This is a genomic window from Maribacter sp. 2-571, assembly GCF_050589625.1.
Lineage (GTDB): Bacteria > Bacteroidota > Bacteroidia > Flavobacteriales > Flavobacteriaceae > Pelagihabitans.
The window spans coordinates 57,672-115,342 of record NZ_JBNGOP010000015.1 but is presented as its reverse complement, the minus strand read 5'-3'; the positions used below and the strand labels follow the sequence as shown (position 1 = coordinate 115,342).

The 57,671-nt window shown below is 43.7% G+C and carries 42 protein-coding genes (1 of these 42 only partly in view); 20 read left to right on the top strand and 22 right to left on the bottom strand.

Translation table 11 applies throughout. The features are described 5' to 3' along the window. Positions 1–86 precede the first annotated feature (86 nt). The 4 genes from ACRD7P_RS12380 to ACRD7P_RS12365 form a co-directional block, all read right to left on the bottom strand. A complete protein-coding gene (locus ACRD7P_RS12380) occupies positions 87–1,622 on the bottom strand; it encodes a hypothetical protein (protein WP_430907936.1) in 1,536 nt (511 codons plus the stop codon). Positions 1,623–1,641: 19 nt separating this feature from the next. Then, a complete protein-coding gene (locus ACRD7P_RS12375) occupies positions 1,642–2,886 on the bottom strand; it encodes a hypothetical protein (RefSeq protein WP_430907935.1) in 1,245 nt (414 codons plus the stop codon). 119 nt (positions 2,887–3,005) lie between these two features. Further along, positions 3,006–4,571, bottom strand: coding sequence for a hypothetical protein (locus ACRD7P_RS12370; RefSeq protein WP_430907934.1), 1,566 nt, complete (start codon positions 4,569–4,571; stop codon positions 3,006–3,008). A 79-nt stretch (positions 4,572–4,650) separates the two neighbouring features. After that, complete coding sequence (locus ACRD7P_RS12365) at positions 4,651–5,913, bottom strand: hypothetical protein (protein WP_430907933.1); 1,263 nt, start codon at positions 5,911–5,913, stop codon at positions 4,651–4,653. Between the two features lie 590 nt (positions 5,914–6,503). On the opposite strand from ACRD7P_RS12365, the gene ACRD7P_RS12360 reads away from it, so the two are divergent. The 3 genes from ACRD7P_RS12360 (at position 6,504) to ACRD7P_RS12350 (ending at position 8,139) form a co-directional block, all read left to right on the top strand. Continuing rightward, complete coding sequence (locus tag ACRD7P_RS12360; protein WP_430907932.1) at positions 6,504–6,674, top strand: hypothetical protein; 171 nt, start codon at positions 6,504–6,506, stop codon at positions 6,672–6,674. A gap of 740 nt (positions 6,675–7,414) precedes the next feature. Beyond that, on the top strand, positions 7,415–7,726 hold the full coding sequence (locus ACRD7P_RS12355) for a hypothetical protein (RefSeq protein WP_430907931.1): 312 nt from the start codon (positions 7,415–7,417) through the stop codon (positions 7,724–7,726). A gap of 38 nt (positions 7,727–7,764) precedes the next feature. Then, positions 7,765–8,139: a hypothetical protein gene (locus ACRD7P_RS12350; protein WP_430907930.1), complete on the top strand. Its 375-nt coding sequence runs from the start codon at positions 7,765–7,767 to the stop codon at positions 8,137–8,139. Between the two features lie 211 nt (positions 8,140–8,350). On the opposite strand, the gene ACRD7P_RS12345 is transcribed toward ACRD7P_RS12350, so the two are convergent. Next, positions 8,351–9,073 (bottom strand): hypothetical protein, encoded by a 723-nt coding sequence (locus tag ACRD7P_RS12345; RefSeq protein WP_430907929.1) that lies wholly within the window; start codon positions 9,071–9,073, stop codon positions 8,351–8,353. Between the two features lie 269 nt (positions 9,074–9,342). Here ACRD7P_RS12345 and ACRD7P_RS12340 point away from each other — a divergent pair, with 269 nt between their 5' ends. Then, positions 9,343–9,480, top strand: coding sequence for a hypothetical protein (locus ACRD7P_RS12340; RefSeq protein WP_430907928.1), 138 nt, complete (start codon positions 9,343–9,345; stop codon positions 9,478–9,480). 271 nt (positions 9,481–9,751) lie between these two features. On the opposite strand, the gene ACRD7P_RS12335 is transcribed toward ACRD7P_RS12340, so the two are convergent. Continuing rightward, positions 9,752–10,312 carry a DUF427 domain-containing protein gene (locus ACRD7P_RS12335; RefSeq protein WP_430907927.1) on the bottom strand — a complete coding sequence of 187 codons (561 nt, stop codon included), beginning with the start codon at positions 10,310–10,312 and terminating at the stop codon, positions 9,752–9,754. 295 nt (positions 10,313–10,607) lie between these two features. Here ACRD7P_RS12335 and ACRD7P_RS12330 point away from each other — a divergent pair, with 295 nt between their 5' ends. The 6 genes from ACRD7P_RS12330 (at position 10,608) to ACRD7P_RS12305 (ending at position 18,842) form a co-directional block, all read left to right on the top strand. Continuing rightward, positions 10,608–11,666: a PorV/PorQ family protein gene (locus ACRD7P_RS12330; protein ID WP_430907926.1), complete on the top strand. Its 1,059-nt coding sequence runs from the start codon at positions 10,608–10,610 to the stop codon at positions 11,664–11,666. Between the two features lie 353 nt (positions 11,667–12,019). Next, positions 12,020–12,955, top strand: coding sequence for an N-acyl amino acid synthase FeeM domain-containing protein (locus tag ACRD7P_RS12325; protein WP_430907925.1), 936 nt, complete (start codon positions 12,020–12,022; stop codon positions 12,953–12,955). After that, positions 12,946–14,502 carry an FAD-binding oxidoreductase gene (locus ACRD7P_RS12320; protein WP_430907924.1) on the top strand — a complete coding sequence of 519 codons (1,557 nt, stop codon included), beginning with the start codon at positions 12,946–12,948 and terminating at the stop codon, positions 14,500–14,502. The genes ACRD7P_RS12325 and ACRD7P_RS12320 overlap by 10 nt, the downstream gene beginning before the upstream one ends. A gap of 364 nt (positions 14,503–14,866) precedes the next feature. Next, positions 14,867–15,940, top strand: coding sequence for a phytanoyl-CoA dioxygenase family protein (locus ACRD7P_RS12315; RefSeq protein ID WP_430907923.1), 1,074 nt, complete (start codon positions 14,867–14,869; stop codon positions 15,938–15,940). A gap of 20 nt (positions 15,941–15,960) precedes the next feature. Then, positions 15,961–17,628, top strand: coding sequence for an FAD-binding oxidoreductase (locus ACRD7P_RS12310; RefSeq protein ID WP_430907922.1), 1,668 nt, complete (start codon positions 15,961–15,963; stop codon positions 17,626–17,628). 767 nt (positions 17,629–18,395) lie between these two features. Beyond that, positions 18,396–18,842, top strand: a complete 447-nt coding sequence (locus ACRD7P_RS12305; protein ID WP_430907921.1) for a helix-turn-helix transcriptional regulator — start codon at positions 18,396–18,398, stop codon at positions 18,840–18,842. A 106-nt stretch (positions 18,843–18,948) separates the two neighbouring features. On the opposite strand, the gene ACRD7P_RS12300 is transcribed toward ACRD7P_RS12305, so the two are convergent. Together ACRD7P_RS12300 and ACRD7P_RS12295 are read right to left on the bottom strand one after the other, a co-directional pair. Continuing rightward, the gene (locus ACRD7P_RS12300) at positions 18,949–19,968 is read right to left on the bottom strand and encodes a winged helix-turn-helix domain-containing protein (RefSeq protein ID WP_430907920.1); all 1,020 of its coding nucleotides are present in this window, start codon (positions 19,966–19,968) and stop codon (positions 18,949–18,951) included. 734 nt (positions 19,969–20,702) lie between these two features. Further along, positions 20,703–21,908 (bottom strand): hypothetical protein, encoded by a 1,206-nt coding sequence (locus tag ACRD7P_RS12295; protein WP_430907919.1) that lies wholly within the window; start codon positions 21,906–21,908, stop codon positions 20,703–20,705. A 452-nt stretch (positions 21,909–22,360) separates the two neighbouring features. On the opposite strand from ACRD7P_RS12295, the gene ACRD7P_RS12290 reads away from it, so the two are divergent. From ACRD7P_RS12290 to ACRD7P_RS12280, 3 genes are all read left to right on the top strand, one after another. After that, positions 22,361–23,989, top strand: a complete 1,629-nt coding sequence (locus ACRD7P_RS12290; RefSeq protein WP_430907918.1) for a sulfatase family protein — start codon at positions 22,361–22,363, stop codon at positions 23,987–23,989. 586 nt (positions 23,990–24,575) lie between these two features. Then, a complete protein-coding gene (locus tag ACRD7P_RS12285) occupies positions 24,576–25,349 on the top strand; it encodes a hypothetical protein (RefSeq protein WP_430907917.1) in 774 nt (257 codons plus the stop codon). Between the two features lie 37 nt (positions 25,350–25,386). Further along, complete coding sequence (locus ACRD7P_RS12280; protein WP_430907916.1) at positions 25,387–27,888, top strand: sugar-binding protein; 2,502 nt, start codon at positions 25,387–25,389, stop codon at positions 27,886–27,888. 898 nt (positions 27,889–28,786) lie between these two features. On the opposite strand, the gene ACRD7P_RS12275 is transcribed toward ACRD7P_RS12280, so the two are convergent. From ACRD7P_RS12275 to ACRD7P_RS12255, 5 genes are all read right to left on the bottom strand, one after another. Continuing rightward, the gene (locus ACRD7P_RS12275; protein ID WP_430907915.1) at positions 28,787–31,960 is read right to left on the bottom strand and encodes a 3-coathanger stack domain-containing protein; all 3,174 of its coding nucleotides are present in this window, start codon (positions 31,958–31,960) and stop codon (positions 28,787–28,789) included. Further along, positions 31,957–32,463 carry a T9SS type A sorting domain-containing protein gene (locus tag ACRD7P_RS12270; RefSeq protein ID WP_430907914.1) on the bottom strand — a complete coding sequence of 169 codons (507 nt, stop codon included), beginning with the start codon at positions 32,461–32,463 and terminating at the stop codon, positions 31,957–31,959. The genes ACRD7P_RS12275 and ACRD7P_RS12270 overlap by 4 nt, the downstream gene beginning before the upstream one ends. Positions 32,464–32,467: 4 nt before the next feature. After that, positions 32,468–33,565 (bottom strand): hypothetical protein, encoded by a 1,098-nt coding sequence (locus ACRD7P_RS12265; RefSeq protein WP_430907913.1) that lies wholly within the window; start codon positions 33,563–33,565, stop codon positions 32,468–32,470. Between the two features lie 478 nt (positions 33,566–34,043). Next, positions 34,044–35,771: a tetratricopeptide repeat protein gene (locus tag ACRD7P_RS12260; RefSeq protein ID WP_430907912.1), complete on the bottom strand. Its 1,728-nt coding sequence runs from the start codon at positions 35,769–35,771 to the stop codon at positions 34,044–34,046. Positions 35,772–35,873: 102 nt separating this feature from the next. Continuing rightward, on the bottom strand, positions 35,874–36,659 hold the full coding sequence (locus ACRD7P_RS12255) for a hypothetical protein (protein ID WP_430907911.1): 786 nt from the start codon (positions 36,657–36,659) through the stop codon (positions 35,874–35,876). 375 nt (positions 36,660–37,034) lie between these two features. Between ACRD7P_RS12255 and ACRD7P_RS12250 the strand changes: the two genes are divergently transcribed. Continuing rightward, positions 37,035–38,093, top strand: coding sequence for a glycoside hydrolase family 43 protein (locus ACRD7P_RS12250; protein ID WP_430907910.1), 1,059 nt, complete (start codon positions 37,035–37,037; stop codon positions 38,091–38,093). Positions 38,094–38,176: 83 nt separating this feature from the next. On the opposite strand, the gene ACRD7P_RS12245 is transcribed toward ACRD7P_RS12250, so the two are convergent. Then, a complete protein-coding gene (locus ACRD7P_RS12245) occupies positions 38,177–39,079 on the bottom strand; it encodes a M57 family metalloprotease (protein ID WP_430907909.1) in 903 nt (300 codons plus the stop codon). Between the two features lie 353 nt (positions 39,080–39,432). On the opposite strand from ACRD7P_RS12245, the gene ACRD7P_RS12240 reads away from it, so the two are divergent. From ACRD7P_RS12240 to ACRD7P_RS12220, 5 genes are all read left to right on the top strand, one after another. Beyond that, entirely contained in the window at positions 39,433–39,861 is a 429-nt protein-coding gene (locus ACRD7P_RS12240) for a MarR family winged helix-turn-helix transcriptional regulator (protein WP_430907908.1), read from the top strand. A gap of 41 nt (positions 39,862–39,902) precedes the next feature. Further along, complete coding sequence (locus tag ACRD7P_RS12235) at positions 39,903–40,199, top strand: hypothetical protein (protein WP_430907907.1); 297 nt, start codon at positions 39,903–39,905, stop codon at positions 40,197–40,199. A gap of 28 nt (positions 40,200–40,227) precedes the next feature. Then, positions 40,228–40,659, top strand: coding sequence for a nuclear transport factor 2 family protein (locus ACRD7P_RS12230; RefSeq protein WP_430907906.1), 432 nt, complete (start codon positions 40,228–40,230; stop codon positions 40,657–40,659). Positions 40,660–40,920: 261 nt separating this feature from the next. Further along, a complete protein-coding gene (locus tag ACRD7P_RS12225; RefSeq protein ID WP_430907905.1) occupies positions 40,921–41,607 on the top strand; it encodes a TIGR04282 family arsenosugar biosynthesis glycosyltransferase in 687 nt (228 codons plus the stop codon). A 118-nt stretch (positions 41,608–41,725) separates the two neighbouring features. Next, entirely contained in the window at positions 41,726–44,860 is a 3,135-nt protein-coding gene (locus ACRD7P_RS12220; RefSeq protein WP_430907904.1) for a carboxypeptidase regulatory-like domain-containing protein, read from the top strand. Between the two features lie 221 nt (positions 44,861–45,081). Here the strand turns inward: ACRD7P_RS12220 and ACRD7P_RS12215 are convergent, their stop codons facing one another. The 8 genes from ACRD7P_RS12215 to ACRD7P_RS12180 all read right to left on the bottom strand — a co-directional run bounded on the left by ACRD7P_RS12215 (position 45,082) and on the right by ACRD7P_RS12180 (position 57,220). Continuing rightward, positions 45,082–46,326 (bottom strand): PepSY-associated TM helix domain-containing protein, encoded by a 1,245-nt coding sequence (locus ACRD7P_RS12215; protein WP_430907903.1) that lies wholly within the window; start codon positions 46,324–46,326, stop codon positions 45,082–45,084. Positions 46,327–46,381: 55 nt separating this feature from the next. Next, positions 46,382–48,697: a TonB-dependent receptor gene (locus tag ACRD7P_RS12210; RefSeq protein ID WP_430907902.1), complete on the bottom strand. Its 2,316-nt coding sequence runs from the start codon at positions 48,695–48,697 to the stop codon at positions 46,382–46,384. A 161-nt stretch (positions 48,698–48,858) separates the two neighbouring features. Next, positions 48,859–49,233, bottom strand: coding sequence for a hypothetical protein (locus ACRD7P_RS12205; protein ID WP_430907901.1), 375 nt, complete (start codon positions 49,231–49,233; stop codon positions 48,859–48,861). Positions 49,234–49,520: 287 nt separating this feature from the next. Then, positions 49,521–50,024: a hypothetical protein gene (locus ACRD7P_RS12200; RefSeq protein WP_430907900.1), complete on the bottom strand. Its 504-nt coding sequence runs from the start codon at positions 50,022–50,024 to the stop codon at positions 49,521–49,523. A 2-nt stretch (positions 50,025–50,026) separates the two neighbouring features. Further along, positions 50,027–50,767, bottom strand: coding sequence for a hypothetical protein (locus tag ACRD7P_RS12195; RefSeq protein ID WP_430907899.1), 741 nt, complete (start codon positions 50,765–50,767; stop codon positions 50,027–50,029). Positions 50,768–50,769: 2 nt separating this feature from the next. Beyond that, a complete protein-coding gene (locus ACRD7P_RS12190; protein WP_430907898.1) occupies positions 50,770–52,116 on the bottom strand; it encodes an OmpA family protein in 1,347 nt (448 codons plus the stop codon). 253 nt (positions 52,117–52,369) lie between these two features. Then, entirely contained in the window at positions 52,370–54,082 is a 1,713-nt protein-coding gene (locus ACRD7P_RS12185; RefSeq protein WP_430907897.1) for a fasciclin domain-containing protein, read from the bottom strand. Between the two features lie 309 nt (positions 54,083–54,391). Beyond that, on the bottom strand, positions 54,392–57,220 hold the full coding sequence (locus tag ACRD7P_RS12180; protein ID WP_430907896.1) for an ATP-binding protein: 2,829 nt from the start codon (positions 57,218–57,220) through the stop codon (positions 54,392–54,394). A 367-nt stretch (positions 57,221–57,587) separates the two neighbouring features. On the opposite strand from ACRD7P_RS12180, the gene ACRD7P_RS12175 reads away from it, so the two are divergent. After that, positions 57,588–57,671: the beginning of a TolB family protein gene (locus tag ACRD7P_RS12175; RefSeq protein ID WP_430907895.1), read on the top strand. 813 nt of this gene lie beyond the right edge of the window; only the first 84 of its 897 coding nucleotides appear in the window; the start codon lies at positions 57,588–57,590; its stop codon lies beyond the right edge, outside the window.

Sequence of the window (57,671 nt, the reverse complement as noted above, 5' to 3'; positions counted from 1 at the left end):
AATATGGAATTAAAGAAGGTCCTGCGAAACGAACGTTTCACAGGACCTTTTAGAATAGTTTTAATGTTGAAGAACTGAATAACGGGTTATTGAATTTTGATTCTCACCACCTGTTCAAAGGCTTGGGCATCATTGTACCAATAAGCATTATTGGTGCCGGGTGGCCGTACATAGGTGCCCAAAGAACGGCTTCGTAGCTGATATTCATCACCTTGAAGGTGTTCAAGAAAGAAAAATACTCTTGGATCCTGAATGCCATGACCACCATACATCAACCTTTCCGAATTCCCCGCTATTGCTCCAAAATAGCGCCCGTCACCTTTCGGGCTCCAATCAAATGTCACAAGGCCCTTGCTGTAGTCCTGAATCTTCATTCGCATTCTTTCTGCATTCCCCTCCGATGTTCCCTGTGTTGCGCCGGGACTTCCATTACCTCGAACGGCCCAGGAATTATCTGCATAACCGCCTATTTTTACGGTGTATGATGAATTTGGTGTCAGACTATATCTTGATATCAAATCTTGCACGGTGGGCACGGTGCGCGGTGTACTACCGCAACCTTCGGCGTTCGAAAGGATGGTTTCCAAATATTCGAAGGCATCATCATACCGATCGGCATAAAGACTTTGCCATATATCGTTACTTCTGTGTTCGTCCAGTTGGTTCTTTAGTTGTGCCCATTCCTCCACTCTGGCAAAGCATGTTCGTTGCCGGTTGAATTCCTTGCGCAATTCGGCCGTATTTCTCCCTTCCGGATACTCGTAGGGAACATATTCGGAATATATGGGTATCCTATTCTTCCTTTTCTGTAAAAAGCGACTGATCTTGACGCTTTCCCGGTTTGCTTGTGAAACCGTTTTAACAGGGGACAACCCTATTCCCAAATCGGTAGAGATATTATAGGTTACCTCCTCTAGGCTTACTTTTTCGTTGCTGTTTCTAAAGTTACCTGCAAGATCTAAATTGAAAAGGCGCCCGGTTTCTTGCGCCAACGAGCGCTGGTATCTTGAGCGGTTGGTACTGTTTATCGAATTGCTCCGATACGAATAGATATAGTAGGCGTCACCGCCCATGATTACCGATTTTACATAGGAGATTCCATGTTTTCTAAAAAAGGAATTAAAGTTATCGCCTTTGTCCAATAATTTTTTTGCGCCTGGGCTGTAATCGATTTCACTTTTAGGTATCCACAGTTTCTCCAGGGCATATTTTACCCGGAATACGATATGCACCGTCTTTTCGTTGATCTTTATTTTTTTTTCGATATCGGAAAGTACCTTTTTAACCTTAAAAAGGCCAAAAAAATTAGATTCCCGCGTAGCGATCTGCCGTATAAACTTATCCAGACTTTGCTGGGTAGCGATTTCGGTATATTCAATATCCCCGGCAATCGTATAATCACTGAAGTTGGTGGTTCCCCTGGTGACCCATGGTCCGAAAGCGGTGGGTTGCTCGGGATACTTTTTTGACGGATTAAAACCTTGGCCAACATAGTAGGTAACGTTGCCTTCGGTAAATTTGACCGCCTTCAGTGCTTCTTCCGTTTCCGGTGTTTCTACCAGGTCCTTTGTGCAGGACAAGAGACCGAGGAGAACCACCGATACAAACATCAGTTTTTTCATAGTGTTTTATTTTAAGGTTCTAGTTTGTTGTTTCCGTTCTAAAATTTGCAAGTAGGCGATCATATTTATCCTTTTCCGTAGGGCTTGGTTCCCTAGAGTCTTTACAGGTCCTTGCCCTTCGTATGGCCGGTTCTATTTCATCCGAAAGAAAACGGGTCGCCTGATCTTTGAGCGTTGTCCTGTTCGTATTTTTTTTGATGTAGGTGAACGAGGATCGCAACGAACGCCATGTGGTAAGGTGATCAAAACATTGGTTTTTTGCATTATATGCATTGCGTAGCTCGGCAATCACCTGTTGTTTGGTTCGTGGGGCGATACTTCCGATACGTTTTACGATTTCATGATAGGGTTTTAATGACATTTCCAAGGTGGCGGCCCTTTCTATTGGGCTGTTCCTGATAAATGAATTTACGCGGTTGAATTCCTCGAAAAACAGTTCCTCGTTCCCAATGACCTTGTTTTGGGGCCGATACCCCCCGAGGTCCGTATAGAAATTTTTTGTCAAAAGCTGATTTTCAATAGCGTTTTGTTCTTCGGTACTGAGCTCTTTTGCATCATTGGAGAGGCGAAGATATTTTCGTAGGCGATTGCGTACCTGATTTTCCAAGGGGGTCCTGTTCGGGCTTTCGAAATTCTTTTTGGAGTAGGTATTGAAAAAGTAAAGGTTTCCTCCCACCGTTTGGCTCTCAATATACATTGGGCCGTACAATTGCAGGAATTTTTTGGCATTCCCCTGTTCCAAAAGTTTCAAGGCGTCTCTGGTAAAGGAAATAACACCGTCCACATAATAGACCCTATTTTTGATATTGCCTTTGCCCATTAGGGTAAAATTTTCCTCACTTAGGAAGATATCGGTGCGCGCGTCCTCGGGGCTTAAACCCAAAGAGGTTTCCTTGAAGCCTTTCCTTGCGATCAAGGGCCGGGTTACAAGGGCGCTGAATTCCCGCGTTTGGTTAATGATCGTTACGCTTGCATTGACACTCCCAAAACCTTGGAAATTTGTGGTGCTCGCGTCAATATCCCCTACATTGAACGCAGGGGCCGGAAAAACGTTTTCCGTTGTAGGGTCATATCCTATACCGGCGAACAATGGCCTGCCCTTATATTTTATGGAGGTACTATTTGCGGTTCTGCTCTTAAGGGATACGGCCGATAACGGTCCAGTTGTGGTGTTTTGTAAGCTTGCCCCATCTTCTATGAGTTCTTCCTGTTGACAGGAGTTCCCGCAAGCAAGGATGAAAAGTAATACTAGCATCTTTTTCATAAGTCCGTATTTTAGTGTTAAATGTACTGTCGTGCTACAGCTATGAACCAAATAAGACAAAGCAATGACCTGTTGCCATTGCTTTGCCTTGTATGATTTAACATAATACTATAGCGGTCTTATTCGGTGATATTGGCAAAGCTGCGGGGTGGTGACTTGATATTGCGACAGTTTTGTTGACTATCAAGGCGCTCTACGGTTTGTCTAGCCTTGTTTAAGGCATTAACGGCCTTTGGAGATGGTCCCCCTCTGGTACCTTTGGCAAGGGCGACAACCGTTTCCAATCGTGCTTGCATCGTCTGCCACTGGTTTTTTATCGTCCGACATCTGTCCATGCTCTTGAACGCTCTTTCGAAAATTCGGTTATTGAATTCCCGAAGTCTTTTTGCTCTTTTGGAGCGTGTTGCCAAGGGGCCGTCCATGGTACTGGTCGTATTGGCAAGGTCTCTGTGGGCCGCGAATTTTTGGGAAAAAGGGATCAATAGCAATGGATTGGCTTTTACGGCTTCACGGACACGGTCGATCACGGCCACCACACCTCTTGGGCCCTGCCCTAGAAAGTTGTCGACAAAATCTTTCCCCGAAGTATAGATCGGAATTCCGGGTCCGATATAATTGGTTTCAAAATTGATGTCGCTTATGGCGCTGGCAAATTCCCTATTGGACGTTTCTATTGTTGCGTTTTGGAACTCGGCACCAAAAAATTGGGCCAGACCGATCCCAAAATCGAACTCTTTCTCCTTTCGGGATCCCTTACCATCCGATTTAAATTGGTAGGTAAACGTAAAAATCATTTCAAATGCGGCGATTTCCTCGGTAACGTAGGCAGGGCCGTACCTTTTCAGATAGTCCTCCGGGCCGAATTCGCGTAAAAAGGTCAACGATTCTTCACTATCCTGGGCGTTATCCTTTATAAAGTACTTTGTTATGGGAACAATGAGCCGTGCCGCCATTACCTCTTTTCTGCCCGATCTCTTTAGCGTCTTTACCAAGGCATCTTTTACCCTAAAATCGAATCTGGTTTCCCTTACGGAGGCAAAATCCGCTTCCACCCTCGGGATCAAATCGCCGAGCTCAGGCGTTTCGGGATCGCCTCCTGCCGGCGGCGGTGGATTTTCACCCTCCCCTCCTACCTCTACAGGTAAATCTGGGGCTGCATTCGGACTAAAAATATTTCTATTAAAAAGGTCGCGAAACTTTTTTTCCGGGTCACCGGTCAAAATTTCAGTGATATCCTCAAGGGTGCCCCTAAAGACATCCGGCGCTCCCTCTTCGGTTTCGGGGTTTGTAGGTGGCGTCTCTACCGGTGGAACCGCAGGACCTTCCGTAGGCGGTTCCACGCCTTGGGAGCCATCCCGTAAACTTAATTTGAACCCGCTTGTAGTCGATAACAGTTTGTCTATGGAATACTCCGAATCGATTTTGGTAATGATCAGCGATGCCTTACTGGCACCTGGTCCAAAATTAGCTGTTGTACCTTTTTGGCTTGGGTTTTTTAGGATACTCCTTTTTTCGGTGAACGTTAGGGGGTCAAAACCGTATCCCACATATTGGATGGAACCGCTCTCCCTTAAGTTAACGGCATTAAGATCATCGACCGCGGAGGGATTCTCATCATAATCTTCTTTCATACAGGCCGACAAAGCAATGACGGCCGCGAAAGCTAATAGTCTTCTTTTTTTCATTTTAATTCTTATTAGGATTTATAGTGTGTTTATATCGAAATGCTCAATTGTTTATAGGAGTATACGGTTACAGTACGAACTAAAATTTTTCTAGTTTAATATTGTTGTATGCATTGCGTTTGGGAGGTTTGGAATTGGAACTACACTTTTCCGCCGCGTCGAGGTTGCGTTGGATCGTCCGAAGGGCGGCGGTCGCCCGCGCCTTTATACCGTTGTCCGAAGTTTTCTTGGCCACAACGGTGATTCGTGCTTTTAGCTTTCCCCATTGCTCCGCATTATAGGCGCAATTTTGAGATTCCCGAAACTTGAGGTAAAAGGCCCTATTATACCCCTTGTTTTTTTTCACGTTCGGATCAGGATCAAAATAGGGCCGTAATTTCTTGCTGACATAGCCGATAGCATTGGGGTTTGCTATGGAATATTCGATCATTCTATCTTTCTCTTCCTCTAACTTAAAGGGATCGAAGAGATTTCGTCCGTTTCTATCATCGTAACCGTCAAAGTCGAGATCACCGCCTACGAAGCGTAGCGGATATCCGGACAAGTTTGTGGTGACCTGTTGTCGTTTGATCCTATTTTTGACCTGGCTAATGCTATTTTCTATTCTTTGTTTGCTGTAGCCGACCCCGATTATAGGTGCAATGGCGATTAGGAGTGCCTCTTGAAACTCGTTTTGTTCCTGTTCGGTCAGATCTTTGGTGTCGAAGCTGAACGTGAAAATGCTCTCCATGATACCGTATTCCGAACTTACCCATGAGGTTCCGTAACGGTCACAAAATTTGTTGACACCATTTTTATCTAGAAATTCGATTGCCTCGTCCGAGTATTCCAGGCGGTCTTCAAGTGTGGCGAACGAATTGACCGGGTTCGTTATCCGAATTACGATGCTTTCGGTATTTTCACTTAGTTTTGATTGCCTTACCGTAGCCTGTCTGCTCCGATAACTTATTCCAAAATCAATTCCACCGATAATGGGAAGACTTGCCAAGGGGATACCAACGCTTACCGCAAAACCGGCATCTTCCGCATAAAGGCTATCAATACTCTTTTTGGTCTTGATGATTTTAGCGGTTTGGGTCTGTCGTGCTTTGATATTGGCAGACCTCGTGGGTTTTTTGTAGTTGGCCCATGCAAAATCATAATCCAGATTGCCATCGTTCGCCCGAAACCCGTAGCCGTAATTGTATGTAATCGGCTTACCGCCAAATGGATATACCGTCACCGCCTTTGTGGCCTCAAGATTTTGAGAAGCCATGGGCCCGTCCAATTCAAAAATGTCGTTTTTTTCGCAGGATACCAATCCCATCACTATCAAGAAGTTACACAGCAGTCTTTTTTTCATCGTTTAGGAGTAAAACATTAACAGGAACGAAAATTACGCTTAGTACCACATTGTGGATTTAAATAAAGTGTTCCCTATTCAAATAAAATGCGGTTATTATCCGTTGGGGAAACTTTTTGGGGACGAATACGGCTCCCTTAGGTAATCGTTTGGCTTTGAGCGTTTGTTCCCATCTATTAAAGCATACACTCTTTTTTTGTCTGGTTTGAAGCGCGTAGGAACTTCTATGTAGATAGCTGCATAATGAAGCTTGGCATGGTTACCGTTATTTTCAAGAGGAATAAAAGTCAATGGCATGGCGCTCTCGTGCAAGCTCATTTCAAACCCCGTCTACAAAAACCACTTACTACCTTCCCAAAATTGGACCTCACCAAGGCAAAGGTATTTTTCACCACACAAATGCTGTATTTCACAACAAAACTTTTACAACTGTGCTGTATTAAGCTACTTTAGATTCAAGATATTTATTGAAATTAGTTCCCCACACTACTGAAATAGACTATCCTACAAAATACTATCGATATTTAAGATCTGTATGGATGTAGCGGTACATGTAAGGTGTTTAGGGAACTTCCAATACACCAGTCAACATGAAAAAGATACAGATGAAGAGTATGAGAAGTAGTTACCTAGTAACAAACCAAGGAAATAGCGATATCAACGAAATTGAAAAGATACATGCCAATCAAGCGAACATGATCTATGGCCTAATGGTACTGACTACATTTACCTTTTCCTTGCTTTTGGTACTCATTAGCTAGATTCCCTTTCTTTGCTTTTTTTACCGCTTTGAATACATTTCCTTAACCGGTCCGAAAACGTATAGCTTCACGTATGTTCCTTTATTCATAACGGATATCGGTTCGATGGCCTGTACAGCCAAAATGCATTTTGTATTTCCTTTTGTAAAACCTATAGTTAGCGCCCCCGTTTACGCTAATTTTAGAAGTCTTCACGCAAATCTTCTTATCTTATTCCTAAACCAGAAGCTTGCCCAGGTACCGAAACAGTCCTGCAAGGCAATGACGACATTCCCTTAAACACTTGTACTTTCCAGTTCGAACGTGTTCAAAATCATTGGCGAACACACCGTTTTCTGCCTTAGAATGGAAATCGGTGCTTTTTTTTGATATTCTTATCGGAAATTATCAATAAGGGAAAACCGGTTTCAATGAAAAGACTTTATCTTAGATCAATGCCATTTCTGATATTAAATTACCCATTAAAAATTGTTCTTTTCCGTGTATGCTTCAAAATAAAATCTAACCATAGCTACTGCTATGCTTTGGATTTTCTTTTTCGCCTACCCAAAAAATCCCTGGTTTTTATTTGCGTAATTTAACATCGGAAATGGTATAACAGTATAGCAGGGCTGTTGAAAGGCGAACTTCCAAAGGCCGATAACTCCTTAGTTGTATTCGCGTTATTGGAAGTTGCTTGTAAAAAACAGGAGTGCTTCCAAAATTTGCGTTGGATCTATAGTGTTAGCAAGACCTAGTTTATGAAAAACAAAACCTATCGAAGGTGTCAAAATTGTGGAACGGTCAACCTGAACAGGGACTACTGTGAAAATTGCGGGGAAATCGTCAATATCAACCTAAAGCGAAAACTAAAACGCGAAAAGGACGCCAAACAGAAAATTCAAAAGCAAAAAAGCGTTGAAAAAAATAAGGTGACCCTATTTTTTGAAAATGCAAGAGTACATGAAAACTCTGTGATTCGGTATGTGGCCAAATTTTTCTATTCCATCTGGACCATCGTTTTGGCTATCGGCTCTTTTATCGCCCTAGTATTCGGCTACATTGCGGCCTAACCATTTTTTTCGAAATAAATAGTGTTTGTTCGTATGCCATGAAAGCGATTAAAACCTTTTACTTCCCTATTTTTTTGGTCGGTGCGTTATGCACGTACACGGCCCAAAGGTTTGGATGGTATGTGCCGGAGTTGGTCAACAATTATCTGAACGACTTTTTGTGTATGCCCATCGTTTTAAAAATGTGTCAGTATAGTGTTCGGTTTGTTCGGTCCGATAAAACAATAGTAGTTCCGTTGACGCTGAAGATAACGCTTACCCTATTGTTTTCTTTTTATTTTGAATACCTGTTACCAATATTTGCTCCCCGATATACATCGGACGGTTTGGATGTCGTCGCATATTTTACGGGCCTGTTGGTTTTCATTACCCTTGAGGGGCAATGGAAAGTGACCAGGACGACCATGGTTTGAAGGTCAATGGGGCGCTTCCCGTCCAATGTGGCGCCAATGTATCGATGGTATCGTAGTTTAGGGACAACTTGTTCGGTAAACATATAGGTATGGCCAAGAATAGCCTTGGTGACCAAAAAAGAACTGTTTTGGCCGAAATGCTCCATGTGGCGTTTGCTTCGGTTTACATGCGATTACCTTCGCGTCCACCAACTGGGTATGGTATATCCGGTCAGTTCTGCAATTCCGCGGTAATGATCTGTTTTAGATCAGTATCCATTTCGTAGTACATGTTAAAAACACCGTCTACCCGGTCCTCATCCGTAATATCCGGATACCGCTCGTAAGAACTGCCTATGGTAGGCGGCCAGGCGACCGCTTCGGCATCAAAGGCTATTTTACCATCGACCATGCCCAAACTTTTGATTTTTAGTCCATTGGTTTTTCCATCGGTCTTTCGGGCAGTGACGTAAGAGGCTTTTTCTATTTTTCCGGTGTCGGGGTTTAGGCGTGCAACGATGGATACCTGTGGCCCTCCACCATTACCGTAGTCTCCTTGATAAACTCCACCGAAGGCGGCTTCCGAAGCTAATTCCCTCTCGGTAATGTACGCTTCGCTATAGCTGCCACCGACTACGCTGAACACTACCCATGGCATATCGTCGGCATCGATAAAAATATGGGTGGCCCTACCATCTACCTCCGATTTTTCGTGTTCCAAATACCATAAGGTTTCTCCGGCAGCCGTGCTTTTACGAACAAAAGGATCTTGGTTGATGGCACTTACCTGATTAAAACCTACTTGGTAACGATTGCCTTCCGTGTCCGTGGCTTCTTCCGTACTGTCAAGCGCTGACGGTACTGAAAGGGGCATCGGTTCGCTATCATTTTCTTCGCTACAGCCAAACAGAAAAATGCTGGCCATAAGCGCCAAACAGGCATAGTGGTTCTTCATAGGGTCTTTTCTAAAATAACGGAAGGGAGGCCTTGTTAGTATCGGCACCAAGAAATACTCGACGAGCGACGGCCGGCATTCGCGTAAAGATGTCTCAAAGAACATTACATACGGCAATTGACTGTGCAACCGTTTAAATTGGCCAATCATAAAACTGCTATCGGTCCTCTTTTTAGAGGATAAAAAGGGTATTTCAACGATTTTTTGGCATGCTTACGGGAGTTTTATAGCTAGGGTTGTTTTATCTCCACAACCCTAAATGATGCGCTATGAAAAAGTTTCCCCAAAAACAGAAACGCTCATCTGATTTGAATTTGGACGTTATTTTTACCGAGTATTCCTATGTTACCCGATGCATTTGGCTATTTGCCATTTTTCAACTGATCATGATGTTTTTGCTGTTCTAACAGAAACATCAACATACCTTATAATTAAAAGTTGATGGTACTGATTCCTTTGTTGCGTGTTGGAAACAAATAATAGAACGGGATTTCGTGTCATTGGCCACAACCGTTCGTGAAAAGGATGCATTTTAGGGCAAGCCTTTCCAATGAGTACTCGGAGCTACAAATCTTCAACAAGTCGGCGGTCGTACTTGGCGGCCGGCAGTTTTATGGATTCCAAAATAGCGGACTACCAAAAGATTACTACCACCCCTGAAATAATCTTAAAATGGTATTACCAATGTTCGGTTCCCCTTTCTCCCTTAAAGGGTCCGGTAAGGTCGGGAGTGATCCATCCGGCATAAAATTCGCTATCCTGTGCGGTCACCGCTTGCCCGTCTACGTAACATTCAAGCTGTTGTGGATAAAAGGCCAGATGATCTTGTAACGCCGCAAATTCCTGAAAGGGCTTCGGATACGACCATGCCACCGGTCGGTCGGGCATGGTTTTCAGTGCCCAATACAGTGCCGCACCCTTCCACTCGCACAGGGAGGTCTTTTGTGGCATAAGGATCAGCAATTCCATATGGATATCGCTTTTGGGAAGATAATATGTGGGCGGACTTGCAGTTTCCAGTACCGTTAATGTATTTCTTGTCGTGGCGATCAGCTTTCCCGCATGTTTTACCAATACGGGTTTATCCAGCTTTTCGATAATCGGTGGACGAGGAAAGTCCCAAACCGAACGTTGTCCCTTTTCGGGTTTTATAGCGAAAGGAGGTCTTTTTGTGCCGGTATTGTCCCAGCTTTCACGTGCTTTTTGCAACCATTTTGGGGGCGTTTTCTCTTTTTTCATAGGCGTTAAGTAATAATTTTTTTGATATCCAAAGTCGATTGAGACCACATCATTAAAGATAACGCTTCCCGGACCAAAATTACGTTATCGACCATTATAGCCAAGGTATTTTTTTGACCGACCGATACCCGTGAAGAAGTCTTAAAAAGCGGGCATCCACAAAAATCTTGTAGCGGCGGTTTGCTACTATTGAGCGAGAGGGTACATTAAAAAAGTGATGAAGTATACGAAACGTACCGTATTACAGTTTTAAAAGGTAAGGCCTATCAGTATACGATTCGCGTATTCGTGCTACATGAACCAACTCCGGTACCAAAAAAAAGTTGCTATTTTCCTGCTCTTGGGAATAGTGGAACTATCGGCTCAAGAGACGGAGGTAACGGTTGCCCGAGACGGTTTTGTGGCCATCGCGACGGACGCACGTATGGCCGGCCTGGGAGATGTAGGGGTCGCTACGACCTCGGATGCCTTCTCCCAATTTTCCAACGCTTCAAAATATATTTTTTCCGAACGAAAGTTTGAGGTCGGTATTACGCAAATACTGGGTGTTAATGCCGAATTCAACGAGTTTACCCAGAATAGTTTTGTCTTTTACAACAAACTCGAAGATCGGAGTGCCTATGCATTGAGTTTTCAAAACTACGCGTATACCATAAATGGATCCGTCGATCTAGGTACGGTACGGCCCACCCAAGAAGCTGCAATAGCCGGTTCATATGCGTTGCGGTTGAGCCAAGTGTTTTCCATGTCGGTCGGAGGGCGTTTTGTTTCCCTGAGGGGGAAGGCGCCATTGGTAGATGGTTTTAACCAAGCCTCCTCTTCCGGCATATACGGAATCGATGTTTCCGGATCCTACTACGGAAACGAAATCGCTTACAAGAAGTATAACGCCAGGTGGCGGGCGGGCTTTAGTTTATCCAACTTAAGGGGGAAGTCCGATACGGATAAGAAGGATATCGAAATTTATGCCCCATCTATGTTGCGGTTAGGTGTCGGTTTCGACTTTATTTTTGATCAGGACCGGGTACTCTCCATTAGCTCGGAGTATAAAACATTAGTCGATTCCTATGTGGAAAACAATAGCGGGAATTCATTGAATTACGGCTTACAAGGCAGCATCGCCGCGTTGGGTTTGGAGTATACCTTAAAAGAAAAAATTGCCTTGCGAATGGGCCATTCCAGGGGAATAAACCGTGAAACGGACTCCTTTACTTCTTTAGGGGCCGGTTTTCGAAGCAGGTTTGTTGCCGTTGATATGGCCCTTTTACTCGGGCTGTCCGAGGCGGAAAATCAGGTCAGGGATAATTTTCGTATTTCGCTAAGTCTGGATCTGGCCGAGGTTTTTTCGAATTGAAAAACCGATGATCCACTTTTAGCATGCCTCCTAAAAAATTCTGGCCAGAAGTTTGTGTCACCCCAGGGCACCTGATACTCTTCGGAACCTCATAGTTCTCAATTCCCCCTTTTTCCAAACTTTTTATAAGGCCCTATCCAGTAATGTTAGCCCTGTGCCCCCTTGTTTTTGGTCCTAAGAAATCTAGGCAGTGAAATTTGCTTCGTCCGTAAATAGTTGGCTTTCAACAAATTTGGCTTTTTTCTTGTAGTCCGTTACCATTTGTATACCACTTGTTTTAATGGCAATCGCAATGGTGTCGTTAACCTTTTCGTACCTAAATAGATGAACTATAATAATCTTTAGTCAATGTTATGAGAACGAAAAAAAAACGCTTTTTAAAGTATGTTCCCGGATTTATAAAGGGAAAAGTAATTAGAGAAAAAATAAATATTCCCGATGCACCACTTTTAGATTTCACATTTAAGATAGCTACTGAATTGGAAGAACTGGAGCAAGCGTTCCGATTGATTTACAGGGCCTATCGTTTAAAGGGGTTCATACATCCAAAAACCAGTGGGATGCATTTAATGCAACAACATGCACACCCCCTTTCCACTACGTTTGTTGGTAAGTTGAAGGATCGTGTCGTGATAACGATGAGTGTTTTTACCGACTCGGAAATGGGCCTTCCTATGGACTCGCTATATAAAAATGAGCTGGATAGGCTTCGCAATAAAGGAAGATTTATTGCAGAGGTAGGCAATTTTGCAAGTGAACCGGCGGTTCGAAAAGGAAACCAGTTGTTGCCGATGATGATGAATAACCTTATGTCTCGTTACGCCAAAAAACATCTACGGTTGGACGATTTGGTGATCACCGTTAATCCTGCTCATGAATTCATATACAAACACATTATTTTATTTCAGCGCATCGGAAAAGTGAGGTCGTACGATACCGTAAACGGGCATCTGGCCGTACCTATGCTTTTGGATTTGAATGAATATCAACGTACTTATTTCAAAAAGTACCATGGTAAGGCCCGCCATAAAGATTTGCATCGTTTCTTTTTTATAACGGACTTCAAAAACCTTCGATTACCAAAGGAAAATCAGATTCTTTCCGTTTTTGATAAAAATATTTATACTCATTTTTTTGTAAAAATGGCAGCGTCAAATGCTATTTTTAAAAGAGATGAACAACAGTTTGTTTTCAAGCTTTATGAAAAATATGATGAAATTTTAGAGCCAAAGGTTTTTGAAAATGTTCGTCCCATTCTTGTTCCTTCAAAGAAAACGGTATGGACATAAATTCACATGAAAACAAATTGCATGGCAAACCGATCGACACTCCTCTTTTTTTTGATAAAGTTTATGGGGAACTGATCGTACTTTTCGGTGAAGCCGGGGTGCGTTGTGATAGTGGTTCAATGGAACGTTACTCGTTCTCCCTAAGCGGTAAATACGTTTTGCCGTTGGCGATCGTTTATCCCCAAAAAACAGACCAACTACGACAATTATTGGTGTTGGCCAACAAAAATGGGCTACAACTCTACCCAATATCCAAGGGAAAAAACTTTGGGTATGGTGCCGCTCAAGGGACACATGAGGGACAAATAATCGTTGACCTATGCCTTATGAACCGAGTTTTGGAGCTGAATGAGGAATTGGGTTTTGTAAGCTTGGAACCAGGGGTATCGCAACAAGAATTGTACGATTATTTACAGCAAAAAGGTTCTGGCCTGCAGATAGACGTTACCGGCGCGGGCCGGCACCCAAGTGTGGTGGGAAACGTGCTTGAACGTGGCTTTGGCCATACCGATTATGGAAACCGGTTCGATAGTATTTTAGGTATGGAAGTATTGCTTCCCGACGGTAAATTGATGCGTACCGGTTTTGGCGATTATCCCGGGGTTTTAAAAACGACTTACAGGCATGGTATGGGACCTTCCGTTGATGGGTTATTTACACAATCCAATTTCGGTATTGTAACCAAGCTCAGTTTGGCCTTACAACCCAGGCCAGCATATTTTTCGATGTTTGTTTACTTTGCTTCCAAAGAAGAAGGCCTTGAACCGCTTGTTGAGGTAGTACGTACGTTAAAATCGTCCGGTGTATTAAACAGTTGCGTTCATATTGCGAATAAAGAACGGCTAGAACGACCGGGAGCGACCAATAAAACCGGAGCATGGAACGTAAGTATTTCACTGTCGGGGCCAAAAGCGATTGCAAAAGCCCGGAAAAAGACTATTCAGACTGCATTTAGAAAGCAAAAACTTCAAGGAAAGGGCATAGAAGTGACCGATAATAGGCTTAAACTTTTGGGCTTGATCAACAAATACGTTTGTACCCTATCGGCCTACCCATCTTTAAAAGAGGCGGTCAACCTAAAAAAAGGCCGACCGACCGAATCTTATGTTCAAGAACTGATGGGCGATTTGAACGTAAATTCAGGGAACATGCATCTTGGCAAGGGCCAGAACTGTTTTAAATGGATTTCGGCCGTATCCACAGCCGAGCCCAAAGCGGTAAGAAAACTGGTTTCGTTGACCAAAACAGCGTTGGAAGCGAAAGGGTATGGCTTTCGGGTAACGCTAACATTCATCAGTGCAAGGGCGTTAATAATGATTTCCGAAATCCAATACCCCAATACTACCGAAGCCATTCAAAAGGCGGAAAATGATTATAACAGTATTGTTAAACTATTGGCTGAAAATGGGTACTACGCATATCGCTCGGGTTCTGGCAACTATACTACGGTAGTGCCGAAAGTACTTCCGCTAAAGACAATGTTGAAAAGAGTAAAGGATGCCCTTGATCCGAACGGCATATTGGCACCCGGCAAGTATGGGGTATAAAAACAAAACAAATAACAGCGTAAAGACCGGTAGGGGTATATATGCAATTAATACTAACATCCCGATCATACAGAAGCGTAATGGGAATACGGCTACGTCAAAAATTGGAGCGCGCTCTTTCAAAACCACCGACTACGATGGCAGTATGCAATTTCTTGAACGTAGACAGTTTGTAGACGGCCGTTTTTGTGTTTTTATCCAATCCCTACGTTTCTTCATATAAGCCCATGTCATGCCAAGTACCCAACAGATAACGGTTTTGGTTTTATGGCCTTGTGATCCGGTTTGCCCGAAGCCTCGGCCAACCCCTGCGACTATGAATAATAATAAAGATTATAGCTAAGCCATAAAAAACAAACAAACTATGAAAAACAGCACATTAGAAACGGCATACCAGCGGTTTTTAGAGGACGGTTACGTAATTTTTGACAACGTACTTTCTGCGGAACACTTGAATCTCCTTAGAACCGACTATGATAAGGTCCTTCGAAAAAAAATGGAGCGTTTGGGTATTGTACCAATAGATGCGGACATGGAATCCCATAAAAGGATAGGGCGTGATTTTAGACCGGAGGGCGGAAATCATGATCAAAACAGATGGAACATGCATCTGCCGAGTACCGAAACATTCTTGAACGCGGATATTTTTGCAAATCCGATCGTTTTACCGGTGGTCAAAAAAATACTTGGGGAGGATTGTGTTGCCGTTATGCTAGCTTCGGACACCCCTTTTCCCGGTGCCAGCTTCCAAAGTTATCATCAAGATTTTGAGCGCTTGGCCCTGACGGTCAATATTGCGCTAAGGGATGTTACCGAAGCGGACAGCCCTTTAGAGGTAGTTCCCGGAACACATCGAAAACTGGCACGTAACAAAACATTGGAATCGTTTACCAAAGAAAATGTAAAATATTCAAAAAAGGAGATGGAATGGGCGATCAACAATATCGCCCCCAAACGGTTGACCTGTTCTGCCGGTTCCGTAATTGTTAGGGACCAACGCATGATCCATAGAGGTACCGCCCACACCGGAACGCACTATAGACCGTTATTGGCATTATGGTACAAAGCAGCTCCCAGTTCCTTTTCCCTTCCCAAGATCAGCATTCCGGTACCGAATCGAAAAACAGCCAATCGTGTCGCCAAAAAAGCGCTCGAATATAGGAATAAGGGTCGGGCAACAAAGAACAAGAAACTCATCAACATAGGAAGTCTTTTGGGCCGTATCGTGGACGAAACAAGCTGCACGGATCGCGATTACAGGCGTGTGGTACCGGAAGCTATTTGGGAAAACCTTACGCCTGCTGCCAAAAACCTGCTGCGCTATGCCGAAAGGGAAGATGAAACCGAAAATACGGCGCTAGTGAAACGGTTTAAAAAAGGCGACCGTATTTTAAATGCATTGGCGGGGATTGCCGGAATATGGAAAACATTTGTGTAACCGAAACCTTATGAACGACCATGCGGAACAGTAGCTCAAAAGAAGGATCGCTTATGTGCTCCCTTGCTAAAATAGTTGGTGCGGATTATGTAAAAGCGGATTATGACTTTACAACTGCACATTCGAAGAACACGCTTCCCCGGCAGCAGTTGGCAAAAGTTATCGTACGGCCGTTGAACAAAAAAGAAATAGCAAAAATTTTTGTGCTTGCAAAAAAGAACAATGCCAAGGTTTGGTGTTTTAGCGGGGGTAACAATTGGGGGTATGGGAGTAAGAACGCCCTTGAAAAAGATGCTATTGTACTGCTATTAGATCGTATGAACAAAATTATCGAGGTCAATACGGAGTTGGCATATGCGGTTATTGAGCCTGGAGTTACCCAACAACAATTAAACGACCATTTAACGAAACTTAAAACGAACTTGTGGATCGATTGTACCGATAGCACTCCAAAAGGAAGTCTTTTGGGAAATGCGGTTGAAAGGGGTATCGGATATACACCATACGGAGACCATTTTGGGAACGTATGCGGCATGGAAGTGGTTCTACCAAACGGGGAGATCCTTCATCAGGACGAGGCAAAAAAATCCAAAACCTTCCATACCCATAAATGGGCCCACGGACCGTTCCTTGATGGACTCTTTTCACAATCCAATATGGGGATCGTTACTAAAATAGGGATATGGCTTATGCCAAAGCCAAAGCATACACAATTGTTCATTCTCGATCTTAAAAATAAGAAGGTGTTGCCCAAGGTGATAGATGTGCTACGAACATTAAGCTTACAAAAGATCGTTCAGGGACACCCGCACATGGTGAACGATTTTCAAATGCTGACCGTGATTGCGACCAATGAAGACTTAAGTGCCTCGGCGCGGCAAGGAAACATTGAAGAATCGGTATTAAAAGAACTTTATAGGAAATACCGAATTGCACCATGGGCAATGGTGGGAAGTATCTATGCAGAAAGTCGGGAGGAAATGGGTTTTAGAAAAAAACAGCTAAAAAAAAGCTTCCGGGACTTTGGAAAGCTATCTTTTTTCGATGCCAAAAAGGTACGTACCATTGGGAAGTTCGTAACAAATTATGAGCGATCCGGCCCCGGGTCCTATAAGAGGCGTTTTTTAAGCTGGCTAAAACCTCTTTTTACGGACAAACCGATAGCTTCCATAGCCTTATTGCCCGAAATGTTCAATGTGGTAAGAGGGGTCCCCACATGGAAAATTATTAAATCGGCCTATTTCAAAAATAAATCTCCCGGCACCGTATTTAGGGATCCTGCAGCCGATAACTGCGGCATTATATGGCTGGCCCCCACTTTTCCCACTACCGGTGAACATGCCATGCAATTGCTAAGAATATTCCAAGATAGTTATGAAAAGTACCGTTTCAATTTTTGTGGATGCATCACAAAACTGAACGACAGGACCTCCTTTTTTTTGTCGGGTATTTTTTTTGATAAAAATAATAAAGAAGAAGCCGCCAGGGCCATGGCATTGCATAGCGCCCTTGTTAAAACAATTTATGATAATGGTTACCCGCCGTACAGAAGCGGTTTAATGAGCTGGGGCTTGGAAGAACATCGGCAAACGGTCCGTTTTGAACTACTCAAAATTTTGAAAAAGGCACTGGATCCTTCGGAGTGCTATGCACCGGACCGATATGGGATATCGTACGGCAAACGGTAGATGGAAAATCGATTTTTAGGATTGGCCGTCAATTAGGGTGCCATGGCTTTGGGGCAGGGATTCCACTATAGCTAAATAAAAGCAAGCCAGGACATACCAGCAATGCCCTTTTAAAAAATTAATTTCAGCCAAATAGCTAATACCGGTACAACTGTTAAATATTGAGCTTTGTGTTACAAGATGAAGAAAAAGGCAAGCAGGGCGAAATTAGGAAAAACCGCTTTTGTATCGGACCTAGTTTCAAGCCATTAAAAATAAACTATAGGAACACTTTAAAAAATAGCGCGGCGATTTTAAGTTTGACGGCATCCTTAATTTTTGCAACAGGGGCATGGACAGCTTCGGAAACAATTAAAAACAGCTTTTTCGTTGAGGGCGCCTATTTTAAAACCGAAGTTGTTCCATTGTTTTCCAACGGCCATGGGATGGCCTTTATTTTTTGTTTCCGAAAGACACAAAGGATTATATGGGACATTGTTGAACGAAAACGGCTTAAAAAACGAAATTATAGTAAGGTATTTGAAGCAAGACGTATAGTATTTCAAGCCTCAAATTTATGGTATGCCTTGAAAGTGCCAGTTAGCTTCGATCAAAAAAAACCTGTAAGATTGGCTTCAAAACAGGTACAAAGTAAATGGAACCAAGAGCAGTGGCCCATTTTCTTTGTTGTTGGTATTTTGGTAGTGACTTCTTTACTTTTTTACACATATAAATTGCGTCTTAGGAGTCGCGAGCGTGAGCAGAACCTATTGCTGGAAATTAGTAAGATGAAAGAAGAAAAATCCCGCTTACATCGGGAAATTGCAATCAGTACCGCGAACTTGGCGACCAACTCGGGCCTCCTTAATCATATTAAGGATACTTTGCAAAGGGTAAACCAACGTCAAAAAACACCAGAAGAGACCATTCGGTTGCTTAAAAACACGGAAAAAGTAATCCTTGATAGCTTATATTCAAACAAGGTGTGGGACGATTTTTTTGTTCAGTTCGAAGCGGTGAACCCCTTTTTCACCAAAAAATTGGTTCAGGAGTTTGGACTGTCGCCCGGGGAACTCAAAATCTGTTGTTTTCTTCGAATGAACGTTAGTTATAAAGAAATAGCGGTACTGCTCAACGTTAGTCACAGCAGTATTAAACAAAGTGCTTACCGCATTAAAAAGAAACTACGCCTGCCAAAAGAGCAAAGCGTATTTTCGTTTTTACATGCGCTTTAATGTAGCGCGTTTTCCCCCGTGGCTACGGCTATTTACCTTCTGCACCTCCTTTGAACGATGATTTTATACGTTTTTTGAGGACCACGTTATAGCCAGTAACGTGTGTTCATAAACTTTCCCTGATCGATAATTTCGCGGCAGTATGGAAGCTGTCGTTACCGTCGGTCAAAAGCATTGATGTCACCTTTTTCAATAAGGAATCGTTGAACCAATTGAGGGCGGTTATTTTTTTTGAGGTATGTTGAAAGTACTCTCGTTCGAACATCGCGATCAAACCCACGTCTGCGCCAAGTTCCAATTTATTGGAATCGATCAACTTCATCAGATGAAACAAGGAAGGTTCATCCAAAACTAAGTAAGCGTTTCCAGCGTGTATTTTTTCGGCTTCCTCTATGATACTGCCCTTTAAAAAGTGCGTATCGCAGAGCTTGAAAAACCCTTTTATGATTTGATATGGAAAATTTTCATTTTCGGGAAGTATGAGGTTTAAACCGTCGTATGCCTTTAAGGAAGGTAAAATTTTTTTAAAAGATGTTTGGATATCTTGTTCTATGTCCAAGAAAACATCTTGCCTACTGTCCGATAAGGTATTTTTCTCATATAGTATGGAAACCATTCTATTTCGAAATGTTTTGCGCCTTAAAATGGCTTTAAACCGCTCGGTCGCCATGGTAAGGGGCTCCAATAAAAATTTATGATAGTATACTCCCTTTTCATCAATGATTTTTTCAAGTTTTTCGGTATCGTTAAAGTACTGTTTAACGTCGATGTAAATATTGTTTTTGCTCATGTTGGAGCACAGGGTTTGATAAAAAATGCGATTCGCACTGGTATACTCATTTATTAATATCAGAATGCTTCTTGAATTGGGCTTGTTTTTGGCCGAACTTACGAAATATCCTTTGCGGTATACCGAAGTAATCAATCCGGTGCGATGTAGATCTTTATATGCCCTAAGAATGGTATCTCGCGATAGTTCATAGGCTAAGCTAGACTCTACTATTGAAGGGAGCCTTTGCCCTTCCTTTAGGGTGCCTGTATAAATTTTAGACTTAATACTGTTGGCAAGTTGCAGGTACTTTGGTGTACGTTGGTTCACTAGGCCATCATAAAGAGTTGCTTCCATAATCCTTTTTTTTAATCCAAATTTGAGTTGCATTTGAAAAGGTCCTTTTGTTGTGGAGTGCGCTGCTATGGTCTTTTACGCCATATAACTTATAACGATAAAAGAATGGGCGGGGCCTAGGACTTATCCGTATTTATAATTCCGAATAGCGCTCGCCTATCGAGTGATATGGGATAAAGCTATGGCGAATAGACTTCATAATGCTGAAGCAAGTCTAAGAACTTTTTTAATTTAATTTTAGGATATTAACCGTTGCGTAAACCGTTAAACCTACTGTTTTATACTTTTTCCTGGCGAGTTGATTTTGGCTGTCAAGAACCATTCGGTTTTTTAAAATGGAATGTTGCCTTCTCTCAATAACAGCATAATTTTATTGTAAACAATTGATAAACAGCATTTAATATAATGTTCAAAATGTTAACTCCATCATATGCTAATTGCTTTTGCGTTGGAAATAAGAAGAACTGTTGAAATTGTGCCCCTCAAGAAAGGGAAATTGTGGGCATTGGGCATGACCTGCTTTTATGAAGCCATAATTTTTAAAAGTCCCGAGAAATGTTTCATGGTAACGGTAGGGACGGGATGTTCATGGGAAAGTATAGGGACTAGGTTTCCCAAAAACCGCTTCCGGAGAAACAATAGAAACAGCTGATCCCGATCTTAGGGTTTATGGGTCTATTTTTGGATAAACGCAATCAGGTCAAACGTGCAACGGAAACAGGTGTGGGCCCCGGTTATAATTTCCAGGAAGCCTGTATTGAGTCTAGGGCATGCAAACCGACAATACGGGAACTGATAACGGCGTTTTCGATTGCCTTAACTTCGATCAGCATTTCATAAAATTCTGGAAGCTCGTTTTGAGAGGCGTTCAAAGCTTTGCTCAACTCGTTTCCTTTTTCTGGATCGGTAAAATAGGCTAGACTAGTATCGATACCAAAGTTCCACAGTCCGCCGAAAACCAACAATGGTTTTGAATAAGGCCCCATTGTTTTGGTTACCAAACAGTAATCTGTAACCTCTCTATTTTTGTTTACCGAAGGGTCATATATTGTGGTGCTTTTGTTTTGAGGATCGGTATACTGTATGGATGGCTTGTCCTCGTACTGAAATTTGTAATGCACCCCAACAGTGGAAAAAAGCGAAAGATTGTTTAGTGATCCAATGGCTAAAATTTCTTTGTTCTTAAGAGTTTCGGGGTCAAGGTTGCTCATGGGTCGAATTTGAAATTCCTTGTTCACCTTTCCAAAAGCGGTACTGACCCGATTGGTCCAAAGACTACTTCTAAAAGGTATGGAGGTTTGCGGAAACTGATTGTACTTAATGGTGCTATCACCATATTTACTAATGTAAAACTCAAAATCCCTTCTGTTTTTAACATTATCACTTCTCAAAACCCGCTTTCGGGGCAGTTTGGGGTCGTACTCTGTCCAAAGGAAAAAATCTCCAAGGACCAGTGTGGCTTTGTCCCCACGGGCCGAAAAAATTTCATTTAGCAATATGTTGTTTTGTAGCGCCCCTGGCCCGGAATGTACTTTCCAATTCCAGAGACCAAAAAACGATAGTAATATGAAAAGCGAACTGAAAATCAGGACTTTGCGGCCCATTTTTTTGTTGTTCTCCTTTTTATTGTCCTCAAAAACAACTGCATACCCCCCTTTTGGAATCGATAATTTTATAGGGTCTTTCAACCCTTTGGTCGCGTAATATGAGGCCAGCTTTTTCCTTAGCTTGTATACGTATACCCGAACCATCGGATTTTGGACGGAGTCAAAATTCTCCTTGCCAAAAATGGTCAGGGCAATATCGGCCTCTTTTGGAACATAGGCATCGAAAGAGCATTCGACCAAAAATTTCAAAAGGTTGCCATAAGTGTCCGAATTACCGAAAACCTTTGCATCTATTATTTTTTTGACCAGATCAAGTTTTTCCGTGTTGTTCATTTTTTACATTCAGATCGGGAGCACATTGATATATGCGATACCCGCATAAGGATTCAAATCACAAAACCATGGCGCACCAGGCCAGAAAGTTCTATGATTTTATGTTACTTTAATGCCTTATAATAGGCGTTTTTGTGGAGGGTAAATAGGCGGGAATACCATAAAACATGCCCAAATGAAGTTAATTATTGTCCTATAGGGAGACTTTTAAAAGGTTTTAATAGTGATTCAATATAATGAAAAAGTAGCAAATAGCGACACAACATCGTATTGATATCAAAAAGGATTCAAAGAATGTACACTATGGAATATATAGCAGGGAATAGTTCTTTTTTAATGGCTACCACAGCTACTGTTTCAAAAGGAGGGGTCGCCACTTGAACTTTTTAAGTATAATAAAAGGGAAAGGCACTGGTAATCTGCTTCGATTTTCATAAAACAACCATTTATAGATGCTAAAAAATTGTTTCAATCCCAACGTTTTGACCATGCTGGTTTCGTTGGCAACCGTTTTGGTGGGTAATGCCCAAAAGTCTCCTACAAAAGATACGAGACCAAATATTATTTTTATCATGTCGGATGATCATGCCTACCAAGCGATCGGATCGTATGATACGACATTACTGCGTACGCCCCACATTGATCGTATTGCTAAAGAGGGCATGATTTTTACCAATGCAAGTGTCACAAACTCGATCTGTGCTCCTTCAAGGGCGGTTATCCTCACAGGGAAACACAGTCATATCAATGGTAAAATAGACAATAGAACCCCATTCGATACGACTCAGACCACATTTCCCCAATTGTTTAAAAAAGCCGGGTACCAAACCGCGCTCTTTGGAAAATTGCATTTTGGGAACAGTCCTAAAGGTATCGATGAGTTTATGATTTTGCCCGGTCAGGGATATTATCTTAACCCGGACTTTATAACAAAAAAAGGGGATACCGTTCAAGTAAAGGGATACGCCACGGATATTATTACCGATATGACCCTAAACTGGCTGGAAAATGACCGACAAAGGGACAAACCCTTTATGCTAATGTATTTACACAAGGCCCCTCATAGGCCCTGGTGGCCCAGAGCCGATAAGTTTAAAGAATTTTACAACAAAAAATTCCCGCTTCCGGAGACCTTGTTCGATGCTTATGAAAATCGGGGTTCGGCGGCCAAAACGGCCGAAATGAATATTCTGTACCATATGTTGTACGGCCATGACAGCAAAGTAAAACCGGAAACTTGGGATGTTATGAAAGCAATCGAACCCAAGGTCCAGGAAAGAAGGGACCGTTTTTACGACGATTATGATCGTATGGATAACGAACAAAAAATCGCTTATGATGCGGTTTTGAACCGCATTAATGAGGATTTTAGAAGAAATTGGCCCAACATGACCCAAAGGCAAAAAATGGAATGGAAGTATCAACGGTATATGCAGGACTATTTAGGTAGTGTTTCTTCAGTTGATGATAACGTTGGCCGTGTTTTAACCTATTTGGACGACAGTGGTATAGCCGAGAATACCATTGTAGTATACACTTCGGATCAGGGGTTTTATTTAGGGGAGCACGGTTGGTTCGACAAACGTTTCGTTTACGAGGAGTCGTTTAAAACGCCATTATTGATTCGATGGCCCAATGTTATTGGACCGGGGACCACGGAAGACGAGATGGTACAAAACCTGGATTTCGCACAAACTTTTTTGGCCGCTGCGGGAATTGGCGCACCAGCCGACATGCAAGGGGAAAACTTGATGCCCTTATTGGAAGGGGAAAAAGAAAATTGGACGCGTGAAGCCGTATATTATCATTACTATGAATATCCCAGTGTTCATATGGTAAAAAGACACTATGCAATCGTTACCAAAAAATATAAACTTATCCATTTTTACTATGATGTTGACGAATGGGAACTGTATGATAGAATCAACGACCCTAAAGAATTAAAAAACCGCTATGATGATCCCGACTACGCAGAGGTGATTGCCCAGCTCAAAGAAGAGTTGCTTGCATTACGAGTGCAATACGGCGACTCGGAAGAATTGGATCAAAAATATATCGAAGCCTATACCTTAGATCGCTGATACATTCTTTTAGTCACCCGGACGCTATAATTTTCTTAGGTTTTTTCTATCGTTTAATTTCTACGACTACTAGGTTTTCCCATAGGTTGGGCAAAACCCAAGTGCTGAAAAAATCGAATTTATAATCGGTACCGATACGCCGGTACTCCGGTAAACTTTGGAACATGTTTTCTTCATTTCCAACCATATCTTGTTTCTTTTTTTTCTGTACGATAGGTTTCGAAGCTACCCTAAAATTAGGCTTGGGCGCGTTTATGATACTATGCCCGTATCCTTTTTGTTATTCCGGACCATAGCCAGGTGTTCAGTATCTTTTTTTGTCTGGTCAGTATCTGTTGTGGGTTTGTTCCGATAGCGGTACTCTATGGCAATGCGCTTGAAAATTGCCCCAAAACAGCTGGTTTAACCGTTATTTTAACGGTTTATGGAACGGTTAAAACCAATAACATTGTCCTTTATAAAACTTAATATTGAGAAGATAAAACGCAACAGTTTATTTTGAGATTTTACCGATTAGTAGCGCTGAATATGTTAACACAAAACAAAAGGAATACTAATATCGAACATTTTAAAAATCTTGAAGATTATGAAAAGAAAATTACGGACGATCGTTATTTTGACCGCGCTTTTTTTTAGCGGATTTGAGCTGACCGCTCAGGATGTCGGCATGAATTTGGGAGACCCTGTATCGGGCTTATCCTATGTCGACGTTGTTAAGGATACCAGAGGTTTTCAAAACCCCACCAATTCTAGTTTGGAGGTACCTTTGGACAATAATGGCTGGCCACGTGCAGATTTTTCATTAACCTGTTTTGATTTGCGAAATACCAGGGGAAATGGGCAAGATGTAACCGAAGAGAACCCTAACCCTGATCCTGCCGAAGACCCGAACCCTCCAAAACTCGATGTTGAAGGAATTTACAGGGCATCTTTTAAGGGAAAGGCAAAAAAGATAAAGATGAAGGCATCCCAAGCCGTTATTTTGGATACGCTCTATAACGAAGCGACCAATACCACCACGTTTAAAGTGGACTACAAGCCAAGGGACGAGGGGCGACCATTTTTCGCAATAGAAATGACCGGAACCCAGCGGAACAACAATGCACCCTTGAATTCCGGAATAACCGATTTAAAAATCCACAGACCTGGGTACCCTTTGAACACGAATAAACTGTTTACCGACGAATGGATCGGTTTTGTAGCACCATTCGATACGTATCGATTTATGGATTGGTCGCATACCAACAACAACGCAAAATTTGTAGTAACCGAGAAACAAGGGGGTACAGCCCACGGGGCCTTTGGAGGTAAGCTGGAACGAACGGCTTACGACACGGCAAAACGACGCCACCACGGGTAAAAACCCGGTTGACGCTTTGGGTAAAACTACCCGTGGCATGCCCTGGGAGAATATCGCCGAATTTATTAAGATTACAGGTAAAGATGCTTGGATCAATATTCCGGTACATGCAAACAACAACTATGTGAGGGAGTTGGCAAGGCTGTTAAAAAGAGAGATTCCACAGCAAACGACCCTTTACCTTGAATATAGTAATGAGATTTGGAATTTTACTTTTTCCCAAACCGCATGGAATTTTCAAAAGGCAAAGGAGGATGTTAGTAACGGCATTGGTAATCTTGACTATGATGATGGAGTACTGTTGGATGGGGATTCTAATGATAACTTATGGGCGGCCCGAAGATTTGCCAGGCGTACCGTGGAAATCGGACAGATTTTTAAACAAGAGGGACTGGGCGAAATAGGAGGAAGAATACGGCCGGTATTGGCCTTCTATAGCAGTAGGCCGGCTTTTGATGCGGCTGGAGGGAAGTTAAATGCCACTCGCGCAATGTTAAATTATATCAAGGATAATTTTGGTCCACCAAAAGAATACATTAGTTCCATTGCTACTACCGGATATTTTGGAGGACCTGATTTTGTGGTTTTAGAGGAAGGCGCCAGTGTCAATGAAATTTTAAATGCCTATAATGCCGGGATTCCAAGATATGATGAATTCGCAGACCTTGCCGAGGAATATGAAGTTGACTATGATGCTTATGAGGGAGCTCCGGGGTTTCGACCGAACTTCACCACAAACCTAGAAAACCGCATACGGGCTGAACGCAATAGAAGAATGGGGGATTTGTTGAAACGGAATATTGTGGACGGCTTCTTCTCCAATGGAGGAAGGAAATTCATGTATTTTGCTTCCCATAAGTTTTATAATAGAAGCGGTTTTTGGGGTACTACGGACATTGTTACCGACAAAAATCGTGATTTTAAGTATAGGGCGCTGCTGGACGTGATTGCGGGCAATGTGGATAAGAAACCTATTTTAATAAAGGATTCACTAAATATCGGGTTTCAAGGGAAAACATATGATTCGGAAATAGTCGTTTTCGGTGGAGACCTACCGGTAAATCTGTCAAAGACTTCGGGTAGTCTGCCCAGAGGACTGTCTTTCTCCGATGGAAGGATTATTGGCGTTCCCACCGAAGAGGGAAAATTTAACTTTAGGATTACGGCTACCGATGCGAACGGGGATACCGATGTTAGGGACGCAACGATTACCATATCCCGTACTTTTGATATTCCTTTTATTGGGACCGCACCGGAAATCGATGGTCGCCAAGACGATATTTGGAACGGTATCGGGTCCAGAACGTTGAATAGGGTGATACGCCCTAGCAATGATGCGGTGGTCTCGCCCTCCGATCTGGATGTCACCTTTAAAACGGCCTGGGATGAAAATGCACTTTATTTTCTAGTAGATGTTGTGGACGATGTACTCATAAAGGATTCCGATGCGCCTTTTAACGACGATGGCATTGAAATTTATTTAGATCCGGGGAATGAGAAAAGCGACACCTACGATTTGTTGGACAGACAATTGATATTTCGATATAATGACCCCGTAAACAGGGCGAACAGCACGCTTCCCGCCGGACTCCGAAGAGAAGAAGTAGAAACGGAGAAAGGATACCGTATGGAAATAGCGATACCCTGGTCCGGGATAGGGATAAACGGCCCTTCCAATGGCGATTTGTTCGGTTTTGATGTGCATGCCGCCGACGATGACGATGGAGGTGCGCGGGACAACAAAAAATCCTTTAACAGCGTAAACGACCTCGCATTCCGAAATACCACCGTGTTCGCCACCGGTAAATTTACGGGGGGCAGTGGCGGTCCCGTAGTGGAAACGGCCGAATACTATGTTATTAGGAACAAAAAGAGCGGGAAGTACCTCAGACCTGAAAATGGCAATGGAAAATCAAAGATCATTGCCGCAAATAGGCGCCCGAACGACTGGTTCAAGTGGGAAAAAGTTCCGACGACCAATGGGTTCTTTTATCTTAAAAATAAGCAGACCGGATTGCATTTTAGACCTGTTTCAAAAAGGGAGGGGGCACAAATGGAAACCCTGACCAGTGACGCTCGCGGTACACGAACGCAATGGAAAACCATCCCGATCGCGGGCGATAACTTCTTCTTCCTTAAAAACAGGAGAACCGGTAAAATTTTACATACGACGACCAATAGATCTGGGGGAGATGTTGTACAGAAGTCGACCAGTTTTACGGGAGACCGGGGACGTTTCCGGTTACAGCCCGTAAACAGTGGCCAAACTGCCGCTGCGCCGCAAGTTACCACTGTACAAACTGCCGAAGTGTCAACATCTGCGATAGCAAAGGCATTTCCGAATCCTATGTTAAATGAACTTACCATCATTAATGTGGAAAAAAGTGAATTTTATCGCATCACGAATATCCAGACCGGCCGTACCGTTTCGTCTGGCACGTTGTCCGGATCCGATTTGGAAACGATAGATGTGAGCAACTTAAGCAAAGGCCTGTTTTTGTTGGAGTATGGTACCCAAAAAATTAAGTTGGTCAAATAGCGGGGATTTGGTTTGCGAAGAAACCGTAGCGACGAATGCTGTTGCTACGGTTTTTTTTTGTTCCGAACAAGTGTTCAATTGAAGCGCACACGCTTTATTGCAGTATTTCATTCTCTCGAAAACAGCATATTACATAAGCGCATATGGTGTAAGTAATACTAAGCCGCAGTTGATTTCATAGCGCAATGGTATGAAGGTATTTTTATACTGGCGACAGGTCGTTGTTTTTGTTCCGATAGTCCGTTCTAAGGCAAATACCCTAAACGTATCGTGCCAATGTTTAATACCGCTTACGTCATTTTTTTGATTGCAAATGGTCGTACCGGTTCTTCCCCTATGTAGGCCCATATTGGTAAGCAAATACAATCTTCTTTTGGTTTTTTTGCCTGTGCTTGAGCAGGGATAAATAGGTCTATACCCCATAAAGATCGATCAAGATTTACCGTGTTATAATGCCTGCTATTCATCATTTATAGTACGTTTTAAGGAAAGAAATACGTTATCGTTACGCTGAAAGGGTATTTGTAAGGCAACTTTAAACGAGACTTGATTCAGGGCTGCAAAGAAATGCGGTTGGTATCTGTCGTTAATCCTGTTCGCAGTTTTCACCTTTTCGGTCAGGATTTAAAAAAGAGCAATGGAATATTGTGAAGCCCTAGTTGCCCAAGAGCTTCAAAAAATTCTCTTGAACGCTAGCAGAAAAACGATAGTGGTAAGGGAATGCTCCCTTTCGAGTTGGTTTTGTTTTATACCGATATCCAAAAACGCAATTAAATAATGGGCACAAAAAAGGGCGGCATCGTATGATGTCGCCCTTTTTTGTGCCGGTTGCGAATCTATTGTTGACTACAACCAACTCCCATATGGCCGCTCTTTATTCTTCGTCAGTGGTCCAAAACTAATCAAAAGTGTTTTGTACCGCCGTTTTAATACCGTTACAAGAAACAATAGTGGCACTTACAGTGGCACCGGCTTTTGCCTCAAAACCTGGAGCCCATTCGATCAATTTGGTGGCCTTCAGGGTCAGCGACCCCCTGTTTTCTATCAAGTTTGCTACTCTTACCGTGTTTCCAAGCTTTAGCAGGCCATCATTCGCAGTTATACTTTCGTAGCTGTTTACGGAAAGGTCACAATACGGGCCAAGATCAAAAGCCTTATCGGGCTTATCGGTAACCGTAATGCTCTTTCTTCCCAATACCTGCCCAAAATCGTCGTAACTGTGCAAACGAAACTCATGTGTCCCCAAAGAAGTAGGGGTATATTCAAAAACCAGACCTACACTTTTGTTTTTTCCAAGTGAAGAAATAACTTCACTGGCTACATTGAAAAAGCCTACATCATTGGGTGCCTTTACCGTAACAATTACCCTTTGGTTGGTTAGGGTCGCGTTAGAGGTATTTTTGATTGTAAAAATACCACTGTGTTCTTGTGCCGCTAGCATATAATTGGGCTTGTTGAAATAATTGACACCTTCAAAAACTATGGATGTCGCTACTTGTCCCGCGTTTATCTTCCCTGTTTTTTCGGACTCACGCTCCACTTTTTCCTGTTGGGAATAAATCAGGTTCCCTTCAATTACGGACGGCAAAAAGGAGACTTCCAGATTGAGGTTGTTGAATACCATTTCGTTATAAACGTTTTTGCCCAAGGCGGTATTGGATTCTTTAGAAGAATCTAAATGGTCATCGCGTAATGTTTCTGATTTAACAACCGTTTTGGTATGGGTCAACCAATCGGATTTTGGCTGCAAAGCGGTTTCACCTTTGTCGATATCCTTTTTTAGTTGTTGTGCTAAAGAGGCCGGCAACAATGCTAAATTTAATTGCTTAAAACTATTATCAAGGCCAAGTTCCATAGCGATTTCGGTTTCATACGCCGCATTTTTCATGATCTTTTGCAACCAAGGCAAATAGCCGCTGTCGATGATGCCATCACCATCGGTATCGGCTCCCCAGGCTTCCTGTAAGTATGAAAGTTCCGTTTGGTCCATGGCAAGTCCTTTTAATGGAACCATTTCACAGGTGTCCCCGTAGGCAAGCTGTAACACCGCTTCCTTAAGAATGGTGGTGATATCATATTCCATCCTTAAAAACTGTTGTCCCTGTCCATCTTTATTGTCCCGTACCTTTAAGCGCGGGGTAATCTCAAGGGTAAAGTCAAGTTTTGGTACGATTGCAATTTTATCCGGATCAAAATCTTTTTTAAGTGTGCCTTTTGTTGTGCTTTCAATCAGGCGATCATACAGTTCGGGGTTCTTTTCCTGGAGCAACGAAAGCCACTTGTTTCCCAACGCTTCGAAAGGGTTCCTTGATCGTATCAGGTCCTCTATAAGCCGTTTGGCAGTCGTTGCCGCATTGTAAGAGATTTCCATATAAGAATTTTGAGAGATGCTCATGGGTACATCGGAAAGCTGCAAAGTATCCGTTTTACTATGGAATACCTCACGAAAAACCTCCGTTGCATCATTGGAATACGGATACTCACCATTATACGATTTCCAAAAGTCAAAGGACGCTATATCGTTTGGTGCAAATGAAAGTTCGGGTACCCGTACAAGTTCAAAACCATTTTTCCCCTGGACCAAATCAGGTTTAAAAGTAATAGTACTACTGGTAAAGGTGAAACTCACATACGGATCCAGGGTCAATAGCGCCGGGTTAAAATCGAATGTTCGCCCTGCTGTTGAAGTATTTAGACTATTAAAACTGTTTGGAAAGCTAAAGTTGGGATCTATCTCAAAATTTGTAGCGTTGGTAAACGAACTTGCCAAAGGTGCAAACTTAATGGAAGCATTATTGCTACTACTGATATTCGATGGAATTCGTGCGCCGGTCGCTACATTTCTGGTAATATCGTCGACAGTAGTTTCGTAGGTGTTTGTTTTTATATCGGCAAAATCCTTATAAAGATCTCCCGCCTCTTTCCGAAATTTTTCTAAGCCTATGGCAGCTGAAATCTTACTCATGGAAACACCATCCACGCGCACCTCATTATCATCTACGTTGTTGAAACGCACGGTCGAACCATAAAAATCGAAGGTTACCTCGTCAAAAATAAGTGCTGCAAGGTCGGAACCATTATAGTTTCCGGGAGCGTTGGCCCCCGACTTGAAGGATTTTCCCAGTGTTTTGTTTTGAATGGTTCCGTTGGAATAAGCATCTAAATTAAAAGAGGTTTGACTATCAATGCTCAGTTTACCTTTTATCGTGGGTTTGTTGAATAATTGGTAAAATCCAATAACAACACCCCTATCAAAAGTTTGTGCCGACATATCAAAAACAACATCACCTGTTTGTGCCCCAACTACGTTAGCTACGTTTTTTATATAAAATGTAGATAATAGTGCGAGTTGTTGTATGTCGATACTTTCCGGGGAATCGATTATACCTCTTAATACTGAACCAGATTTTCCAATAAAACCGGGAGCAACCGATAGTCCCGCGAAAATTTTAACAGGATCTACACCATTATTCCTCGTACCTGCAACATCTGAAACTGCGTTATAGAAGATAGTAGCTTGTGCCGCTACTGGGGCCAATACAAAGCCATTGTCGCCAGATGTTAAAAATCCATTGGGTGCACTTGTAAAACCCAACACCGTGGATTTTCCTTTTATGTGTGCTCCATACTCAAGCCCCTCTTCATAAATACCCGGTTTTACATCGGCTCTCTGATTGGTTATATCGACCCCTGTGATATTTTGATCTGTATTTTCCAATTGCCAGCCAAAATAAAGTTTGGCACTAAGGTCTGATAAACCCGACAGACTAACTTCGATATAGTTGGTAATCGCGTTCACATTCGGGTTGTTAATGTCTCCTTTGATGATGGCTCCACCAAGACCGTCCTGTATAAGAATAACTTGGTTGCCCTGAGTGTCCTGATACAAGTTGCCCTTTCCAAGTGATGTATTTACACTGCTTCCGGTAAAACCGAAACCAGAAGTCAATACTTTGTTCTGAAGCGGATTAGGGATAAGGGCATCGCCGTCTCTTTGACAATGACCTCCTGAAGGTAGTAGTAAGAGAATTCCAATTGCGAAAAGCAATCCCTTAAAGTTATTCATTTTCATAGCTTAATAATTTTCTTGGTTAAGGAAGTTCCGTTTCTAAAAAAAATCCGAACAATGTAGGTGCCCGTAGGCAGGTGTGCCACGCTATAGGTAACGGTATTTTCGGTTTTTCTGGCAATTCGTACGCCAAAGGTCTTTTGATCAAGCCCTTGAAAAACAGTACGTTTTACGGGATTTTCCGAAGAAGTGGCTACCGTAAGTTCATTTCTAACTGGGTTTGGGTACACAATGACTTTTGGGGCATCCTTGCTCGAAAAATCAGCTTTGGCACCCGATTCTTCGGACATCGCTATGATGGTCAAGGTAGGGCTGTCGATAATTACCGCATCACGAACCCCTATTTGAAGTTGGGGTGTTTCACAACCCTCAAAAGAAGTGTTTTGAGCCTGTTGTGCAGTCGTTTGGTTCATATATAAAAGCCCCATTGCCAGTATCGTAATGGGCAACATTTTTCGCATGCCGCACCTTGTTCTACTTTTGATACGTTCTCTAGTAGTTGGCATATGTTTATTGTTTTAACGTTTTCTTCAACTCTTGATTTTCTTTTTGGAGGGTTTTCACCTGTTTGTTGAGTTCGATCATGTATAGTGTTAACTCTTCCACCTTTTGCAGTAGTTTTACATCCATCATTCCCATATCCAAACCGTTCGCAAGCACTTCCGCTTCAGATGGGATTTCCGATAGGTGCCCTTCTTTGTTAATATAGTCCTCAACTTCTTCTAGCGTAGGCAAATCATAATCCTTATCAAACACAAAGTCCGCGAACACGTTAAGTTTTATAATTCCGGATTTGGCAATAAACCCGTCCCTTAAAATTAGCTTTGACCCGTCCAATACCAACTGTTCTCGGTTTCTAAGGTAAAGGCGTGCATCTCGATCACCGCTTCCACTTCTGGTAAAGTCAATGTAAGGTGTTGAAGAGGCGTTTTCACCGCGAAGCTCCAGTGCTCCACCTTGATCCTTGTTAAAGGACGACTCGCCGACGCGGTAGCCCGCTTTGGATCGTACACTACCGTTGACATCCAAACGCACACCGGGCGCCGATCTGCCGATACCTACATTACCATTTTCCGTGATTACCATTCGCGTTTCCAAATTCCCCCCGTCCCGAGTTTGGAAATACAACTTTCCGGTTTTGTTCAGCCCGGCCCGAGCGGCAAATATGGAGGCAAACGTGGTATTGTAGGTCCCACCATGGAAAAAGTCGATTTTACCAAAACTACTGCCGGGACTGCGGTTTGCACCCGTATTTCCTAAGACCAGTACGCCGCGATCTTCTCCCAGTACCCGGTAGGTCTCTGTTGCCTTCGCCGCGTTGGCAATACTTTTTCTAAAGTCTCCCCGCTGCACTTTTCTTCGTTTTGTCGTTTTCGGTGCCGCTTTTGCCTCCGGTCGTTTTTCCAATGGCTTGGGCAGAGCGGCAGTTACGGCATGGGAGTCGAATGTTTCACTGTTGGTTTCTTGGTACATTTCGTTTCCATTTGGACCGCTATAGTCCATAGCCGTAGCGGTTTCCATGTTCCCTTCCTGAGCGAATCCAATTATTGTGCTTTGCATTGCTATTGCGAATACCGTCAATAGCTGTAACCTTTTTTTTGTTCTCATGGTTATATAGTATTAAATGAATGATGTTCTTATATGGATTTATTAGTAGTTCTCCGTCGTAAAATTTCTTGGGCAGATGTTTGTAGGCTTAGGCTTTTTAAAGCTTCGGTCCATGGTTGGTAACGGTCAAAATGGTGGAGTAAATCGGCACAGGGCGTTTCACCCGACGGGGCAGTAAAACAACCGCACTTTTTTGCACGTTTCGTTTTTGCACATGTCGTTTTTTACATACCTGGCCGACGAAACAAATATGGTCGAATTCGCTAAGGGTTTTGGCCTGTACTGCACTGAAGAAGTGAACGAAAGTAGTTGTAACAATGCCTTTAATAAGCTGTTTCAGTGTTATTTACCCTAAAACAGGATGTTATTTTGGTTTTGGGCATCACAATTGTTGGCCTGGTATTGGGCTCAAATTTCTGAGGAGGGAAACGGTATTCCATTTTTTGGGAAGTTCCAGAGGGATAATTTTCCGTAGTGTTCAAACGGAATGTATAAATTCGAAAACGCTTTGATCTTTCGGCAGGCCCAGTTTTTTTTTGAGACGAAACAGTCCCTGGCGAACACTGGCATATTGGATATGCATCATGCTGGCCATGTCCTTTAAAGAAATGTTCATTTTTAGAAAACAGCATATTTTAAGCTCGGTCGGGGTTACGTTATAAATAGTGACCAAATGTTTGGTGAAACCCGGATGCGTTTCTTCAAATTGGGCGAAGAACTCCCCCCATAGTTGATTTGTTTTCAAATTACTTCCGATATCTTTTCGAGTGGCCCGTATAAGACGTTTTGTTTTTTCCGATATGCGTTCTTCCTTTACAATTTCGTTCAACTTTAATGAAAGACGGTCCATCATTTCATTATTTACGGACATGGATGCCGAATAACGCGTCACCTTTCGGTTTAGGCGCTCTTTTTCGGAAATGACGGAGTTAAGGTTTCGAGTCGCTTTTCGCTGTTTTTGAACATGTTTCCTTTTCACAAAGAATAGGTATATACCCAATATGGCCATACCACAGCCTATGACTAAAATGACACGTTTTTTTCCGTTCAACTTTTTTTCGAACCGTGAAATTTGTATTGTTTTGGATACCTCTTTGGCACTTAGTAATAAGGAAGTGGTTTTAGGGATGTTTTCGTGTTTTTCCAGACTGTCCTTTAACCGAAGTGCCCATTTGTGGTACTTGAGTTGCGAAGCTACCGAATCGTTCGTTTTTTCGAGAAGACGTTCCCGTTGTTTAATGTACTCGTACTTTTCGTCCAATGTTCCAAGGGAGTCTATGGTGCGCCCGACTAAATCGACATAATATAGCGCGCTATCGGTTTGATCCAAAACGTTATACAATTTGCTGAGGTAAATGGCCGATCGCATCTGTTGTCGTTTTGATCCCAATTGTTCCGCAAGGCGAAACGATTCCGACAGATGGCGTTCTGCCGTATGGTACGATGCCAATTTGAGGTAGCAGTTTCCTAAATTTTCCGCCACCATGGCGACATAGAGCTGTTGACCGTTTTCTTCATAGCCCGCATATGCCTCTTCAAAATAGGGTATTGCCAAAGGTATTTGGGACAGTTCCATATAACACGTACCAATATTGTTGGCCGCTGCATTTGCCAAACGGTCGTTTAGCGGTCGAAGAATTGTTTTGCTTTTTTTTAAATAAACGATTGCGGAGTCATACAGTTGTAAACGGAAATAGAGGTTGCCCAGGTTTCCGCGCGACATGCCCCGATGAAGATCCTGAAAGCGTTCGGTGTTGTTTGAAATTCGGACCGCACGTATTCCATAGGTCAATGCTTTTGGAAGATTGTTCAAGCGCCTATATACACTACTCAGTTGAATCAGTGCGTTAAACTCCGTTTTCCCATCTGCAATGTGTTTTCCAAGGGTAAGGGCCTCCATGGCGTATGCAATACTTTTGGCGTAATTATCCGTTCCCCCGATGTCGCTATAGGTGGTGGAAAGTCCGATCAAAAAGGATTTTTCAAAGTAAGTGCTATGGAGTTTTCTTGCTTTTTCCAACGATTGGGCCAATACCGTCTTTAACGAGTCCAGGTCGCGGCTTTTTCGAGATTCGAAATGTTGGATCACCGTTATAAGGGCTAAACTATCCTTGGTGCGTTCCGTGCGTAAATGTCGGCCTTCAAGGCCTAATGTTCCGAATAGGAATAGGCATAGGATAAGCGTTGGGATACCGTTTATGTTCAAAGTAAGGAAGTGTTAAAAGTGTTTTGGCAAAAGGTAACAAAACGATGTATGACCTCTGTCTCGGTTGCTATGGCGTACCATGGACCATCATTTCACATTTTTTTATGCTGTGTTAGGTTTTCCAATTAAAAAAGAGACCATTTTTACACCAGCACCAACTTTACCGATTTCCCAATGAAAATCATCGGAATTTTCCAATTCCCGTACCATGATCCTCAGTTCTTCCGGCGTATATGTTCGAAGAACGGTAATGGTACCGTCCCATAAAACTATAAATGGGACCACCGGTAAAAAATAGGTAAAAAAAAGACGCTTGATGCTGAACGGTTTTATAAAAGGTGTCATCAATATAACGAGCAGCGGAGAAATGATAGCAAAAAAAAGTAAAAAGCTTAGAGAACGCTCTTGAATTTCAAAAATTCCGATGGGCTGCTTTTTATCGATTGCATCCTGCAATACGGCTTTGCCCAGTTGGGGGTCGAAATGATGGAAGGACCGGAACAAGGTCCGGAAACCGGACAAGCGCTTTGGTACGTTGGTCGCATTTACCGAATCCGCTTCAAAATGAATGGCCCCATTCGAACGCCGCTGTTGTTTTTCAAAGGCATCGATATTTGGATAGAGATCGGTCAAGGTAATTTTAAGGGAATCGAAGCGTGGGTGCAATGCCTGATAGATCGCAAACATTCCGCCACCTCCGCCGGACCCGATATCGACCAGATGAAGGGGCTCGTAATGATGAAGTGTTTTTATCAGAACCGGTATCAGATCGTCATAAAAACGAAACCTTACCGCAATATGTTCCAAAAAGTCGGTGAGATAGTTACGCAAAATTTCCGGACATTTTTTTAGGTCTTCGAACTCGAATAGTTGTATTCTTGGAATCATTCTGGAAACGATTAAGGGTTGATTGCTTTTTTTAGTTTTGGGCGAGGAGTGATGACCGAAAGAAAAATAACCATTGGCAAGGAAGGTTTTTTAGCCTACCGTTCAAAAGAACGCTAAATAGCGGTGTCACTTCACAAAGAGGTGTCTACAAACTGTCTACAGGGGTGAAAAAGATTTCCTTGCGTCTTAAAAGAAATAGGGCATACAGGTGCACTAGTTTAGAAGAGTTTTATATCGGGGCCTTGGCGTAGTGTTGCCCATATGTAGGGTGCTATACCATAAAAATCATACCGCTTGTATGGTGTTGCTAGTATTGCCGAACAGTGACACCTTTACTATTTTTAAAGGACTCTTAACCTTTTTCAATATTTGCCAATGGGAATCCTGTACTTTACCAAACAGTTTTGTTTATGCCTGTTGGGGAGCCTTGTTTTGGTTGTCTGTAGTTGCAATACCCAAAAGAAACTCCTTTCAAGTTTTGTTCCCTCGAATCCTGTAGCGCCTGAGCAGCTTTTGTTAGGGGATCCTTATATTTTGCGAACCGATGGCAGGTATTATTTATATGGGACCACGGACAGTTCAGAGGGATTTAGATCCTGGTCTTCCGAAGATCTCAAGCATTGGGAACCGCTGGGGTTTGTTTATCGAAAAACGGAAACATCATACGGAAGCGGCAGGTTTTGGGCGCCTGAAGTACATTATGATCCGTATACCGACAATTATGTAATGGTGTACTCCGCCAAAAAGGACAAAACATCCCCATACCGGCTTTGCATGGCACGAAGCGATACCCCCAAGAGTCCTTTTTTGGACGAGCTTACACCGTATTTGCCTATTGAAGATTGGGGGCAAATAGACCCCCATTTGTTTTGGGACAAAACGGGTGCGCCCTACCTTTTTTTTAATCGGGTCGGTATTTTAACCCCTGGTTCCAAAAACGGGACATTGCATAGGGCAAAACCCTCGGCGGAAATTTATGCGGTAGCATTGACGAAGGATTTAAAAACAATGGTGGGGGTACCTACCGTATGTGTAAGGGCCTCTCAAGAATGGGAACTTTCCAGCGACTCCACTAACTATTGTAATGAGGGGAGTTTTGTTTTTGAGTTTGGAGGCCTTTACTTTATGACCTATTCGGCAAACCATTACAAGAGCCCAAAATATGGTATTGGGTATGCTACCGCTTCACATCCTCTGGGGCCTTGGAAAAAAAGTAGGAACAATCCCCTGCTGTATACCATAAAAGAAAAAGGATTATCTGGTCCGGGCCATAACTCCTTCACAAGATCGCCAGATGGCGAAGATTTGTTGATCGTGTACCATTCCCACGCCGACCCTTCAAAACCTGGGGCAAGTAGGCATTTGAATATTGAAAAGGCTTTTATTGATGCCGAGGGAAATCTTCATGTGAAAATAGCCCCAGAGCGGAAATAAGAATCTTTATGGTTTTAAAAAGGTCATTCCCAATCCATATGGATTGGGAATGACCTTTTTAAGTTTTAGTAATGCTTTGCCCTTTACCAAGTCCGATCTAGAGCGATTTTATCTTTTGCAGTAAACTCGCCCGGTGCACTTAATGGAGAGCAGGCATTCATCAAGGAATTAGCATCAATAGGATTAGAAGAAAATTGGGACGGTGTTCCTGGTATGTGTACAGCACCTAACCAAGGTTCTGGATTAGGATTCGCACAAGAGGATCGACTAAACCAGTCTGTGTGCCTTAGCCCCATAGTATGCCCTATTTCATGGGTAATCGTATGTTCTACACGGTCGGTGGGATAATTGCGGCTGGTACTACCGGTAATCATACGTCGATTGACTTGTATATTGCTAAATGGTCTGACAAAACTACTATTAACCCGTACCGGGAAACCAGTACGGCCCGTTGTACGTGGGCCTAAATCATTGAAGTATATTCTTATATTAGCCAAGTTCCGGTTATCATAATTGTATAACCTCTGAAAGTTGAATCCTATTTTTCCTTGCCTAAACAACAGATTATAGTTGTCAATAGCTCTGTTCACAGCATCGTTAGCTTTGGCATTGTTATTAGTGAAAGCGTAGATACGATATGTGAATCCATTTGAAGCTATCAACGGCATACGATAATGTCCGGTTTCACTAGCACTTTTTTTGGGAAGCATTGCTGGTAAATCTTCAGGATAAATCATAATATCATCAATATTATAGGTAATTCTTTTGTCACCGGATTCGTCTATCGTATGGGTAACCGATACATACTCATCGGAAAAGCCCAGTGCTTGTAAATATGCAATGTCTTTTTGTGGCATTTCATATCCGATGATTGGCTCGTTAAACCACTCTGAAGAGGTTTGCAGGGAATCCCTGTTTTCTTCAGTAGACTCTTTGGTACAGGAAAAAATGGCGATTACCGCCATACTTAAAAGTGCTTTTTTCATTTTTAGTTGTTTTTAAATTAAATACTTCAGTACTGCAAATCCTTAATAAATTTGTAGTGTGCTTCATAACACCCACTTTGTAGTACTGCTCATGGGCACGAATATCCTTAAAGGGATGTTAACTATTGGCCTGTTCTATACTGCTATGGGAACGGTAGATGGCTTTTTTTAAGGGGAAAAGTCGTTTGTGAAATTTTGGTTCCATATCGGCAGTTTTGCAGCAAAGAACGTTCAGAAAATACTGTCGTTTTAACATAAATCTCCGCTTTTATACCTCAAAGATTGTCTGATATTTGTTGGGAATCTAATTTTTAATTATCATTGCACTTCAAATAGTTGATATATCAATAAATATGCAGGATATCGAAAACGTCATATTGTTCCAAATAGATAAAACCGGTAAGGTGGCCAAGAGCTATTCCCAGCGGGAATTCGATCGCATCGGTTTGGGCATTACCGTGGAACAATGGATCGTATTGAAAATAATAGAGGAGTACGAGGCACTCTCGCAGCGCGAACTGGCTACCAAATCGCTACGGGACCCAGCTTCGATCACCAGAACCATCGATATTTTGGAAAAGAAAAATTATGTGGTGCGCAACAGTATTCCGGACAATAGAAGACAGTACCATTTGTCGCTTACCACAGCGGGGAAACGTTTTGTTGCCGAACATTTAGCGGTCATTAAGGCACACCGCCTAAGAAGCGTACATGGCTTTACCAAAGAAGAACTATCGCAACTGAGTGGATACCTTTCCCGTATCCAACAAAATATGAAGTGATTTTTTTTAAATTATAAATTGATATATCAATAATTGATAATATGATAAAGATGTGTTTTGTAGATGATGGCCCCAAAGTGGCCGGGTATTTTTCACCAAACCCCGGGAAGTACTACCCGGTCGACCATCTTGGGAATATGCTTTGCCTAAGGCAGGTCTCCAGATATGAAGTAAACGGGAAAACGAACCTGAAACTTGACGAGCCCCTTGGTAAAACCGCCAGTTACAGGAAAAACGGAAGCAAGTGCAAAAAGCTTCCTACCATCCTTGCCTACGACTTTATGGATGATTTTCAACATCCCTCCGGGATGCAAACTTCCGTCGAAATTGAACGATAACCCTAATATTTAAATCTTAAAATCAAGTATGATGAAAAAAGGAGTGCTTACAATGATTGCCATTTTCTCCATAGTAACTATCGGGAAGGCACAGAAACAAGAGAAGACTAAAATCAAAGAGGTGATTACGGCTTTTGCCAAAGCCGGTGATTCCAACGATTATGAAGCTTTAGATGCGTATTTGGACGATAACTATCGTGTGGTCATGAACCGTTTGTTCGGGAGTAAACAAGTGGCAATACTTCCAAAAACGGTGTATGTGGACAAGATAAAGTCCAAAGAGTTTGGTGGCGACACCCGGGAACTCACTTTTAAGAACATTACGGTAAATGGCCTTACGGCAAGTGCCGAGGTTATTTTCGTAGGAAGTAAAATGACCTTTCATTCCATTATGTTGCTTGCCAAAAATGAAGAGAACGTTTGGAAATTGGTCAGTGATATGCCCGTTGTAGAAAAATAGAACGCAATACGAGTTTATAGCATGTTATGGCGTTTCGTGGAAAGCGGCCCATATCCGAAAGGGTATCGGCCGCTTGTTGCTTCTACCCGAAATTGGATATCGGCAGTGGCGTAGTGCTTTGCCACATCAAAACATACTCTTTTCCGGGTCGCGCGATATTTTAAAAAGGAATGCCTACTTTTATTTGTAATGCGAAAAAAGGGTGTACGACTATGTACATACCAGAACGCAATTTCCAATTTAAAATGGTATTAGCTCGGCATGCCAAATAAAAACATTGTATTACTTGTTTTTGCCCTTTCCGAAGCGGCGGAAGTCGAGCACAAACCTTTTTTGGCCAAGGCGTCCTTGGCCGCTGCATTACAAAAACACACTCGTACCATTGCCGAAAAAAGTGGTTTGCCCGTCCTTTATTTTGACGAGTCCAACCAGCATGGCCCCAATTTTGGTGCCCGGTTCGCCAATGCCATGCAACATTCCTACAAACAAGGATATGATGCTGTAATCGCAATAGGTTCCGACTGCCCACACCTTCAGCTCCATCACCTACTTCGGGCCAAAAAAGCGTTACAAGAAGGAAAGACCGTTCTAGGACCCACCCATGACGGGGGTTTTTACCTGTTGGGGCTTTCCAAAACTGAATACCGGCACCACACCTTTTTAAAACTTTCTTGGAATACGGATCGGATCTATGATGAGGTTCGGGCGATGTTACACCACCACCAAAAAGAACAACTCACCCTAGAAAAACTTAGGGACCTCGATTTTTTTGCCGGGCTACAAAAAATAGCCTTGTCCCGCATTAAAACCCGTTCGCTTCGAAAAGCAGTGGCAAAAGCATTGCAAAACGACAAAACCATTTTTGGATTGGGACCCTTAAAAACGTCCGAAATTTATAACGCTGCCGCCCTTAATAAAGGATCCCCCTTGTCATTACCGCACTTCTGATTCTTACGAACACCCTTAAAAAGGGTACTTCGATCGTTTTTCGAACACATCCAAGGTATAAGCACACGAACACCCTGACCGCACAACGGGTATACCCGCTGCGGTAAACCGATTTGAAATGAAAAAAGTTGTCCTAGCGCTATTCGCGATATTTAATGGTATCACCCTTTTGTCACAGGAGACTACGGGCCGTCTCCAAGGTACCTTAAAAGACACCAAGGGCGAGCCCATACCCTATGTAAACATTGTACTGGTCGATAAGGAAACCAATTTTCGATACGGGGCCGTCTCCCAAGAAAATGGTTTTTACCGATTGAACAATATCCCACCGGGCAATACCTATCGGATAACAGTCTCTTTCATAGGGTACAGCACCGTTGAAGAAAACGGGCTGGTAATCAATTTGGGCGGTACCACGGTAAAAAACATAATGCTCCAAGAAGCGACCACTACACTGGAAGAAGTAGTGCTCACCGCCGAAGCGACACCTAAGAAGAACGGAAACGAGACCCTATTGGGCCGTAGGGCGATAAAGGCGACACCTACCATCAATCGTAGTATTCAGGACCTGACCAAAAACCTGCCAGAGAACAATCTGAACTCCTTTGGCGGAGCCAGCAATCGGTTTAACAACTTAAATATCGATGGCATTGCAAACAACGACATCATCGGTTTTCAGGAGCCTGCGAGCGGTGCTTCCGGTTCGTCGGCAAACGGCACTCCGGGCGGACTTTCCCGAAGCCAACCCATTGGCCTTGGGGCCGTAAAACAACTAAGTGTAAAACTTTCCCCGTTTGATGTCGGTATCGGTAATTTTAATGGTGCCAGTATCAATTTGGTTACCAAAAGCGGAACCAACACCACCAAGGGGGAAGCATATGCCTATGGAAACGATCAAAACCTGATCGGAAGGTTCGCCAATGGCGCCGAACAAGAGGTACAGTCGTTCTACGACCTTCAATTTGGTGCCGGTGTGGGCGGTGCCTTGGTAAAGGACAAGTTGTTCTATTTTGTGAATTTTGAACAGGCCCTATCCAAAACCCCGGTTTTGAACGCTCCCGGAAGCAATTCCTCCGATATTTCGTTGGACGATGTCAACGCGATCCGTAACCGATTGATCGCTACTTATGATTATGATCCCGGTGCATTCGAACGTGCCGATCTGCAAACCGCAAGTTCCAAACTTTTTGCCCGATTGGACTATAACTTGTCGGAGGTACACAAACTGACCCTTAGGAACAATTATGTGAACAGTTATGCCGATAATTTGGAGTGGAACAGTACTTTTTTCAATTTTGGCAATCAAGGGTACCGCCATAATAGCATCGCCAACAGTCTGGCCTTGGAGTTGAAATCCAATTTTAAGAACGGCAGTACCAATAAACTTTCCTTGGGTTTCAATAGTGTACGGGAGGACCGTGGTTTTGATGGGCGGGTGTTTCCGCACCTTCAGATAGCGACCTCTTCGGCGGGCCGTATTTTTGGGGGAACCTATCGAGAGGCCTCGGTGTACAATACTGATTTTACCACGCTACAGTTGTCGGATACTTATACGTTCGATTATGGGAAACATCATTTTACGACCGGTATATTTTCACAGTTGCACAAGGTGGATTATGGTTTTCTTTCCGCTTGGAACGGGCGTTGGGAGTACCGTTCCGTGGCAGACTTTTTAGAGGACCGCCCGGCCCGGATCCGAGGGGTCTATAATGTGAACAATAACGATTTTGGTTTCGTCAGCGACCGCCCCTCGGCAACGATCGGCGTACTGGAGGCCGCCGCTTTTTTTCAGGACAATTTTCGCATTGACGAACGCTTGGAAGTAACTGCCGGGATTCGCCTGGATGGCCAATATCTGACCAGCAGGCTCCCCTTAAGTACTGCCGTACAAAACACTCCCGAATTCGAGGCCTTTGATAACCGAATATCGCGAACGCCCCAATTTAACCCTCGTTTCGGGTTTACCTACAAATTGGATGCCGATGGGAAATATACCGTTCGCGGAGGTACCGGATTGTTTTCGGGACGCATTCCTTATTTGTGGTATGCCTATGCGGAATATATTTCGGGCACGGATTATTTCAATATTGATCTAAGGCCCGATGCCGCGGTACCCTTGACCGAAAATTTAGAGGACCTTAGAAGCGTGCAACCGAACCTGACCGAGATAAACCTGATCGACCCCGATTTTAGTTTACCGCGCGACTGGAAAACGAATATCGCGTTTACCGCTAGATTGCCCAAGCGATGGACGGCCAGTATTGAAGGCACCTATACCGATGTGGTAAACGGCATTTTTTTCCAATCGATCAACAGAAGGGAGAATTTGGGAAATTTTGAAGGTGCGGACGATCGGCCATACTTTTTGGAAACGGGAGACGCCATCAAGGTCAACCCCAATTTTACCAATGTGTTTTTATTGACCAATACCGATCAAGGCTTTCGCTACAACCTTACTTTTGGATTGAGTAAGCAATTGGGCAACTATAACGGATATTTGGGATATACTTACGGTAAAAGTAAAGACGTATCGAGTACCGTACGAAGTTCTCCGGCGGCAAATTTTGAATGGAACCAAGCCGTTGTCGGCAATGACCCAGGGGTATCGTTTTCAAATTTTGACCTGCGGCACAAATTCGTAAGTACCCATTCCTATACGTTTGATGTTGGCCAAAACGGTACCGGTTTCATTTCCTTTCTGTACAACGGCAGGGCGGGCAGCCCTTTCTCTTATGTCTACCGTGGCGACGTAAACCGCGATGGGTCTTCCCGGAACGATGTCGTTTATGTGCCCGCAAACGCTTCGGAAATCGATTTGGTCGATATTACCGATGCTTCGGGAACCGTTACGGTTGCCGCAGCGGAACAATGGGAACAACTGGACCGTTTTATAGAAAGCGATCCTTACCTACGGGAACGGCGGGGTAAAATAGCGGCCCGAAACGGCGCGCGGACACCCTGGAACCACGAGCTGGACATGAAACTGGAATACGGGCTAAAATTCAAGAACGGAAACAGGATAAGTGTCGCTATGGACATGCTCAATGTGTTTAATTTCATCAATAAAAACTGGGGGCGTTTGGTGTTCGTTCCCAATGTGGTCAACTCTAGCTTTAGCCTCCTCAATTTTAGGGGTATCGAAAACCGGCGACCCCAATTTCAGTTCGATATTCCGGAGAATAGCGAGCCCTATATTACCGATGCGTTCAATTCCCGTTGGCGGGCGCAGCTCGGGCTAACGTATCGTTTTTGATACCGTCAAACGATGTTGACGATACAAAGCGGTTCGAAAGAAGGAGAGAAAGACCGTTGCTGAAAAGAAGCAAAGATGAAGGACCGCTACGCTAAAGGACTTACACCATTTTAACTTTGAAATAGCACTTATAAATCATTTCTTTTTCAGCTAAAGCAGTTTTTTGTTCGTGTTCCTTTAGCGTAGCGGTGCTTCGTCCTTTTATCTTCATCTTTTAACCTTTATTCCTTTAATGCAGCGGTCCCCCTGCTACCAAGTTTGGTGTACAGGACGATCAGTACCAAACTGCCCCCGAACAACGGCAACACTACGCCCAATAGTATCAATATAAATACGATGCCATACCCCACGGTAAAGCTTTTTGGCACCTTCGGTATACCCCAACTTCCTTTGTTTTTACGAAACAGGTACGAGAAAATCGCAGAAATACTTACAGCAATCAACAATAGGGCGATACCCAGCATCAAATACCAGTTCCACGGGCCAAACTGCCCTTGGTGGAAGGCCATCACCCACATTCTACCGCGCATTAAAACGCCCACATCCGCCCATTGTTGGTGTAGCAATTGTGCGCCGCTATAGCGATCAAAATGGAATTTTTGCTGCTTGTCCAGCTCGGGATAATAGGTGTTTCCCACACTGTAAACCCCGTTTTTCCCCTTTGGAAAACTGATCGTTATTTCCCCGGGAAGGTTTAAATCGTTTGCCTTCGCCACTATGTCATCCAGGGTTACCGACGTATCGGAGGGTTCGGAAGCAATTCCGATACCGTTCCAACTTTTTGGGAAACCGGTTCCGGTCCATTTTTGAAGGTTTTTAAAGTTGCCGCCCACCACATCTGTCCAAGGGAACGCCCCGGCGAGCACTAAAAGGAGCAGCCCGGAGACCCAAAATCCGCCAATGGCATGTATATCCCTAAAAAACAATCGTTTTCCGTTCGCAATCCGCGGAATAAAAAAGCCCTGGATGCCACGTTGCCTAGCGGGCCAAAAAATGAAAAGCCCGGTCAAGATCAAAACAAGCATCCAACAGGCAACAAGTTCCACAATTTTGGTTCCGAAACCTCCCAAAAGCAGTTCGCCGTGAAGCTTGCGCACCTTGTACATGAGTCCCTCATCGGCACGGATCGTTCCCGAGGTTTTGGCAGTGTAGGGGTCCACGAAAAAACTTGTTTTATGACCGAACCTGCCCGAAAAAAATTCCGTTGCGCGGTCAGGACCTTCCGGTACCACCATAGCACTGGGTTTTTTTGTCATGGAACTCTTGGCGATTTCCCATTGTTGTTGGTAGGGAATAGCGGTTCCCATCGGAACTACCTGTTTGGTCGATTGTTGGATCGGAGCTTCATAGTCGGCCTTAAAAAGGTAGATGCCCCCGGTAATGGATAATAGCAGCACAATGGGCAGGCTTACCATACCTGCGATAACATGCCATTTCCATAGCCATTGGTTCAATTTATATTTCATTTTTTAGAGATTTAAAACCCCGATAAACGTTGTGCTTGTCGGGGATAATGCGTTTTTAAAAAGTATAGCGCACTCCACCGTGGAAAGCCAATGGATTGCCAATGGTATAACTGTTTTCGTTTCTAAAATTGCTGAACGAGGCTCTAGCCGCATACAGTTCGTCAAAAACGTTAAGGGCGTGTGCCCATATCTCGAACTTCTTTAAAGTGTAGGCCGCCCTAAAATTGAATACGTTATGACCATCATAGGTGGCGGTCCCGAACGTACCGTTGTCATTGGCTACCTGCCCTTCAAAACTGGTGTTATACGCTCCCACCAACTCATATTCCGCGGTAATGCTAAGCGCCTTGGTCGGTCGATAGGTAATACTACTGTTGCCCAATAGGTTGGGTGCCGTTTCACGGTCGGTGTCTGAATAATCGATTCCGTTTTCAAAAAACTCGATGTAGCGGTGTACGGCATAACTCCCATTATGTGCAATGGTCAGTTTTGGCGAGGGGGTATATGAAATTCCATATTCAGCGCCGTACGACCGGGTTTTACCGGCATTGGAGTTAAAAAAGACATCATCGGTATCGCGAAGGGTCACCAAGGTATTGTTTCCGTTCAAGAGGTACAGGGCACCATCGATTTTTAAGCGATCGGCGATATTAAAATACCCTCCCACCTCAAAATTATGGTAAACACTGGGCCTGATATCCCGTAGTTCGTTTCTGTTCCGATATAAAGTGGAAGCCTGTGGCGGGGTAAACCCTTGTGCGTAATTGGCGTAGATGCCGGATGTTGTCCCAAAATTATAATTCAGTCCCAATTTAGGTGTAAGGTTATCGTAACTATCATCGGAAACCGTCAGTGCCGCTCCAACAATGCGATTGCGGTAGTCGTATTGAAAGCGATCATACCGTAGGGCGGCGGTAACCTTTAAGCCTTCCAATGGGGTTGTTTCGTACTGCACAAAGGCAGCGTAGTTGAGTATATCGGCTTCATAATCGAGTATGAAATCGCCATCTCTTAGGGTAAAGTCGGTATTGCTACCGGTTTCGGGATCCACGATTACGTCCGTACGTTCCCCAACATAATCTTGGGGCGACAGGTCGGCCGTACCTCCAAATAGCAATTGGGAACCGCTACTTTCAAAACTGATTTTATGCTGTACCAACCCCATATAACTATTGAACTGGTTGGAGTTGACTTCTCCCGACCCAAAACCCGTCAACTGCCCTTGTTCTCGAAACTGACGAATGCGGTACGATGGGTTTTGATCCATTCTGTTATCGCGGAACATCAGGTTAAAAGTGGTTTTGTTACGGTCGTTCCATCGTGTTTCTACGGTAGTTCGGATGCGTAGGGCCAGCGCATCGCGCTCGGTAAAGGTCTGGTCGCTCTCAAAATTGCCCCCGAAATAATCCGCTTCGCTCAAGGATCCCGTCATGTCCGAACGGTAATCGGTAAGGGCGATTACGTTGGTCCAGTTGGTGCGTTCCGATAGCTGATAGACCGTTTTAAAGGTGAGGGCAAATTTTTCGTAATCACTGTGTTCGATAAGGCCGTCTTCCCGTTGTACAAAATGGGAACCGATATAAAAACCGAACCGTTCGCTTGGGGAGTCGGAAACCTCAAAATCATATCTTGAAAGACCCAAATCGTTCATTTGCACCCCAATACTTCCCGAAAGATCTTTGGTGGGCGCTTTGGTGATAAAATTAAAACTACCGCCGATCGCCTCACTCCCATAAATACTGGAAGCCGGACCTTTGAGTACCTCAATGCGACGATACGCGATATCGTTCATTTCCAAAAGGGCATTGTGATTAAAGACCGAGGTAGGGCGTATCTGCAGCCCGTCTTCCATATAAAGGAACAACGAGCGGGTAGAAATTGGGGAACGTACCGCCATAAAATGTTGTTCATTGCTCGCCGCACGGGAAGTCGACATAAATACACCGGGTACCTGATTGGTGAGCTGGTCCAGTCCAAAAGCCTTGGTCTCTGCAATTTCCCGAGTACCGATAACATCGATAGCTGCGGGTACTTCCGACCGTTTCTGTTGCTCCCGGTTACCGGTGATCACCACCTCGTCAAGCGTGGTGGTGTTTTCCGTTAATACAATGGTGTTGAAGGTATCGGTAAGCGTTTGTCGTTCGTTTACAAAACCGACATAGGTGATTTGTACCGTAGCATTTTCGAGTACTATTTCAAAAAACCCTTCGCTATCGGTCATGGTCCCCTTTGTTGGGTCGGTTACCGATACGATATCGGCCCCGATCAAGGGTACGTTGTTTTTATCGGTCACTTTTCCTTTGTAAAGCACCTGAGATTGAGCGCAAAGCGCTATTGACCCTAAGAAAAGGGTCAGCATTATTTTTTTCATTTATGGTTTCTTTATGGCCGTTTTTGGAAGTATGGAACACCGGTACTGTATCGGTGCCACCTTCGAACGGACGCTACTTTGACTTGAATGATCGCTATATGATATAGCCGGATGAGCGCTCCGGTAAAAACCGTTGTCGCCCCATCCCATATGAAAGAATGTTAGGAAGAAACCGTGGGCGGATGGAAATCCGAAGGGCAAAATCGGTAGGTGTATAACTTTTTACGAAAGGTGAAGTCCTTCCTTGGCGCTAGGGTGTTTGCAGTTGTCAATACTTTTTGAACAAGGACAAAACCAATGGGGTATTCGCTTAAATCGGATAGGGGAAGCTCCATTTTCTTTTGATCTTCTTGTTCCTGTAGCATTTGCATTAGGTAGCACTTTCCCTCACATGCGAGCTCCGGCCTGTCCTTATTGATACAAAGAAATTCCGCGATATACTCTTGGTCGATTACATATTCGATTACCGGTGCAATGGGGCGTACCATGGCCGTTAGATACAAAGCGATAAATAGATATGCAGAAATACCTTTCATACGATCAAATAAACCGGACATCGGGAACGAATAACAATCAGGGACCTCTGTTTCCTACAAAAATATTGCTTTGGCGATTCCCAAAAAATGTTTGTACGTTAAAATTCTGATGGGCGATCGAACGGAAACGATAGCTGTTTTTTTGGAAGTTATGATTGGTTTGAAAAGCATAACGTTTTCTGCCATACCCAGGTGTCGGGTATGGCAAAGAACGTAATCCGATAAGGGGCTACCGGCGTTGTTGCAATTCCGTGAAAACCCCGAGTAATGTCCAGAAGACCAGAGGGTCAAAAATCGGTATCCGCATCCAAGTAGGTAACATCAAAGGCGCCTTCGGTTATGGAATAGGTCGGTGCCGGATCGCCGTCCAGCACAACAAAAGGAGCGGTTTCGAAACTAAAACTGCCTTTGATATGGTTGGTGTCCCTATCATGGGCCGCTATGGTAATAAAACCCCACACGGCCAGTCCACCATTGTCCGAACTATTGTCTACTTGGTAGGATGCCGTATATCCGATCATGGTGCCCGAAAGCTTGTCGAGCGATAGGGTGCCGACGGGGGCATCTTCCGGAACCAACAAAGAAATTTGTTTGCCATTCGCATCGTTTCCGGATATCGAAATGGTGGCTACCGCGATGTTGGTGAGAACTCCGGTACTGAATTCGGGTTCGAACAAAATACCGTCTATTTTTGCTTGTAAACTGCTATCTCCGGCAGTTTTGGCGTCCTTTTCATTACAGGACGCCAAACCGATCAGAGCTATGAACAACACTAGAAAGTAACGATGCATGATCAGTTGTCTTTAACGTTAAAAAAATCCGCTACCTGTTGGTAATCCTCTATCGAAACTCCGGCAGCTGCAAGTTGCGCCTGGACGGTAATTTCCATATTGTTCCCATTTTTGGCCGTTTGGGACGGCGGCGGTATCAACACATACCTATAGTGCGTAAAAAAATCATAGGTTTCGCCCGTTTGGTCAAGCGATTCCCCGGAGTAAAAGATAGCGGCATCCGTAGCGCTATCATATAGGAAAACCGCAAAGGTGTACCGTTGATTTTCAATGGAATAGGGAATTGGCCGTGCCAAAGTAAGATTCCCGTTCTGGTCCAAGCGTCCGCCATATACTAAAACAAGCCCCTCACGCGCGGCCGATATGAGCAAGGGCATTTCGTTCGGAGGTATGCGCAGTACGTCTTCCACATAAAACCCCACGCGGTTATCGATTGTGCTAGGTATCCAATCGGAAAACACGCTGCCGGTAAATGCGTCTTGGCCATTTTGACCGTCCGCACCATCCGCACCATCTTGGCCATCGGCACCATCTTGACCGTCCTGACCGTCCGTTCCATCTTCACCGTTCTCACCATCCCGTCCGTCCTGTCCATCTTGTCCATCCTGCCCGGGAATCCCCTGTTCCCCTTGCGGGCCTTGTGGGCCGATGGCCCCATCTTCGTTATCTTCCGAACTACAGGAAAACAAGAGCGCGAAACAAGTTAATAGTAGAATACTAAGGTTTACGAATATTTTTTTCATCATTATTGTTTTTTAAATACGACTCTTCTGTTTTTCGCATGATCGTTAGGGCCAGTTCCCGTGGCCAATAATTCGTTCTCCCCTTTTCCTGTCGCGCGGAGCCGTGAAGCATCTACATTGAAGCTTTTGACCAGTGCCTCCTTTACGGCCTCGGCCCTTTTTTCGGAAAGTTTTAAATTGTTTTCCGCAGATCCGTCGGCATCGGTATGACCGATAATCTCAAGAGAAAGATTTTTGTGCTCTTGAAGTGTGCCGGCCACTTTTTTAAGCACGGCATAGGAGGAAGGTTTAACGGTAGCGGCCCCTTTTTCAAAAGTAATGCCATAGGTGGTCAGTTCCCCTTCGGTAAGCAGTCGGTTTCTGGTATCGGGAGTTCCAATGGCATAGCGGATGTTGCCTAAAAAAAAGTAACTGTCCTCTGGGCTTATTCTCGAATAAAAACGCATGGTCTTTATGGCATCGCTCTGTTGAAAAGCCCGTGGGGCATCAAAAATCTTTTCCTCATCCAGATATATGCGCAGGCGCTTTCCCTGTTTCCATACCGAAAAATGCATCACCTTTCCACGCCCGTTGTTATCTTCTTCAAGATAATCGGTACCCTTGGAATCCTTTATGTTCAAGCGCTTGTCCTTACCGTAGGTGTTGATGTATAGGCCACCACCGCCACCGATTCCGCCACTGAGCAAAAAGTTGGACCCTTCGGTTCCAGTGGTCACCTTGTTGAGGTCGTAGTTCGGATTATCCAGGTTGGAAAAAACGAGATTGAACTTTCTATTGTTCGACCATTCATCGACATCAAAATCAAAGATGAGATCGTACTCCAAGGTAAAGTTTTCCGGGAGGTCGTTGATAAACTCGGGAATCAACGCACTACTGCCCTTTCCGGTACGTAACCATTTGCCCTCGGCATTGGATAAGGTGACAATTTCGGCAGCACCGGTCACGTTCCACCGGATGGGAATATCGCCGATGGGATCGGCCGAGAAATTTTCATAACCTACTATGGTTTTTCCGGTTTCAAAATCAAATTTGGAATAGACTTCGAACGGGGTTTCACTTGTCGAGGCTGTTCCGGTATTTTCCGATTTTTCTCCCGCAGGGCCGTGGTTGGAGCCGGTTTCCGAGGTGTCCGTTTCTTTTTTTGAACGATTTTCCTTGTCCCCATCTCCGTCAATGGTCTTGTCAATGGCCTTTCCGGTTTCTTTTCGGGTTTTTTTATCGGCTTTGTTCAGTACGGTTTCCTCTGCCGCCTTTTCCACTTTTTTCTTTAGTTTTTTTAAAAACTGTGCTTCTGTAGCATTGTAGCTCAAAAGCATTGCGAATACGATAACTATTTTTGAGAATTTCATCTTTTTGGTTTTTTGTTAGCGTGTTTGGTGTAGACCCCTTCTTTTGCGGAAGGGGTCTCGAATCAGGAAGCCGACCAGCATAGTAGATCGAAAATGCTACCAATGGATCCCCAGACACCAATACAACTACCTATTTGGTATTAAACCCGCTTTATGCATTAGAAAATCTATTACAGCTTCCAGCTACTTCATAATATGTTATATTTTATCGCATCTAAAAGCTTCATTACGAAGTTCTAATGCATAATCCGGGTTAAAGGTCATTTAGCAACACCGAAAAATCGCGTTTCAATAGCACCAGATCGGTAATATGGACCAGACTGGTGTTCCCTCCCAGATCGGTAACGCCCTCGGCACAGGCCGGTATGTTTTTCCCTACCGTAATATCGGCCTGTTTGATGCGGGCCTCCCTGCCGATATCGTCCCTTATGGTGATTACGGGCTCGGTGGCATCACCAATGGTAACCACCTCATTCCGATAATCGGGAAATTTGGGCACCTGCGGGTTGATCAAACGCGACAGATATACTTGGGATCTTCCGGACGCGATCAAAGTTTCCGAACAGAGGTAGCTCGATGAGTGTTGATGCAACAAGATATCCGCTAAAATTTCGAGTTTCTCGGCCGTATCAAAATCGTCCAAACTATTATAGTTTTCGCCCAAGGTTTCAAAAAGCGCCTCAAAAGCCTCGTTATCGGGAGCAAAATAGGTGCTGATGTTCGCGGGCGGCTCGGTGAAATTGTTTCGAGGGTATACGAACGACAAGTTTGTTTTTTCTATGGCCGCTGCCAATATGGATAAGGAAGGGTAGGTATTGAAGACGGCTATCATGTTTCGGGTATCTCCCGAAGTGAGGTCCGCTTCAAAACCGTCGTAAAAGGCAATGGGCCGTAATACGATATTAATGGTATGGATGACATTGGTGCCCACCTCTTGATCCGGATTTAAAACAAAACCGGCCGATTTTCTGTCGCGCACTTGAACATCACTGGTCTGTGTACCTATGGTAATGTCTTCATTGATTTCCGTGTTCAGTGTTTCCCCATCCTGAAAACTGTTTGAAAGTCGCTTGCCTCCTGGTACGGTATGGTAGCGCATGGCATTGCGCAGCAGATCTTTTTCCGTTTCCGTGTCAAAGTCTTCCAAACTATTGTACGCATCGCCCAATTCCGCAAACAGCGATTCGAACGCATCGTTGTTCGGGGCAAAAATGGTGGCATTTTCCGTTTTTTTCGAACCAATACCTTTACCCGTACCATTATCAAGGGTGAAGAACTCCTCTTCAAGATCTAAGAACCGTATGGCCTCTAAAAAGCTTTTTAGATCGGGGTCGGCCTCCAAGGCTTCCTCTATTCCATTGGAAACGTCCGGTTGGGCGATAGCGTCCAAAACGGTTTGCGGTACCAATACCCTGTCTACATAATGGACAATACCGTTTTTGGCAACGATATCGGTCTGAACGATCTTGGTATTGTTCTCGGTAGCATCTGCCAAGAACAACCCACCTTCGGTACTTACACGAAGTTTTTCGCCCAAAACGGTGGTGAGCTCCCGTCCGTTGGAAAGGTCTGCCTCTTCCAACGCCGCGTCGGCAACCAAGTGGTACCTAATAATCTGGTCCCATAAGGGGGCATCTTCATCCGAGATGATCAGGTTTCCCTGCTCATCGATCTGTATCAATAAGGGAGTGTCGGAATCGTTGATCGGGGCAAATAGGGTAAAGGCCCCATCGGAATTTAAGGTAGTTCCCAAAGATCCGCCATTTTTTTCGTCCACTGCCTTAATGATGGCATTGATAACGGTCAGCGAACTACTTTCTTCCAATAGGTCGGAGATGGTCTTGGTCACCTCCGGTTCGGGCGGTGGTTGCGTTTCATCGTCATTTTTGTTACAGGCCATCAAAACACAAAGGAGTATCGTGGACAGTCCCCATTTTTTCAATCGGTTTTTCACTTGAGCATTCATAATATGTAGCATTTAATATATTACGCAAATAGATGGCCGAAGCGCCAAAGGGCTTTGGAACGTACTCGACCGAATGTAATTGATATAAAAGGGGAAGAAGTTTACAGCGTATACTGTAACAACGGCTACAAATGTAATGGTGGAATAGCTACTGCGATAGCACGGATGTAACGATCCGTATCAAAATGGTAACATGGCACATAAGTATTTGAAAGTGAACTACCTCGGGGCAAGTCTACGAGGCACTTACAGCAACTGTCCTTTGCCATTTTGACGCAAACATCGGGGTAAGGCATCCACTGATGCGAATCAAGTTTTCTCAAGATATTCCAAAGGGGTTTTACCGTATTTGTCCTTAAAGCATTTGATAAAATAGGAGGGGGAGGTGAACCCGGAACTATAGGCGACCTCACTAACGGTAAGTTTGTCGTCGGCCAATAATACCTGCGAAAGGGCCAAACGCTCATTTCTGATGAAATTGGAAGGAGTATCGCCGATGACCTCGTTTATTTTTCGGTTCAATTGCATGCGGCTCATTCCCATTTCTTCGCTCAATTGCTGTACTTTAAAACTGGGATCGGTCAGGCGTAGTTGTAGTATTTTTTGAAGTTTGGATAAAAACTCCTGCTCGGAGGTCACCAATTGTTCGGCGTTCAGTTGAAACAAGGTCTCTTTTTTATACTGTTGTATGAGCAATTTCCGCAATTGCATACGTTGCGTCATCACCAGTTGCAGTTTTTGAAGGTTGAACGGTTTGGTAATATAATCGTCGGCACCCGTACCCAAACCGATCAGTTCATCTTTTTCCGATGATTTTGCCGTCAACAAAATAATGGGGATGTGGGCCGTCCTGGAATCCGATTTCAATGTTTTACAGAGGACGATTCCATTGGTATGGGGCATCATTATATCCGAAACGATGATATCCGGCAATAGGGCAAGGGCCTTTTTTATGCCTTCGTTCCCATCCTTTGCCGTTCTGGTACGATACGTTTTCCCGAGCTTATCGCTCAAGAAGGACCTTAGCTCCGGGTTGTCCTCTACGATGAGTACCAGCGGTTTTTTTGATGTGCTTTTTGGTTCTGGTGCTTCCGTCACCACGGGAACGGTATTTTTCGTTGACGGTAAAATGGCTACGCTACTTTTTTTCGTTCCTACTTCCGATGCCCTGCGAATGTTTTTCAAGGGGAGGCCCACCGTAAAACGGCTTCCCGAATCGGGCGAGCTATTCAACAGTATGGTGCCTTTATGGAGGTTTAACTGCTCTTTTACCATGGCAAGCCCTATACCACTGCCCGGTCGTGTTTCATCCTTGACCGAAACCTGATAAAAGCGCTCAAAAATCTTTTCTTGCTCGGCCAACGGAATACCGATACCATTATCAGAGACCACCAGTATCAAATTCTCGTTCTCCAGACGCGTGGTTACGGTAATTTTTCCTCTCGTTGGGGTAAATTTTAACGCATTTGAGACCAAATTCGTGGTTACCCTTTCCAAAATTTCAGCGTCATATTCCGCTACAAGGTTGCAGGCTCCCAAATCCAGTTCAAAGCCGATGTCTTTGCTTTGCGCGTAGGAAAAATATTGTTTCAGTAGTTGTTCCAGTTGTAGTTTTGGGTTTTGTGCGGTCAAGTTCAAACGCATTGTACCCGATTCCAATTTGGAGAGTGATAGCAGGTCGTTGATCATGGTGGTCAACCGATCGGCATTGTTGCCGATCATCCGCATGTCGTTCTCACTGATCGTTTCCTTGAGCTGTAGTGCGCTGGTAATCGGTGCCTTTATCAAGGTGAGCGGGGTTCTGAATTCATGGGAGATGTTTTCAAAAAAGCGTGATTTTACCAAGTCGAGCTGTTTTAGGGCGGTTTTTTCCTGTTTTTCTTTTGCCAGCTCCAATTCGTTTTGCAACGCATTGTTTTGCTTTACCCGATTTTGATAGCTGATCACACCAAAGAAGATGACGGTTTCCACCAGTACCGCTTTGAGTAAGAAAAGCGCATCGACGCTGAAAATGGCGACAATACCCCCTAAAGTGATCAGTAAACTCCCGATCAGGGTAATCACCGCAACACGGTCCGGTTTTTTGGTCAACATTAAAATGAACAGTACAATGGAGGTAAGCGTGGTAAGCAGGAAGAAATAATCGATCATTTCAAAGCGGAAGGGAAAGGTCGGGAAAAAAATGATCGTTGCCGTGTAAAGCACCCCGTGTACGAGCATGGCATACATGATTACCTTGAACAATTTGCGAAGTGATTGAAACTTCTCCGGCACATTTAAAAAGTAATAGATAAAAATGTAATAGGTAAGTGTGGTCGCTATCCGTAATGATTGGTTGAGATAGTAATAACCATCGGGGTTTAGCCCGTTCCAAAAGTTGATAACGAACGGAAGCCTATTAAAGTAGTATATGACCAAGGTTAAAAGATATATACTGTACAAAAGAAAGGGCTTACTGCCGTTGGCAACATAGCCGGCCAAGAATAAAAGGAACGACATGGTAACCACGCCAAGATAAAAAAGGTATTCCCGATCCTCATTGGTGTTTTTTGAGATCCATTGCAGGTACGCGTCCGGATCATTACGGTACATGAAACGTATTTTTGCCCTAAAGCCATGGTTTTTGCTCCAAGTGGTGTAGGCAAATTTTGAAAGGTAAAACGGTTTGGAAAAATCTACCTGGTCCATGGGCACCTTTAATGTAAACTTTGCAAGTTTGTCCGGTATTGGAAAGGTGTAGTTGGATAGCAGTCCGATTTCGGTTTTTTGATATCCCTTTTTTTGAGGAATGTATACCTGCGCCTTGTCCGTGTTCATCATCGCGACCACTAGGGTATCGGCTTCGGAAGAGGCCTTTAGATAAAATTTTATCCAGTAGGTGGCCTGAAGGTTTTCGGTCAATGACCCAAAGGCTTGAAACGCTTTTGTTTCAATGTCCTTTAAACGAAGTTCGCCCGATACGTCTTCCAGTATCGACATTTGATCGTCCTCTAGCTGGTGCCAAACGTGGATGGGCAAGGTGGAGGAGCGTACGGTGGTGTTCGTGACGGTTTGTGCGAATAGGAAGTGGCCGAGCGGTAGAAGGATAAAAAGGAGGAGCGAACTTTTTGTGGACCTCCTATATGTTTTGCTCGCCATATTCCCTTTCCTTTTTTTCGATTTCAAACGTTTCCGGCTACAAAATAATATTTTGAACGCATTTAAGCATTTTCAATGGGCTAAAAATTCGGAGCCTATCGTCCTTTTTTAATTTTTACCCTTTGGCAGTCCCGAGCACTGCACCTACCGAACGGTTACTTTTGAGCGGGGAAACCCGAAAACCTTCGTACATGCCAAAAATGACCGATCTTTACGTTGATACGAAAGTTTAAAATTTGATTGAACTGTAACGAATCGTATTTTTTTTGGTCTATGTTGTAAGGTCTAACGGGTCAATGTAGTGGTAGCAGCTGACCGGCATTCCATTTTTTAATAGGTTACGCGCGCTTTCAATAACTAAAATGATATGATGAAAAAGTTGATTCCCTTAATGATATGCCTGTATGGCGGCTTGCTCTCAGCACAAGAAAACCATTTATACTTGGGCGAA

Excerpts from the sequence above, each read along its gene's own strand:
- ACRD7P_RS12370 (WP_430907934.1), bottom strand. The coding sequence starts at position 4,571 with ATGAAAAAAAGAAGACTATTAGCTTTCGCGGCCGTCATTGCTTTGTCG.
- ACRD7P_RS12235 (WP_430907907.1), top strand. The coding sequence starts at position 39,903 with ATGATAAAGATGTGTTTTGTAGATGATGGCCCCAAAGTGGCCGGGTAT.
- ACRD7P_RS12295 (WP_430907919.1), bottom strand. The coding sequence starts at position 21,908 with ATGAACAACACGGAAAAACTTGATCTGGTCAAAAAAATAATAGATGCA.
- ACRD7P_RS12310 (WP_430907922.1), top strand. The coding sequence starts at position 15,961 with ATGCGGAACAGTAGCTCAAAAGAAGGATCGCTTATGTGCTCCCTTGCT.
- ACRD7P_RS12325 (WP_430907925.1), top strand. The coding sequence starts at position 12,020 with ATGAGAACGAAAAAAAAACGCTTTTTAAAGTATGTTCCCGGATTTATA.
- ACRD7P_RS12275 (WP_430907915.1), bottom strand. The coding sequence starts at position 31,960 with ATGAAAATGAATAACTTTAAGGGATTGCTTTTCGCAATTGGAATTCTC.
- ACRD7P_RS12230 (WP_430907906.1), top strand. The coding sequence starts at position 40,228 with ATGATGAAAAAAGGAGTGCTTACAATGATTGCCATTTTCTCCATAGTA.
- ACRD7P_RS12315 (WP_430907923.1), top strand. The coding sequence starts at position 14,867 with ATGAAAAACAGCACATTAGAAACGGCATACCAGCGGTTTTTAGAGGAC.
- ACRD7P_RS12380 (WP_430907936.1), bottom strand. The coding sequence starts at position 1,622 with ATGAAAAAACTGATGTTTGTATCGGTGGTTCTCCTCGGTCTCTTGTCC.
- ACRD7P_RS12375 (WP_430907935.1), bottom strand. The coding sequence starts at position 2,886 with ATGAAAAAGATGCTAGTATTACTTTTCATCCTTGCTTGCGGGAACTCC.
- ACRD7P_RS12225 (WP_430907905.1), top strand. The coding sequence starts at position 40,921 with ATGCCAAATAAAAACATTGTATTACTTGTTTTTGCCCTTTCCGAAGCG.
- ACRD7P_RS12255 (WP_430907911.1), bottom strand. The coding sequence starts at position 36,659 with ATGATTCCAAGAATACAACTATTCGAGTTCGAAGACCTAAAAAAATGT.
- ACRD7P_RS12330 (WP_430907926.1), top strand. The coding sequence starts at position 10,608 with ATGAACCAACTCCGGTACCAAAAAAAAGTTGCTATTTTCCTGCTCTTG.
- ACRD7P_RS12340 (WP_430907928.1), top strand. The coding sequence starts at position 9,343 with ATGAAAAAGTTTCCCCAAAAACAGAAACGCTCATCTGATTTGAATTTG.
- ACRD7P_RS12240 (WP_430907908.1), top strand. The coding sequence starts at position 39,433 with ATGCAGGATATCGAAAACGTCATATTGTTCCAAATAGATAAAACCGGT.
- ACRD7P_RS12285 (WP_430907917.1), top strand. The coding sequence starts at position 24,576 with ATGAAAAGAAAATTACGGACGATCGTTATTTTGACCGCGCTTTTTTTT.
- ACRD7P_RS12345 (WP_430907929.1), bottom strand. The coding sequence starts at position 9,073 with ATGAAGAACCACTATGCCTGTTTGGCGCTTATGGCCAGCATTTTTCTG.
- ACRD7P_RS12290 (WP_430907918.1), top strand. The coding sequence starts at position 22,361 with ATGCTAAAAAATTGTTTCAATCCCAACGTTTTGACCATGCTGGTTTCG.
- ACRD7P_RS12245 (WP_430907909.1), bottom strand. The coding sequence starts at position 39,079 with ATGAAAAAAGCACTTTTAAGTATGGCGGTAATCGCCATTTTTTCCTGT.
- ACRD7P_RS12360 (WP_430907932.1), top strand. The coding sequence starts at position 6,504 with ATGAAAAAGATACAGATGAAGAGTATGAGAAGTAGTTACCTAGTAACA.
- ACRD7P_RS12220 (WP_430907904.1), top strand. The coding sequence starts at position 41,726 with ATGAAAAAAGTTGTCCTAGCGCTATTCGCGATATTTAATGGTATCACC.
- ACRD7P_RS12320 (WP_430907924.1), top strand. The coding sequence starts at position 12,946 with ATGGACATAAATTCACATGAAAACAAATTGCATGGCAAACCGATCGAC.
- ACRD7P_RS12355 (WP_430907931.1), top strand. The coding sequence starts at position 7,415 with ATGAAAAACAAAACCTATCGAAGGTGTCAAAATTGTGGAACGGTCAAC.
- ACRD7P_RS12200 (WP_430907900.1), bottom strand. The coding sequence starts at position 50,024 with ATGCATCGTTACTTTCTAGTGTTGTTCATAGCTCTGATCGGTTTGGCG.
- ACRD7P_RS12180 (WP_430907896.1), bottom strand. The coding sequence starts at position 57,220 with ATGGCGAGCAAAACATATAGGAGGTCCACAAAAAGTTCGCTCCTCCTT.
- ACRD7P_RS12250 (WP_430907910.1), top strand. The coding sequence starts at position 37,035 with ATGGGAATCCTGTACTTTACCAAACAGTTTTGTTTATGCCTGTTGGGG.
- ACRD7P_RS12190 (WP_430907898.1), bottom strand. The coding sequence starts at position 52,116 with ATGAAATTCTCAAAAATAGTTATCGTATTCGCAATGCTTTTGAGCTAC.
- ACRD7P_RS12210 (WP_430907902.1), bottom strand. The coding sequence starts at position 48,697 with ATGAAAAAAATAATGCTGACCCTTTTCTTAGGGTCAATAGCGCTTTGC.
- ACRD7P_RS12365 (WP_430907933.1), bottom strand. The coding sequence starts at position 5,913 with ATGAAAAAAAGACTGCTGTGTAACTTCTTGATAGTGATGGGATTGGTA.
- ACRD7P_RS12215 (WP_430907903.1), bottom strand. The coding sequence starts at position 46,326 with ATGAAATATAAATTGAACCAATGGCTATGGAAATGGCATGTTATCGCA.
- ACRD7P_RS12335 (WP_430907927.1), bottom strand. The coding sequence starts at position 10,312 with ATGAAAAAAGAGAAAACGCCCCCAAAATGGTTGCAAAAAGCACGTGAA.
- ACRD7P_RS12280 (WP_430907916.1), top strand. The coding sequence starts at position 25,387 with ATGCCCTGGGAGAATATCGCCGAATTTATTAAGATTACAGGTAAAGAT.
- ACRD7P_RS12305 (WP_430907921.1), top strand. The coding sequence starts at position 18,396 with ATGAAAGAAGAAAAATCCCGCTTACATCGGGAAATTGCAATCAGTACC.
- ACRD7P_RS12350 (WP_430907930.1), top strand. The coding sequence starts at position 7,765 with ATGAAAGCGATTAAAACCTTTTACTTCCCTATTTTTTTGGTCGGTGCG.
- ACRD7P_RS12265 (WP_430907913.1), bottom strand. The coding sequence starts at position 33,565 with ATGAGAACAAAAAAAAGGTTACAGCTATTGACGGTATTCGCAATAGCA.
- ACRD7P_RS12185 (WP_430907897.1), bottom strand. The coding sequence starts at position 54,082 with ATGAATGCTCAAGTGAAAAACCGATTGAAAAAATGGGGACTGTCCACG.
- ACRD7P_RS12300 (WP_430907920.1), bottom strand. The coding sequence starts at position 19,968 with ATGGAAGCAACTCTTTATGATGGCCTAGTGAACCAACGTACACCAAAG.
- ACRD7P_RS12205 (WP_430907901.1), bottom strand. The coding sequence starts at position 49,233 with ATGAAAGGTATTTCTGCATATCTATTTATCGCTTTGTATCTAACGGCC.
- ACRD7P_RS12195 (WP_430907899.1), bottom strand. The coding sequence starts at position 50,767 with ATGAAAAAAATATTCGTAAACCTTAGTATTCTACTATTAACTTGTTTC.
- ACRD7P_RS12270 (WP_430907914.1), bottom strand. The coding sequence starts at position 32,463 with ATGCCAACTACTAGAGAACGTATCAAAAGTAGAACAAGGTGCGGCATG.